The 55575-nt window shown below is 59.9% G+C and carries 57 protein-coding genes (2 of these 57 only partly in view); 18 read left to right on the top strand and 39 right to left on the bottom strand.

The window, feature by feature from the left end:
- The 11 genes from G5171_RS05050 to leuS form a co-directional block, all read right to left on the bottom strand.
- Window positions 1-88, bottom strand: partial view of a septal ring lytic transglycosylase RlpA family protein gene (locus G5171_RS05050; RefSeq protein ID WP_421259914.1) — the start only. 896 nt of this gene lie to the left of the window's left edge; 88 of the gene's 984 nt are visible here — the first part of the coding sequence; its start codon is at window positions 86-88; its stop codon lies beyond the left edge, outside the window.
- Window positions 30-1028, bottom strand: coding sequence for a lytic murein transglycosylase B (mltB, locus tag G5171_RS05045; protein ID WP_216978170.1), 999 nt, complete (start codon window positions 1026-1028; stop codon window positions 30-32). The genes G5171_RS05050 and mltB overlap by 59 nt, the downstream gene beginning before the upstream one ends.
- Window positions 1028-1165 (bottom strand): hypothetical protein, encoded by a 138-nt coding sequence (locus G5171_RS05040; protein ID WP_421259913.1) that lies wholly within the window; start codon window positions 1163-1165, stop codon window positions 1028-1030. The genes mltB and G5171_RS05040 overlap by 1 nt, the downstream gene beginning before the upstream one ends.
- Entirely contained in the window at window positions 1162-2265 is a 1104-nt protein-coding gene (gene rodA / locus G5171_RS05035) for a rod shape-determining protein RodA (RefSeq protein WP_005335170.1), read from the bottom strand. The genes G5171_RS05040 and rodA overlap by 4 nt, the downstream gene beginning before the upstream one ends.
- Window positions 2258-4180, bottom strand: coding sequence for a penicillin-binding protein 2 (gene mrdA / locus G5171_RS05030; RefSeq protein ID WP_421259912.1), 1923 nt, complete (start codon window positions 4178-4180; stop codon window positions 2258-2260). The genes rodA and mrdA overlap by 8 nt, the downstream gene beginning before the upstream one ends.
- Before the next feature lie 49 nt (window positions 4181-4229).
- Window positions 4230-4697 (bottom strand): 23S rRNA (pseudouridine(1915)-N(3))-methyltransferase RlmH, encoded by a 468-nt coding sequence (gene rlmH, locus G5171_RS05025; protein ID WP_421259911.1) that lies wholly within the window; start codon window positions 4695-4697, stop codon window positions 4230-4232.
- A 21-nt stretch (window positions 4698-4718) separates the two neighbouring features.
- The gene (rsfS, locus tag G5171_RS05020; RefSeq protein ID WP_005348085.1) at window positions 4719-5060 is read right to left on the bottom strand and encodes a ribosome silencing factor; all 342 of its coding nucleotides are present in this window, start codon (window positions 5058-5060) and stop codon (window positions 4719-4721) included.
- 97 nt (window positions 5061-5157) lie between these two features.
- On the bottom strand, window positions 5158-5829 hold the full coding sequence (nadD, locus tag G5171_RS05015; protein WP_216978174.1) for a nicotinate-nucleotide adenylyltransferase: 672 nt from the start codon (window positions 5827-5829) through the stop codon (window positions 5158-5160).
- Window positions 5823-6860 carry a DNA polymerase III subunit delta gene (gene holA / locus G5171_RS05010; RefSeq protein ID WP_216978175.1) on the bottom strand — a complete coding sequence of 346 codons (1038 nt, stop codon included), beginning with the start codon at window positions 6858-6860 and terminating at the stop codon, window positions 5823-5825. Before holA ends, nadD begins: the two co-directional genes overlap by 7 nt.
- A 13-nt stretch (window positions 6861-6873) precedes the next feature.
- Complete coding sequence (gene lptE / locus G5171_RS05005) at window positions 6874-7356, bottom strand: LPS assembly lipoprotein LptE (protein WP_005348079.1); 483 nt, start codon at window positions 7354-7356, stop codon at window positions 6874-6876.
- Window positions 7357-7454: 98 nt separating this feature from the next.
- The gene (gene leuS, locus G5171_RS05000) at window positions 7455-10031 is read right to left on the bottom strand and encodes a leucine--tRNA ligase (RefSeq protein ID WP_421259910.1); all 2577 of its coding nucleotides are present in this window, start codon (window positions 10029-10031) and stop codon (window positions 7455-7457) included.
- A gap of 145 nt (window positions 10032-10176) precedes the next feature.
- Between leuS and G5171_RS04995 the strand changes: the two genes are divergently transcribed.
- Entirely contained in the window at window positions 10177-10665 is a 489-nt protein-coding gene (locus G5171_RS04995; RefSeq protein ID WP_421250679.1) for a zinc ribbon-containing protein, read from the top strand.
- A 140-nt stretch (window positions 10666-10805) separates the two neighbouring features.
- Here the strand turns inward: G5171_RS04995 and G5171_RS04990 are convergent, their stop codons facing one another.
- From G5171_RS04990 to fldB, 3 genes are all read right to left on the bottom strand, one after another.
- Window positions 10806-12146 (bottom strand): TldD/PmbA family protein, encoded by a 1341-nt coding sequence (locus G5171_RS04990; protein WP_421250678.1) that lies wholly within the window; start codon window positions 12144-12146, stop codon window positions 10806-10808.
- Complete coding sequence (locus G5171_RS04985) at window positions 12146-13546, bottom strand: TldD/PmbA family protein (RefSeq protein WP_421250677.1); 1401 nt, start codon at window positions 13544-13546, stop codon at window positions 12146-12148. Before G5171_RS04985 ends, G5171_RS04990 begins: the two co-directional genes overlap by 1 nt.
- Window positions 13547-13748: 202 nt before the next feature.
- Complete coding sequence (gene fldB, locus G5171_RS04980) at window positions 13749-14267, bottom strand: flavodoxin FldB (RefSeq protein WP_139710032.1); 519 nt, start codon at window positions 14265-14267, stop codon at window positions 13749-13751.
- Between the two features lie 249 nt (window positions 14268-14516).
- On the opposite strand from fldB, the gene xerD reads away from it, so the two are divergent.
- Window positions 14517-15416 (top strand): site-specific tyrosine recombinase XerD, encoded by a 900-nt coding sequence (gene xerD / locus G5171_RS04975; RefSeq protein ID WP_421250676.1) that lies wholly within the window; start codon window positions 14517-14519, stop codon window positions 15414-15416.
- Window positions 15417-15487: 71 nt separating this feature from the next.
- Here the strand turns inward: xerD and mscL are convergent, their stop codons facing one another.
- Window positions 15488-15898 (bottom strand): large-conductance mechanosensitive channel protein MscL, encoded by a 411-nt coding sequence (mscL, locus tag G5171_RS04970; protein WP_005348065.1) that lies wholly within the window; start codon window positions 15896-15898, stop codon window positions 15488-15490.
- A 319-nt stretch (window positions 15899-16217) separates the two neighbouring features.
- Here mscL and G5171_RS04965 point away from each other — a divergent pair, with 319 nt between their 5' ends.
- From G5171_RS04965 to nqrE, 4 genes are all read left to right on the top strand, one after another.
- Window positions 16218-16865: a disulfide isomerase DsbC N-terminal domain-containing protein gene (locus G5171_RS04965; protein ID WP_421244189.1), complete on the top strand. Its 648-nt coding sequence runs from the start codon at window positions 16218-16220 to the stop codon at window positions 16863-16865.
- A complete protein-coding gene (gene recJ, locus G5171_RS04960) occupies window positions 16831-18561 on the top strand; it encodes a single-stranded-DNA-specific exonuclease RecJ (protein WP_421250675.1) in 1731 nt (576 codons plus the stop codon). The genes G5171_RS04965 and recJ overlap by 35 nt, the downstream gene beginning before the upstream one ends.
- Before the next feature lie 243 nt (window positions 18562-18804).
- Window positions 18805-19230: a hypothetical protein gene (locus tag G5171_RS04955; RefSeq protein ID WP_236348389.1), complete on the top strand. Its 426-nt coding sequence runs from the start codon at window positions 18805-18807 to the stop codon at window positions 19228-19230.
- A 198-nt stretch (window positions 19231-19428) separates the two neighbouring features.
- A complete protein-coding gene (gene nqrE, locus G5171_RS04950; RefSeq protein WP_421250716.1) occupies window positions 19429-20028 on the top strand; it encodes an NADH:ubiquinone reductase (Na(+)-transporting) subunit E in 600 nt (199 codons plus the stop codon).
- 65 nt (window positions 20029-20093) lie between these two features.
- Here the strand turns inward: nqrE and lnt are convergent, their stop codons facing one another.
- The 5 genes from lnt to miaB form a co-directional block, all read right to left on the bottom strand.
- Window positions 20094-21638, bottom strand: a complete 1545-nt coding sequence (gene lnt, locus G5171_RS04945; protein ID WP_421212317.1) for an apolipoprotein N-acyltransferase — start codon at window positions 21636-21638, stop codon at window positions 20094-20096.
- Between the two features lie 141 nt (window positions 21639-21779).
- Window positions 21780-22664, bottom strand: a complete 885-nt coding sequence (gene corC, locus G5171_RS04940) for a CNNM family magnesium/cobalt transport protein CorC (RefSeq protein WP_421212316.1) — start codon at window positions 22662-22664, stop codon at window positions 21780-21782.
- A 95-nt stretch (window positions 22665-22759) separates the two neighbouring features.
- Window positions 22760-23224 (bottom strand): rRNA maturation RNase YbeY, encoded by a 465-nt coding sequence (gene ybeY, locus G5171_RS04935; RefSeq protein WP_288729301.1) that lies wholly within the window; start codon window positions 23222-23224, stop codon window positions 22760-22762.
- Window positions 23221-24264: a PhoH family protein gene (locus tag G5171_RS04930; protein ID WP_158112964.1), complete on the bottom strand. Its 1044-nt coding sequence runs from the start codon at window positions 24262-24264 to the stop codon at window positions 23221-23223. Before G5171_RS04930 ends, ybeY begins: the two co-directional genes overlap by 4 nt.
- Window positions 24265-24318: 54 nt before the next feature.
- The gene (gene miaB / locus G5171_RS04925) at window positions 24319-25752 is read right to left on the bottom strand and encodes a tRNA (N6-isopentenyl adenosine(37)-C2)-methylthiotransferase MiaB (protein ID WP_421250674.1); all 1434 of its coding nucleotides are present in this window, start codon (window positions 25750-25752) and stop codon (window positions 24319-24321) included.
- A gap of 265 nt (window positions 25753-26017) precedes the next feature.
- Here miaB and G5171_RS04920 point away from each other — a divergent pair, with 265 nt between their 5' ends.
- The 4 genes from G5171_RS04920 to G5171_RS04905 all read left to right on the top strand — a co-directional run bounded on the left by G5171_RS04920 (window position 26018) and on the right by G5171_RS04905 (window position 29772).
- The gene (locus G5171_RS04920) at window positions 26018-27181 is read left to right on the top strand and encodes an FAD-dependent oxidoreductase (protein WP_421259909.1); all 1164 of its coding nucleotides are present in this window, start codon (window positions 26018-26020) and stop codon (window positions 27179-27181) included.
- Window positions 27182-27230: 49 nt separating this feature from the next.
- Window positions 27231-27797, top strand: a complete 567-nt coding sequence (locus G5171_RS04915; RefSeq protein WP_407956936.1) for a cysteine hydrolase family protein — start codon at window positions 27231-27233, stop codon at window positions 27795-27797.
- Between the two features lie 132 nt (window positions 27798-27929).
- Window positions 27930-28634, top strand: coding sequence for a cold shock domain-containing protein (locus G5171_RS04910; RefSeq protein ID WP_421250715.1), 705 nt, complete (start codon window positions 27930-27932; stop codon window positions 28632-28634).
- Between the two features lie 199 nt (window positions 28635-28833).
- Entirely contained in the window at window positions 28834-29772 is a 939-nt protein-coding gene (locus G5171_RS04905) for a diguanylate cyclase (RefSeq protein ID WP_421250672.1), read from the top strand.
- A gap of 21 nt (window positions 29773-29793) precedes the next feature.
- On the opposite strand, the gene G5171_RS04900 is transcribed toward G5171_RS04905, so the two are convergent.
- Window positions 29794-30741: a LysR substrate-binding domain-containing protein gene (locus G5171_RS04900; RefSeq protein WP_421259908.1), complete on the bottom strand. Its 948-nt coding sequence runs from the start codon at window positions 30739-30741 to the stop codon at window positions 29794-29796.
- A 115-nt stretch (window positions 30742-30856) separates the two neighbouring features.
- Here G5171_RS04900 and G5171_RS04895 point away from each other — a divergent pair, with 115 nt between their 5' ends.
- Window positions 30857-31102, top strand: coding sequence for a hypothetical protein (locus tag G5171_RS04895; protein WP_005362339.1), 246 nt, complete (start codon window positions 30857-30859; stop codon window positions 31100-31102).
- A complete protein-coding gene (locus G5171_RS04890) occupies window positions 31099-31788 on the top strand; it encodes an HAD-IA family hydrolase (RefSeq protein WP_421259907.1) in 690 nt (229 codons plus the stop codon). The genes G5171_RS04895 and G5171_RS04890 overlap by 4 nt, the downstream gene beginning before the upstream one ends.
- Before the next feature lie 112 nt (window positions 31789-31900).
- Here G5171_RS04890 and G5171_RS04885 read toward each other — a convergent pair whose 3' ends face one another.
- Window positions 31901-32503 (bottom strand): nitroreductase family protein, encoded by a 603-nt coding sequence (locus G5171_RS04885; protein WP_201911282.1) that lies wholly within the window; start codon window positions 32501-32503, stop codon window positions 31901-31903.
- 273 nt (window positions 32504-32776) lie between these two features.
- Between G5171_RS04885 and G5171_RS04880 the strand changes: the two genes are divergently transcribed.
- Complete coding sequence (locus G5171_RS04880) at window positions 32777-34312, top strand: sensor domain-containing diguanylate cyclase (RefSeq protein WP_216978190.1); 1536 nt, start codon at window positions 32777-32779, stop codon at window positions 34310-34312.
- Window positions 34313-34559: 247 nt separating this feature from the next.
- The gene (locus tag G5171_RS04875) at window positions 34560-35033 is read left to right on the top strand and encodes a YMGG-like glycine zipper-containing protein (RefSeq protein WP_421259906.1); all 474 of its coding nucleotides are present in this window, start codon (window positions 34560-34562) and stop codon (window positions 35031-35033) included.
- A 66-nt stretch (window positions 35034-35099) separates the two neighbouring features.
- Here the strand turns inward: G5171_RS04875 and G5171_RS04870 are convergent, their stop codons facing one another.
- The 5 genes from G5171_RS04870 to G5171_RS04850 all read right to left on the bottom strand — a co-directional run bounded on the left by G5171_RS04870 (window position 35100) and on the right by G5171_RS04850 (window position 40046).
- The gene (locus G5171_RS04870; protein WP_421212304.1) at window positions 35100-36056 is read right to left on the bottom strand and encodes a D-2-hydroxyacid dehydrogenase; all 957 of its coding nucleotides are present in this window, start codon (window positions 36054-36056) and stop codon (window positions 35100-35102) included.
- 144 nt (window positions 36057-36200) lie between these two features.
- Entirely contained in the window at window positions 36201-36965 is a 765-nt protein-coding gene (locus G5171_RS04865; protein ID WP_421259905.1) for a DUF3530 family protein, read from the bottom strand.
- A gap of 134 nt (window positions 36966-37099) precedes the next feature.
- Window positions 37100-37666, bottom strand: coding sequence for an elongation factor P (gene efp / locus G5171_RS04860; protein ID WP_005362323.1), 567 nt, complete (start codon window positions 37664-37666; stop codon window positions 37100-37102).
- Between the two features lie 45 nt (window positions 37667-37711).
- A complete protein-coding gene (earP, locus tag G5171_RS04855) occupies window positions 37712-38908 on the bottom strand; it encodes an elongation factor P maturation arginine rhamnosyltransferase EarP (protein WP_216961267.1) in 1197 nt (398 codons plus the stop codon).
- Window positions 38909-39002: 94 nt separating this feature from the next.
- Window positions 39003-40046, bottom strand: a complete 1044-nt coding sequence (locus G5171_RS04850) for a GMP reductase (protein WP_005348017.1) — start codon at window positions 40044-40046, stop codon at window positions 39003-39005.
- A 334-nt stretch (window positions 40047-40380) separates the two neighbouring features.
- On the opposite strand from G5171_RS04850, the gene G5171_RS04845 reads away from it, so the two are divergent.
- Window positions 40381-40875 (top strand): ATP-dependent zinc protease, encoded by a 495-nt coding sequence (locus tag G5171_RS04845; RefSeq protein ID WP_421212302.1) that lies wholly within the window; start codon window positions 40381-40383, stop codon window positions 40873-40875.
- A gap of 37 nt (window positions 40876-40912) precedes the next feature.
- Here G5171_RS04845 and G5171_RS04840 read toward each other — a convergent pair whose 3' ends face one another.
- The 7 genes from G5171_RS04840 to G5171_RS04810 form a co-directional block, all read right to left on the bottom strand.
- The gene (locus G5171_RS04840; protein WP_421212301.1) at window positions 40913-42349 is read right to left on the bottom strand and encodes an ATP-binding protein; all 1437 of its coding nucleotides are present in this window, start codon (window positions 42347-42349) and stop codon (window positions 40913-40915) included.
- Window positions 42346-43032, bottom strand: a complete 687-nt coding sequence (locus G5171_RS04835) for a response regulator (protein WP_005348007.1) — start codon at window positions 43030-43032, stop codon at window positions 42346-42348. Before G5171_RS04835 ends, G5171_RS04840 begins: the two co-directional genes overlap by 4 nt.
- A gap of 132 nt (window positions 43033-43164) precedes the next feature.
- On the bottom strand, window positions 43165-43797 hold the full coding sequence (locus tag G5171_RS04830; RefSeq protein ID WP_337072446.1) for a tetratricopeptide repeat protein: 633 nt from the start codon (window positions 43795-43797) through the stop codon (window positions 43165-43167).
- A 1-nt stretch (window position 43798) separates the two neighbouring features.
- Window positions 43799-44668 (bottom strand): SDR family oxidoreductase, encoded by an 870-nt coding sequence (locus tag G5171_RS04825; RefSeq protein ID WP_216978197.1) that lies wholly within the window; start codon window positions 44666-44668, stop codon window positions 43799-43801.
- A 34-nt stretch (window positions 44669-44702) separates the two neighbouring features.
- Window positions 44703-45356 (bottom strand): TenA family transcriptional regulator, encoded by a 654-nt coding sequence (locus G5171_RS04820; protein ID WP_202001792.1) that lies wholly within the window; start codon window positions 45354-45356, stop codon window positions 44703-44705.
- The gene (locus G5171_RS04815) at window positions 45353-46819 is read right to left on the bottom strand and encodes an AMP-dependent synthetase/ligase (protein ID WP_421212299.1); all 1467 of its coding nucleotides are present in this window, start codon (window positions 46817-46819) and stop codon (window positions 45353-45355) included. The genes G5171_RS04820 and G5171_RS04815 overlap by 4 nt, the downstream gene beginning before the upstream one ends.
- Complete coding sequence (locus G5171_RS04810) at window positions 46816-47490, bottom strand: thermostable hemolysin (protein WP_421212298.1); 675 nt, start codon at window positions 47488-47490, stop codon at window positions 46816-46818. The genes G5171_RS04815 and G5171_RS04810 overlap by 4 nt, the downstream gene beginning before the upstream one ends.
- A 144-nt stretch (window positions 47491-47634) precedes the next feature.
- On the opposite strand from G5171_RS04810, the gene G5171_RS04805 reads away from it, so the two are divergent.
- The 3 genes from G5171_RS04805 (at window position 47635) to G5171_RS04795 (ending at window position 50416) form a co-directional block, all read left to right on the top strand.
- A complete protein-coding gene (locus tag G5171_RS04805) occupies window positions 47635-48276 on the top strand; it encodes a class I SAM-dependent methyltransferase (RefSeq protein ID WP_201946281.1) in 642 nt (213 codons plus the stop codon).
- A gap of 72 nt (window positions 48277-48348) precedes the next feature.
- Window positions 48349-49575 (top strand): winged helix-turn-helix domain-containing protein, encoded by a 1227-nt coding sequence (locus G5171_RS04800; protein ID WP_421250665.1) that lies wholly within the window; start codon window positions 48349-48351, stop codon window positions 49573-49575.
- 55 nt (window positions 49576-49630) lie between these two features.
- Window positions 49631-50416, top strand: coding sequence for a substrate-binding periplasmic protein (locus G5171_RS04795; RefSeq protein WP_041234336.1), 786 nt, complete (start codon window positions 49631-49633; stop codon window positions 50414-50416).
- A 123-nt stretch (window positions 50417-50539) separates the two neighbouring features.
- On the opposite strand, the gene frdD is transcribed toward G5171_RS04795, so the two are convergent.
- From frdD to G5171_RS04770, 5 genes are all read right to left on the bottom strand, one after another.
- A complete protein-coding gene (frdD, locus tag G5171_RS04790) occupies window positions 50540-50896 on the bottom strand; it encodes a fumarate reductase subunit FrdD (RefSeq protein ID WP_005347976.1) in 357 nt (118 codons plus the stop codon).
- Window positions 50897-50906: 10 nt separating this feature from the next.
- Window positions 50907-51305 carry a fumarate reductase gene (locus tag G5171_RS04785; protein WP_033112664.1) on the bottom strand — a complete coding sequence of 133 codons (399 nt, stop codon included), beginning with the start codon at window positions 51303-51305 and terminating at the stop codon, window positions 50907-50909.
- Between the two features lie 16 nt (window positions 51306-51321).
- Window positions 51322-52056, bottom strand: a complete 735-nt coding sequence (locus G5171_RS04780) for a succinate dehydrogenase/fumarate reductase iron-sulfur subunit (protein ID WP_421259904.1) — start codon at window positions 52054-52056, stop codon at window positions 51322-51324.
- Window positions 52049-53833: a fumarate reductase (quinol) flavoprotein subunit gene (gene frdA / locus G5171_RS04775; protein WP_041210004.1), complete on the bottom strand. Its 1785-nt coding sequence runs from the start codon at window positions 53831-53833 to the stop codon at window positions 52049-52051. The genes G5171_RS04780 and frdA overlap by 8 nt, the downstream gene beginning before the upstream one ends.
- Before the next feature lie 510 nt (window positions 53834-54343).
- On the bottom strand, window positions 54344-55575 hold the 3' portion of the coding sequence (locus G5171_RS04770; protein WP_421259903.1) for a methyl-accepting chemotaxis protein. 646 nt of this gene lie beyond the right edge of the window; only the last 1232 of its 1878 coding nucleotides appear in the window; its start codon lies beyond the right edge, outside the window; it ends in the stop codon at window positions 54344-54346.

Below are 55575 nucleotides of genomic sequence, written 5' to 3'. Positions count from 1 at the left end.
CGACAGGGGCGCTCTGTTCCGGCTGGCTGCTACAGGCGGCCAGCAACAAGCTCAGACTGAGCGGGAGGAGTTTGTGACGAAGATGCATACGCTTCCTGAATGGCTTGGCTAAGTTGATACACCGCCATCGCGTAGAGTGGGCTGCGATTGTAGCGGGTGATCACGTAAAAGTTATGCCGTGCGACCCAGTATTCCGGTCCATCGGCTTGGGCAAGCGCCAGCAACTTGACCGGCGTCTGCGGGGCCAGCGGCGTGGCGAGCTCAATCCCTGCCGCCGCCAGTTCTGACCACTGTTGTGTGAGCTCGGGCTCAGATCTCAGCAAAGGTTCGACCGCCATCAGCCCGATCTGGGCAGGTTCCACCACGGATTCGCCCCAGCGCCACTGGTGGCTGGCTAAATAGTTGGCCACGCTGCCGATGGCATCGACCGGGTTGGCAAACAGATCCCGCTTGCCATCCCCGTCAAAATCGACGGCGTAGTGGCGGTAGCTGGAGGGCATGAACTGCCCCATCCCCATGGCGCCAGCATAGGAGCCCTTGAGGTGCTCCAGCGACCACCCCTCTTCCCTTGCCAGCAACACCAGCTGGGCAAACTCCTTGGCAAAGAAGTCGCTGCGCTCCGGGTAGTGGAACCCCAGGGTGTAGAGGCTATCGAGCACCGGATGACGGCCCATCTGGCGACCGTAGAAGGTCTCGATCCCTATGATGGCCACGATGAGCGAGGCCGGCACCCGATAGAGCTGTTCCGCGCGGGCCAGCGTCTCGGCATGTTGCTGCCAGAACTGCTGGCCGTCACGGATGCGATCCGGGGTAACAAACAGCGGCCGGTAGCGATGCCAGGGTTTGGCCTCCCACGGCTTGCTGATGGTGTCGAGCACCTCCTGCCGTAACTGAGCGCGGGCGACGGCAGCCTGCAGCTCCGCCAGCGGCACTTGCTGCTGTTCGGCGAGCAGGGCCAAGCGATCCGGCGCCACGGCAGCGGTTGCCATCGAGGCGGCGAGAGAGAGCAACAATCCAACCCGTTTCATCAGGCAAGCAGCTCTCTATGAGTCTGAATTGACATCAGGATACCGAATCCGGCCATCAAGGTCACCATGGAGGTGCAGCCATCGATCTTCAGCAGCAGGGGAACACCCACCGCCGGCAAATAGATCCATCTCATCATGCCAGCAGCCTTCTATGAGTCTGGATGGACATCAGTATGCCAAAGCCGGCCATCAGGGTCACCATGGAGGTGCCGCCATAGCTCACCAGCGGCAGGGGAACCCCCACCACCGGCAGGATGCCACTCACCATGCCCATGTTGACGAACACATAGACGAAGAAGGTGAGGGTGATGGCGCCGCCCAGCAGTCGCTCGAAGCTGTTCTGGGCCTGCATCGAGATAAACAGGCAGCGGCTGATGACGTAGAGGTAGAGCACCAGCAGCAGGGCAACCCCTACCAGACCGAACTCCTCGCTGAATACTGCGAAGATGAAGTCGGTATGGCGCTCGGGCAGGAACTCCAGCTGGGACTGGGTCCCTTGCAGCCACCCCTTGCCAAAGACGCCGCCGGAGCCGATAGCAATCTTGGACTGGATGATGTGGTAGCCTCGGCCGAGCGGGTCTTTCTCCGGGTCGAGCAGCATCAGCACCCGCTGGCGCTGGTAGTCGTGCATCAGGAAGAACCAGAGCACCGGCATAAAGGCCAGCATCAGCAGGACCGCCAAGCCGATCAGCCACCAGCTGAGCCCCGCCAGGAAGATGACGAAGAAGCCGGAGGCGGCCACCAGAATGGAGGTGCCAAGGTCAGGCTGGGCGGCGATCAGCAGGGTGGGCAGCAGCACCATGATGAGGGCGATCACCACATGGCTGAACTTGGGTGGCAGCGAGTGGCGACTGAGCCAAGCAGCCACCATGATCGGCATGGAGAGCTTCATCACCTCGGAGGGCTGGAACTTCATAAAGCCCAGATCGAGCCAGCGCTGGGCCCCCTTGCCGATGTGGCCGAACACGTCCACAGCAATCAGCATCAGCACCACCACGGCGAACAGCGGCACCGACCAGCGGGCGTAGAGGGAGGGGGGCAGCTGGGCCAGGCCGATCATCAGGGCAAAGGCGAGGCCGCCGCGCACCAGCTGGCGCACGATGGAGTCCATATCCTGACCGGAGGCGGAGTAGAGCACCACCATGGAGAGGGTCATCACGGCCAGCAGACCGAGCAGCAGGGGCAAGTCGATATGCAGCTTGTACCAGATGCTCTGCTGGCGGGCAGAATTACTCATGGGGGGCGACCTCACTCGGTTGGGACGGCTTTTCCGGTGCCGGTGGCAGTTGCGGATCAGGGGGCAGCAGATAGGCATCCAGCATCTGGCGTGCAATGGGCGATGCAGCCCGGCCACCGCCACCTCCGATGGAGTTTTCCAGTACCAGAGCTACCACCGCTTTGGGTGCCTCGAAGGGGGCATAAGCAACGAACAAAGCGTTATCGCGATGCTCCGCCTTGACAGTCTTGATGTTGTAAACCTGATTTTCCTTCAAACCGACTACCTGGGCTGTGCCCGATTTACCGCCTGAGGAGTAAGGCGCCTTGGCAAACGAGTGACGGCCACTGCCTTCACTGCCATGGTTGACTCGCCACATCCCATCCTGCGCCACTTTCCAGAAGCTGTCGTTCTTGAGCTTGAGGGCGATATTGGGGTTGATAGGGGCATCGACCACCCCCGCCTGGGAAGCGGTGCTCTTGAGCAGGTGCGGGGTGACGTCGTGGCCGTTTTGGGTCAGGATACTGATCGCCTTGGCCAGCTGGAGCGGTGTCGCGCTCCAGTAGCCCTGACCGATACCGACAGAGATGGTGTCACCCTGATACCAGGGCTGGCGCCAGCGGGCCATCTTCCAGTCACGGGACGGCATGACGCCCTTGGTCTCTTCATAGAGATCGACCCCGGTGTACTGACCGAAGCCAAACTTGGTCATGTAGCTGTGGATCTTGTCGATGCCGACCCGATAGGCGAGATCGTAGAAGTAGGTATCTGCCGAGACCTCGATGGCGCGATAGACATCGAGCCAGCCATGACCCCAGCGGCGCCAGTCGCGAAACTTCTTGGTGGTACCGGGAATGGAGAAGCTCGGGCCGCCGAAATAGCGGTAGCCCGGGGTGATGGCCCCCTCGTTGAGACCCATGATGGACATCATGGGTTTGACGGTGGAGGCGGGGGCATAGATCCCCTGAGTGGTACGGTTCACCAGCGGCCGTGCCGGATCGTTGAGCAGTGCCGAGTAGTTGGCGCTGGATATGCCTGTCACGAACAGGTTGGGGTCGTAGCTGGGGCTCGACTCCAGCGCCAGGATGGCGCCGGTTTTCGGGTCCATCATCACGATGGCACCGCGCTGGCCAGCCAGCAGTTGCTGGGCCTTGAGCTGCATCCGGACGTCGATATTGAGGTAGATATCCTTGCCCGGAACCGGAGGCTGGAACTTGAGGGTGCGGACAATCCGGCCGCGGTTGTTGACCTCGACCTCCTGATAACCCGCCACCCCGTGCAGCTCATCCTCGTAATACTTCTCCACCCCCTGCTTGCCGATATCCTTGGTGGCGGCATAGTTGGCGAGTTTGTCCTCTTTTTCGAGACGTTCCACGTCGCGGGTATTGATCTTGGCCACATAACCCAGCGCATGGGTCAGGGTGTCGCCAAACGGGTAGTAGCGCTTGAGGTAGGCCTCGATGCTGGCACCCGGATAGTTGTGCTGGTTGACCGAGAAGAGCGCCACCTGATATTCGGTCAGCTTTTCGTAGAGAGGGACCGGCTTGAAGCGACGCTGGCGTTTTACTTCGGTCAGAAACTTCTCTTTGGTGCCTTCCGGCAGCCCCAGCAGGGCGATCAGCTGGTCGGCAGTTTTTTCAAGATCCCTGGTCTCTTCCGGGACGATTTCCAGACTGTAGACAGGGCGGTTCTCCGCCAGCAGCACGCCGTTGGTGTCGTAGATGAGACCCCGGGGTGGCGCCACCGGCACTACCCGGATGCGGTTGGAGTTGGAACGCGTCTGGTAGGTGTCGTAGGACTCGACCTGCAGATAATAGAGATTGCCCAGCAGCACCAGCATCAGCACGACGATGCCGATGTAGGCTACCAGGGTGCGCCGGAAGAACAGATTGCCCTCGGCACTGTGATCGCGCATCTCGATGCGTTGTTTCAGCATGCCTTTACCTCGGGTTTGTGGGGGGCAATAACAGCAGGAGCGGCATGGTTCACTCTCTGTGATAAGGGTGATTGGTCGTTATGCTCCAGGCACGGTAGAGGCTCTCGGCCACCAGCACCCGCACCAGCGGATGGGGCAGGGTGAGCGGTGACAGTGACCAGCTCTGTTCGGCTGCAGCCTTGCACTCGGGGGACAAGCCTTCCGGCCCGCCTACCAGCAGCGCGACATCGCGGCCATCGAGTTTCCACGCCTCCAGCTGGGTAGCCAACTGCTCCGTGGTCCAGGGCTTGCCCGGAATATCGAGAGTGACGATGCGCGAGCGCCCCGCTGCCGTCAGCATGGCCTCCCCCTCTTTTTGCAGAATGCGGGGAATATCGGCATTTTTGCCCCGTTTGCCGGCGCCAATCTCCACCAGCTCGAACAGCATATCTTTTGGGAAGCGACGGCGATACTCTTCGAAGCCATGCTCCACCCAGGCGGGCATCTTGGTGCCCACCGCAATCAACTGAATCTTCATCTTGCTACGTTGCTGCTCTCGTTATTGCGTGTTCATCTGAGCGGCACCGCTCCACAGTTTTTCCAGTTGGTAGAAGTCACGATATTCATCCTGCATCACATGCACGATCACCGAGCCCATATCTACCAGCACCCACTCGCCGCCAGATTCACCTTCCACGCTCAGTAGATCAAGCCCGGCATGGCGGGCCTCACTGGCCAGATGGTTGGCGATGGCGCTGACGTGACGACTGGAGTTGCCGGAGCAGACGATCATGGTGTCAGTGATGCTGGATTTGCCGCGTACATCGAGGGTGATGATGTCGCGGCCTTTCATGTCATCGATCTTGTCGATGATAAAGGCGTGCAGTTCTTGGCCTTGCAATGAGTCTCTCCTGTATTCCGGCGCCTGACAGCGTGAGGGCGGCGGATTATATCATGGTCACTCCCGTTTCCTATCGGAACGGAGCCGCCGGGAAGTCTTACCGGCAAATGGCGCGGTAGAGCCCCTGTTGATCAATATAGTGCGCAACCGGCTCGGGCAAGAGGTAGCGGGGATCTTCTCCCGCCGCCAGCAGTTGGCGCAGCCAGGTGGCAGACAATTCAATGGGCTGGTTGCTGGCCAGCCAGATATAGCCAGCCCGTTGCCGACGCAGGGCTTCGACCTCTTTGACCTGATGACTGGCTAGCAGCTGCGCCAGTTCGGCCGGGTAATCGGGTTGCCAGCCGGGGCGGGTGCTCACCACCAGATGGGCATAGTCGAGCAGCTCCTGCCAGCGGTGCCAGCCTGGCAGGCTCAGCAGGGAATCCATCCCCATCAGAAAACATAGCGGCGTATCGGGCAGCTCCTGACGCAGCTCGATCAGGGTATCGATGGTGTAAGAGGGCTTGTCCCGTCGCAGCTCCCGCTCATCCACCACAAAGTGGTGGTTCTCCGCCGCCGCCAGTTTGACCATGGCGAGACGCTGCTCGCTCGAGCAGAACGGGTTGGCGCGGTGGGGCGGGATATGGTTCGGGATCAGCCGCACTTCGGCCAGACCAATGGCATCGCGCGCCTCGATGGCGGGGCGCAGATGGCCGATATGAACGGGGTCGAAGGTACCGCCAAGCAAGCCGACAGGTGCCTGCAGCGAGCTGCCAGAACGCTTCAGCATGGGCTGCTCTCCATGACCAGCGGCAGTGGGGTGCCATCACGAAAGCCAAGGGCGATGGTCTGCAGCATCAGCCAGGCTTGCTCGGTATCAAAGCGGCGCTGGGCGTCATCCAGCTGGGCCATCAGCAGCCACAGTTGCTGCAGCTTGGCGAAGGGGAGGCGAGTCAGCGCCTGTTGAATGAGTTGCTGGCGGCTTTGCCAGATGCGCAAGCGGCTGAAGTGCTCCCCCAGCGGCTGGCCGTTGCGCATCGCCAGCGACAGCTCTGTCAGCTGCTCCAGCTCGCGGCAGAGGGTCCATGCCAGCATCCCCGGCTCGGTGCCTTCTGCCCGCAGGGCGGCCAGGATCCGCTGGGCCCGGTTCACCTTCCCCTCCAGCAGGGTATCGACCAGCTGGAACGGGGTGAAGTGGGCGTGACGGATGATGGTTTCCTGCAGATAGGTAACGCTGATGGGCTGTGGCGGCGAGAGCAGAGTCAGCTTCTCGATCTCCTGGCTGGCGGCCAGCAGGTTGCCCTCGTAGGAGTGGCACATGAAGTTGATGGCATCCGGCAGCGCCTTGAGGCCAAAACGCGCAAAACGGGCGCTCATCCAGCGCGGGAAGAATTTGGGTTCCGGATGGTTGACCGGCACATAGGTGCCAATCTGGTAGAGCTTATCGAACCAGGCTGCCTTCATCTGGGTCTGGTTGAGGCGACCGCCGCTCAGCACCAGCAGCAGGTCTGGATGGAGCTGTTTGCCGATTTCGCTGATACGGGCGGCCAGATCCTTGTCGACCTTGGCGGGCAGCTCCAGCTCGATGATCTGGCGGGCTGAGAAGAGGCTCATGGCCTGACAGGCGTCATAGACCTGATTCCAGTCCAGACCGGCTTCGACCACAAAGGTGTGGCGCTCATCGAATCCCTGTTTGCGGGCGATCTGACGGATGGCGTCGATGGCTTCCAGCCGTAACAGAGGCTCGTCGCCAAAAACGAGATAGCAGGGCCGAAGCCCTGCTTTGAGGTGGTCACCAAATTGTTCCGGGTAGACTCTCATCAAAATACTCGCATCAGAAGCTGACCTGGCTCAACTGCCGGATCACCTGATTGGCCGCCTGCTCCTGCATCTCGCGATTGAGCTGCTCCTGTTCACGAGAGGAGGCGAGAGCTGCATCCGGCTTGTTGAGGAAGCTGCGGTTGAAGTTGATGGGGAAGACCTGGGTCGGCTTGCCCGGGGCCGAGATGGTGAACTGGGTCGTGAAGCCCAGCACATATTCGGTGTCCGTCCCCAGCGCGTTGACCGAGGCGACCTGGCTGGAGCTGCGAATGATGCCCAGAGTGAGCACGGGAATGCCCTCCTTGTCAGCCAGGGTTACGCCAGAGGCCTTCAGGCGGGTGGTCACCAGCCGGTAGAAGTCGCTCTTGTTGTCGCCCACGACCTTCATGGTCATCAGCTCGGCCGGGATGCCGGTGCCGCGCATGTGAAAGCCGCAGCCTTGCATCAGCAGACCCGCCAGCACGATGGCCATCCAGCGGGTGAAGATGGTGCCCATAGAAAATCCTCTTTGCATTAAGGGAAAGCGGCGGGCGCAGGGCCCGCCGTTATCATCCGTTTGCTGTCACAGATTGACAATGATCAGCTGGCAGCCAATTAGTTAGCGACAATGTTGAGCAGCTTGCCAGGTACATAGATCACCTTGCGCACGGTCAGCCCGTCGGTGAACTTCTGTACGGAGGCATCGGCCATTGCCAGCTTCTCGACGTCGGCCTGGCTGATCTCGGCCGGCACGGTCAGCTTGCCGCGCATCTTGCCGTTGATCTGTACCACCACCAGCTTCTCGGTCTCGACCATGGCCGCTTCATCGGCCACCGGCCAGGCTGCGTGATCGATGTCGTCGCCCTTGCCCAGCATCTTCCACAGCTCGAAGCCGATGTGCGGAGTGATGGGGTAGAGCATGACTACCACAGCTTCCAGCGCTTCCTGCATCAGGGCGCGGTCCTGCTCGTCGTTGCCCAGCTTGGAGAGATTGTTCATCAGCTCCATGATGGCGGCGATGGCGGTGTTGAAGGTCTGACGGCGACCCACGTCATCGCTCACCTTGGCGATGGTCTTGTGCAGTTCACGGCGTACCGCTTTCTGCTCGTTGGTGAGAGCAGCGACATCGAGTGCGGCAACGACACCACCGGAAACGTGTTCGAAGGTGACGCGCCACAGGCGACGCAGGAAGCGCTGGGCACCCTCTACGCCGGAGTCGGACCACTCCAGCGTCATTTCTGCCGGAGAGGCGAACATCATGAACAGACGGACGGTATCGGCGCCGTAACGCTCGACCATCAGCTGCGGGTCGATGCCGTTGTTCTTGGACTTGGACATCTTGGTCATGCCGGAGTGCATTACCTCACGGCCTTCGTTGTCGATGGCCTTGGTGATACGACCCTTCTCGTCACGCTCTACCTTGACGTCAGTCGGGCTGACCCAGACGTTGCCGCCCTTCTCGTCTTTGTAGTAGAAGGCGTCGGCCAGCACCATGCCCTGGCAGAGCAGGCGCTTGAACGGCTCGTCGCTGTTGACCAGACCCGCGTCACGCAGCAGCTTGTGGAAGAAGCGGGCATAGAGCAGGTGCATACAGGCGTGTTCGATACCGCCGATGTACTGATCCACCGGCAGCCAGTGGTTGGCAGCCGCCGGATCCAGCATGCCCTTGTCGTAGTCCGGGGAGCAGTAGCGCGCGTAGTACCAGGAGGACTCCATAAAGGTGTCGAAGGTATCGGTCTCGCGGAACGCTTCCTGACCGTTGTAGGTGGTCTTGGCCCACTCGGCATCAGCTTTGATCGGGCTCTGGATACCATCCATCACCACATCTTCCGGCAGCAGCACCGGCAGTTGGTCTTCCGGCGTCGGCACCACTGTGCCGTCAGCCAGGGTCAGCATCGGGATGGGGGCACCCCAGTAACGCTGACGGGAGACGCCCCAGTCACGCAAACGGTAGTTGACGGTGCGCTTGCCCTTGCCGAGCCCTTCCAGCTTGTTGGCGATGGCATCAAAGGCGCCCTGGAAGTCGAGACCGTCGAACTCGCCGGAGTTGAACAGCACGCCCTTCTCGGTGTAAGCCGCTTCGCTCACGTCGACGTCGCCATCAACCGGCTTGATCACCGCCTTGATGTCGAGGCCATATTTGGTGGCGAATTCGAAGTCACGCTGATCGTGGGCCGGAACCGCCATTACGGCGCCGGTGCCGTAGTTCATCAGCACGAAGTTGGCGACCCAGACCGGTACCTTGCGGCCATCCAACGGGTGAATGGCGTAGAGGCCGGTGGCCATGCCCTTCTTCTCCATGGTGGCCAGTTCTGCTTCGGCTACCTTGGTGTTCTTGCACTCTTCGATGAAGGCTGCCAGCTCCGGATTGTTCTGGGCTGCTTGCAGCGCCAGCGGGTGACCGGCGGCGATACCGACATAGGTGACGCCCATGAAGGTGTCCGGACGGGTGGTGTAGACCTCCAGCTGCTCAGCCTGACCCTCGATGGCAAAGCTGATGTTGACCCCTTCGGAACGGCCAATCCAGTTGCGCTGCATGGTCTTGACCATCTCTGGCCAGCCTTCCAGATTGTCGATGTCGTTGAGCAGCTCTTCGGCGTAGTCGGTGATCTTGATGAACCACTGGGGGATCTCTTTCTGCTCTACCGGGGTGTCACAGCGCCAGCAGCAGTTGTCGACTACCTGCTCGTTGGCCAGCACTGTCATGTCGTTCGGGCACCAGTTGACGGAGGAGGTCTTCTTGTAGACCAGACCCTTCTCGTAGAGCTTGGTGAAGAACCACTGCTCCCAGCGGTAGTAATCCGGTTTGCAGGTGGCGACTTCACGATCCCAGTCATAACCCAGACCCAGCATCTTCAGCTGGTTCTTCATGTATTCGATGTTTTCGTAGGTCCAGGGCGCCGGCGCGGTATTGTTTTTGATCGCGGCGTTCTCGGCCGGCAGACCGAATGCATCCCAACCTATGGGTTGCAGCACGTTCTTGCCATTGAGGCGTTGATAACGGGAGATCACATCACCTATGGTGTAGTTACGAACGTGCCCCATGTGTAGTCGACCAGACGGATAGGGGAACATGGAGAGGCAGTAGAACTTCTCCTTGTCTACCTTCTCCACGGCCTTGAAGGTTTTCTTGGCATCCCAGTGCTTTTGCACTGCTGGTTCGATTGATTGGGGAACGTATTGCTCTTGCATTGGTGACATCCGGATCTGTGAAATGAATAGATAAATCAGCTGGGAAATCGCAATAGAATACCCATATCCTGCGGCGGCAACAACCGCCAGCATCCGTCAAGCCTGAAGCCGGGCCAGAAAGGGATTTAGCAGAGGAGTAACAGCCATGGACAAACGTCAAAAAGGGTATGAAACCTTTATTGCCGAACTGCAAAAGCAGTGGCAAGAGACAGAGCAGTTCCAGGGGGAGCGCCTCAACCGGATGATTGCCAAGGTGCAGGCCTATCTGGAGGCGGCCAGTGACCTCACTCAGGACGAGCTGGCGCTGATCGCCGAGTATGTGAAGCGGGATCTGGGCAACTATGACGAGGGGCGCAAGGATGAGCAGGTGGAGGAGTCTGCCTTTATGCTGGCGCTCAAAGATACCGCCTGGTCCTGGCTGTCGGATGTGACTGACCGCGCCCAGGTGGAGTGGCGCGAGCTGGCCGACGAGCTGGAGCACAAGGGCGTCTATGAGGCGGGCGACTGGGTGGGGCTGGGGGTCATGGTGTGCGACCAGTGTGGTTGGCGCCATACCGTGCTCCATCCCGAGCAGCTCGATACCTGCCCCGAATGCGGCTGCGCCGAGTATCATCGCGAGCCGCTTTCGCCCTGAATCGACGTATTATCATTTTCATGTACCGACCTGTAGGGACGATTAGCGAAGCGTAATCGTCCATTTGGCCAGAGGTATTCATACCCAGCTTGCCAATAAGAGAGGCGCCCTCAGGCGCCTCTCTCTATTGATGGGCTTGATTACTTGCCCGCGACGGAGAGTCCACCAAAACGGATCAGCGGAGCGTAGAAGCCCTTGCCATCGTTGTGGTGCAAGATATCGCCGACCGCCTCCAGCTCACCCAGCAGGCGGTAGAAGTTGCCCGCCACCGTGATGCCGCGTACCGGCTGCAGGCGAACCCCGTCGCGGCAGAGAAATCCTGATGCGCCAAAGGAGAAGTCGCCGCTCACCGCATCGGCACCCGAATGCAGGCCATCCAGCTTGACCAGCTCCAGATAGTCGCCGCTCTGCACCTCCGCTTCGCTATGGGGGCCCGCGCCAAACACCAGATGGCGAGCGGTCACATCAAGGGCACTGCGTGCTCCACGAGCGGCCGAGCCGTTGCTGGCGACGCCAAAGTGGCGGGCGGTGGCGCTGTTGTGGAGCAGGGTTTTCAGCTCCCCTTCGCCAATCAGCAGCAGATCCGAAGTGGCCGCCCCCTCGCCATCAAACGCCTTGATGTTCATGCCGCCAGGCATATAGACCCGGCTTTCCAGAGTGAGCCAGCGTGACGCCACGCTCTGGCCGACCTTGCTGCGCCAGGGGTTGATCCCCTGCTGGGCCCACTTGCCCGACAGCACCCCCTGAAAGCAGCCAAACAGGCTGGCGAAGCAGTTGGTACTGAAGATGACGCTGTAGCGACCACTCGGCACCGCTTCACCGGGCAGCAGGCCATCGGCGATGGCGTAGATCTGCTCGATGAGCCGTTGGCTATCCAGCTCGTCGAAGCGACGGCCATACTGCCCCTGCGAGTGCATCGACTGGCGGCCATCCCGCTCCACCAGCGCCGAGGTGTAGCAGCCGACGCTGAACTCGCCGTGCTGGCAGAGAGTGCCCTGACTGTTGGCGAGCCAGAGCTGGCTCTCCCCTTCAAAGAAGCTGTTGTAGGGGGCGCCGCTCACATCGGGCATGGCCAGCATGTCAGATTCGAGGCGCAGGGCCAGAGCGATCTTCTCCTCAACCGGCGTGGTATCGGGCTGGTTGATCTCGGCGCAATCTGTGGTGATCCGGCTATTGGCCACCGAGATGCGCTGATCCGCATCCACCTTGGCAAAGCGACTGGCATCGAGGGCATCTTGCAGCATAGCATCCAGCGCCAGCTCATCGAGGGATTCCGAGTAGGCGATGCCGACCCGACCCTCTTTGATCAGGCGAATGCCGAGCTGCTGGCTGCTGGTGACCTTGTATTCACCCAGCTCGCCCTTGTCTGCCTTGAGGGAGAAGGCCTTCTCCTGATTGGCGATGATGTCTGCCTCGGCGTTGAGGGCGGCCACCTTGTCGAGCAGGCGGGTGAGCAGTTGGTTCATGTCGAGTTGGCTCATCAGGCGTTCCCTCCCACCAGGATATTGTCCACTTTCAGCGCCGGCTGGCCCACCGAGGTGGGCACCGAGCCCGAGACCGAGCCGCACATGCCGGCGGCCAGTGCCAGATTGCTGCCCACCATGGAGATCTCTTTCAGCACCTGCGGGCCGGTGCCGATAAGGGTGGCCGACTTGAGCGGCTTGGTGATTTTGCCGTGCTCGATGAGGTATGCCTCCTGCACATTGAAGTTGAACTCGCCGGTGCCGGGCTGTACCGAGCCGCCCCCCATCTTCTTGGCGTAGATGCCGTGTTCCACCGTGGCCAGCATATCGTCGAGGCTGTGGTTGCCCGGTTCGATATAGGTGTTGCGCATACGCGAGGTGGGGGCGTACTTGTACGATTCGCGCCGACCCGAGCCGGTGCGGGCGTAGCCCGTCTTGAGGGCGCCCATTCTGTCCACCAGAAAACCGGTCAGTACGCCGTCCTTGATGAGCTGGGTGTGCTGGGTCGCCATCCCCTCGTCATCGACGTTGATGGAGCCCCAGGCGTTGCTCTGCAAGCCTTCATCCACAGCGCTGACTGCCGGATTGGCGATGAGCTGGCCCATCTTGTCATGGAATACAGAGGCCTTCTTGGCTACCGAGGTGGTCTCCAGCAGGTGGCCGCACGCCTCGTGGAAGATGACGCCGCCAAAGCCGTTCTCCATGATGACCGGCAGGGTGCCGCTCGGGCAGGGAGCCGCGCCCAGTTTCACCAGTGCCTGACGGGTGGCGGTGAGGGCCAGCTCGCGCGGATCGATGCGATCGGCATGCTCCCAGCCCATCAGGGCGCCGGGGGCCTCGTAACCGACGCTCTGCTCGCTCCCTTCCATGGCGATGGTCTGGGCCATGATGCGGTTGTAGTGGCGGCGATCGGCCACTTGCACTCCTTCGCTGTTGAAGATCTCCACCTCCTGCTCCCAGCCCAGCACGTTGCCGGAGAACTGGCTCACCTTGCTGCTCTCGGCACGGACCACCGCATCCATGGCGTGCAGATAGGCGATCTTCTGCTCCAGCAGCTTGTCTGCCGACAGCGGCAGGGCCACCGGGTTGCGATCGCTCAGGCGGGTGAAATCGAAGGCGGTGGCGGTCACCACCGGGTCGCGGCGGTCTTTGGCCGCCAGCAGGGTGACGATGCGCAGCAGTTCGTCGCGGCTGGCCAGATTGGTGTAGCCGTAGAGCACCTTGTGGCCGTAACAGAGGCGCACGCCGATACCGAAATCGAGGCCGCCGCTGATGTTCTCTATCTGGCTGGAGAGCAGGCTGAGCTGGCTGCGGCGCTTTCGCTCGACAAACAGCTCGGCAAAATCGGCACCCAGCGCCAGCGCGTGATCGAGCACGTCACGGGCAATGGCGGGGGCCAACAGGGAGAATGGAGTCATAGAATATCCTTTTCTGGTCTGTCCGTTTGCTTCCGACATCCGGTTCTGATTGTTATGGGATGTCGAGTCCATTGTTGCAGACCAGCACAAAAAAGTCGCTATAGCGTCATGCGATGATACCGATTGAGAAAATCGGTGCGATAACTGCGCCCGGCGGCCAGGGCCAGGCGCTCAGGGTCGTTTTGCCAAAACGTAGGAAAGATCAGAGCAGGGCGTGGATTTCGCTCAGGATCTGTTCGACCCACTGCTCGATGCGCGGATCGGTCTGGTCATATTGGTTGGCATCATCGAGGGCCAGCCCGACGAAGTGACGACCATCGTCGATCAGCGCCTTGGAGGCATCGAATTCGTACCCTTCGTTGGGCCAGTAGCCCACCAGCTTGACCCCTTTTGGCACCAGCTGATCGTGCAGCATACCGAGGGCGTCCTGGAACCATTCGCCATAACCGAGCTGATCGCCGAGGCCAAACAGGGCAACGATGCGTCCCTCCAGGTGGAGATCGGAGATATCTTCCCAGCGGGACTCCCAGTCCTCCTGCAGTTCGCCAAAATCCCAAGTGGAGATGCCGAGGATCAGGATCTCGTAATCCTCCATCCGGCGCAGGGAGACATCCTTGATATTGTGAATATCCACCAGCTCGGGGCCGATGAGGGCGCGGATCTTCTCGGCAGCCATCTCGGTGTAGCAGGTGGTGGAACCGTAAAACAGACCAATCTTCATCGCTCTTCTCTCTGTTGGCGCTTTCTCGCTTGCTTTTGGCGCGTTCTCGCATGCTCGTGTGGGCTGCGCCATGTTGGCAACACGATGGGTAACGTAAGGGGAGGGCGCCAGTCTAGCAGATTGCCATTCGACCTTCACCGCCCGGCAAGGGCGTGGCAAACGAGCCTTATCTTTCCAATGAAAGTGCCTTGTCTTTCCAAGGAGTTGGCGCGTTACAATGGGCCATCGATCCCCTGATTGCAGCGCACCATGAGCAAACCCGACCCCCACCCCCTGATTGAACCCTTTCTGGACGCCCTCTGGCTGGAGCGGGGATTGTCTGACAACACGGTCAGCTCCTATCGCAGCGATCTGGAGAAGTTCTCCCTCTGGCTCGACGAGCAGGGGAGCTCGCTGCTGCTGGCGGGGATGGACGAGATCCAGCACTACCTCGCCTGGCGGGTTGATCACCAGTTTGCGGCCAGCAGCACCGCCCGCTTTCTGTCGGCCCTGCGTCGCTTTTATCAGTATCTCAACCGCGAGAAGCTGCGCAGCGATGATCCGACCGTGCTGCTGGAGGGGCCCAAGCTGCCGAAAAAACTCCCCTCCGATTTAAGCGAAACGGAGGTGGATGCGTTGCTGAGTGCGCCGCTGGTGGATGACCCGCTGGAGTTGCGGGACAAGGCGATGCTGGAGCTGCTCTACGCCACCGGGCTGCGGGTTTCCGAGCTGGTGGGGCTCACCGCCGAGCATGTCAGCCTGCGTCAGGGCTTGGTGCGGGTGGTGGGCAAGGGCAACAAGGAGCGGTTGGTGCCAATGGGCGAGGAGGCGATGCACTGGCTGGAGCGTTACTACCGCGAGGCCCGCATCCTGCTGCTGGGGGGCACCAGCTCGGACGTGGTCTTTCCCTCCAAGCAGGCGCGCATGATGACCCGCCAGACCTTCTGGCATCGCATCAAGCTCTATGCCCAGCGTGCCGGCATTCAGGGCGAGCTCTCCCCCCATACCTTGCGCCACGCTTTTGCCACCCATCTGCTCAACCACGGCGCCGATCTGCGGGTGGTGCAGATGCTGCTGGGCCACGCGGATCTCTCCACTACCCAGATCTACACCCATGTGGCCAACGAGCGGCTCAAGGCGCTGCACGGTGAGCACCACCCCAGAGCCTGAGTGCTGTCCTCCCAAAAACAAAAAACCGCCAGCAGGCGGTTTTTTTATCTCTACACGACAGGAGATGGCGCTTATTTCCCTTGCCGGGATTTCAGCAGATCACGGATCTCGGTCAGCAGCTCCTGATCCTTGGTCGGGCCTGCCGGGGCGGCGGCTTCCTCTTCTTGTTTCTTCTTGAGGGTGTTGATGGCCTTCAGTCCCATGAAGATGGCAAAAGAGATGATCAGAAAGTCGATGATGGTCTGGATGAACTTGCCATAGGCGATGACCACGGCGGGTGTTGTCCCTTCTGCGGCCTTCAGGGTGACCGCCAGGTCGCTGAAGTCCACGCCGCCCAGGATCAGGCCTATGGGCGGCATGATCACGTCACCGACGAAGGAGGAGACAATTTTGCCGAAGGCGGCACCGATGATGATACCGACGGCCATGTCGATGACGTTGCCGCGGGCGGCAAAGGCTTTGAACTCTTGAATCAGACTCATTATTTCCTCCGAAATTAAACAAGATAGCGCGTTGATAACCCTTGCCAAAGGGCGAACTCTTGTCAGGAAAAACAGAGGCTAAGCCGCGTTATTCCTGTCGTCCTGACTAGCTTGCTGGGGTTATGCCCCCTTGGCAATCGGGGGAGACATTTTTTCTCCTCCTCTTCACTGATATTGATTTTGTTGTAAATAGCGAGTTGAGTAATGAACTTGGCTGCTGTACCTTCTTGAATCCATTCATTCATGCCGCATGAGCAATAAAATGAAGTATTTACTACTGGTTGTGATGCTTGCATGCACATTTTCTGCCAGAGCAGGGATGGATCCCAAAGTCTTAAAACAGACCATTACCGCCCGTCTTGGGGTCTCTGTTTATCTGGTGGAACAGACCCCCATTCCCGGGCTCTATATGTTGGGCACTTCGCAAGGAGTGCTCTACAGCGATGCCAAGGGGAACTATGTTGTGCAGGGGGTCATGCTGGATATGACTCATAACATGAAGAACCTTACCGTCTCGGGTATGCGCGAGCAGCGTCGGTTGGGCTTGTCCCAGGTGACCCATCCACCTGTCGTGCTTAAGGCCAGGAATGAGCGCCATCGGGTTGCGCTCTTTTTCGGTGAACAGGATGCCGCTCGTCGTCAACTGTCTGGCACGTTGCAACATCTGCAAACATCCGGTGTGAGCGTCGAGCTCTACCCTGTGATTGAACATGCCGGACAGGCTTCCCACTGGTGCAAGGATCCCCTGCTGCAGAATGATCCCTTCAAAGCCTATTTGCCTCAAAAGGAATGTAGTGAGACCCTTATCGAGAATATTGGCCTGAGCCAGTGGTTGGGGGTCAAGGTACTGCCGGCCTGGGTCTCCTCCGACGGGGATCTGGTGCGTGGGTATCAGAGCCCCGAACAGCTGCTCAAGATACTGGATCATATTGATGTCCCTGCAAATCCGTCGTCGTCCGCGAGTTGATGATTCCCATCTGCCTGCCACTTTGCATCCCCTGCTTCGTCAAATCTTCGCCAGCCGTGGCGTAGAGGATCCCGCCCTGCTTGAGCGCAGCGCCAGCCAGCTGTTGCCGCCCCAGCGCCTCTATGGCATGGAGCAGGCGGTGCCGCTGCTGGCGGATGCCCTGACCGCCCAGAAACGGATTCTGATTGTCGGCGACTTCGACTGCGATGGTGCCACCAGTTCGGCGCTGTGTGTGCTGGCCCTGCGCGCCATGGGCGGTCGCCACATCGATTTTCTGGTGCCCAACCGCTTCGAGTTTGGCTACGGCCTTACCCCTGAAATTGTCGAGCTGGCGGTGGCCCGTGGCGCCGAGTTCCTCATCACGGTGGATAACGGCATCTCCAGCATCGCCGGGGTGGCGGCAGCCAAGGCGGCCGGCATGCAGGTACTGGTTACCGATCACCATTTACCGGGTCAGGAGCTGCCTGATGCCGATGCCATCGTCAACCCTAACCAGCGCGGTTGCGACTTCCCCTCCAAGTCCCTGGCCGGGGTGGGGGTAGCCTTCTACCTGATGGCGGCCCTCAACACCCATCTGCGCCAGCTCGGCTGGTTCGAACGGCAAGGGTTGCGAGCCCCCAATGTGGCGGATTACCTCGATCTGGTGGCCCTCGGCACGGTCGCCGATGTGGTGGCGCTCGATGGCAACAACCGCATTCTGGTCCATCAGGGGTTGCAGCGGATCCGGGCTGGCCGTTGTCGCCCCGGCATTCAGGCGCTGGTGGATGTGTCGGGCCGCGATGGTCGTCGCCTCACCGCCGCCGACCTCGGTTTTGCACTGGGGCCACGCCTCAATGCGGTAGGGCGCCTCGATGACATGTCCCTCGGGGTCGCCTGTCTGCTCTGCGATGATCTCAATCTGGCGCGCCAGCTTGCCTCCGAGATGGATAGCCTCAATCAGGAGCGCAAGGAGATCGAGCAGGGGATGCAGCAGGAAGCGCTTGCCACCCTGGAGCAGATCCGGTTTCGCGATGGCGAGGTGCCCTCTGGCATAGTGCTGCACCGGGACGAGTGGCATCAGGGGGTGGTGGGGCTGGTGGCCTCCAAGGTGAAGGAGAAGTACTACCGCCCGGTCATCGCCTTTGCCGAGAGCAGCGAGACCGAACTGAAGGGCTCCGGCCGCTCCATTCCCGGGGTGCACCTGCGCGATGCGCTGGAACTGCTCGATACCCGCCATCCGGGCCTGATGGGCAAGTTTGGCGGCCACGCCATGGCGGCGGGGCTGACCCTGCCCAAGGCCAATATCGAGGCTTTTAGCCGCGCCTTTGAGGCGGTCATCGGCGAGCTGGTTACCCCCGAGCTCTTGACCGGGGTGCTGCTCACCGACGGCGAGCTGCTGCCGGACGAGCTAAACCTCGAGCTGGCGGAGTTGATTCGTGCCTCCGGTCCCTGGGGGCAGGCCTTCCCCGAACCACTGTTTGACGGCGAATTCGTGCTGGTGCAGCAGCGGCTGGTGGGGGAGAAGCACCTCAAGATGATGCTGACTACCGATTCTGGCCATGCGGTGGATGCCATCGCCTTTGGCGTCGATCTCAAGCGCTGGCCCGATGCCTCGGTCAAGCGGGTGCGGCTGGTCTACCGGCTCGATGTCAACGAGTGGCGCGGCAACCGCAGCGTGCAGCTGCTGGTGGAGCATCTGGAGGCGGTCGGCCTCTGAGCCGGTAGCATCACTGCTTTATCACAGATAGCGCTGACAACGGCCACCCTCGGGTGGCCGTTTTACTGTGGGCCAGGGGGACTCTACCGCTTTGTTATGTTGGTATTTAATTGCTGGCTTTCTGAGTGAGATGATTTTTTGTATCGCTTTTACGTCATTCAATGCGGTTAAAAATTCAAGAAAAAGAGGTGTTGTGATACATTCATCCCTGCATCATTTTGTTGTTTGAACGGGACTGACTCTTTGCTGCCTTCTGGTCGACTGTCGACCTGGACGATTGCCCTCGCTATCGCCAGCCTGCTTTGGTTTGCCGCTTTCGCTGCGGTAGGGGTCACTGCAACACCTCATCAGGCGTCGGTCAGGCAGAAGGTCTCGATGCAGTTGCATGAGCAATCCGATCCGGGATTGGTCAACAGTGTCGGCCTCCCCCCAACCTCCCAATGGCGACTCGGCTTCGAGCTGGGGCGGCGGCTCGAAGGGGCCACTCATCCCGAGCGCTATCAGATGGTGCTGGCCTGGTTCCAGCACGATATCCTCGGCCTGCTCTGCGGTCTGCTACTGGTTCTCCCTCTTCTCTATGTCAGGCAGCTCCCCGGCTACTTCGGTTATCTGCACCGACGGCTGCTGCGCTGTCGCCACCTGCAATATCGTTTCTGTCACGGCGACTAGCTCACCCTGCTGGCGGGCGCCCATCCACCTTTTCACTCGGTTTGTAACGCTCCTGATTGACTGACGGGCAGGCTTGCACCTGTTGCCTGCGCTATATCGTACGGTGTTGCGTCCGCGCTTTCTGTTGTTTCGTCCATGCTGCTGGCCATCGGCCAGAGGCAGACTTTCTCTTTGCGCAAACACCTGGTGAGCACACCTATGGACTACTACTTCAACCTGTTTATTCACTCGATCTTTGTCGAGAACCTCGCCCTGGCCTTCTTTCTGGGGATGTGTACCTTTCTGGCCGTCTCGAAGAACATCAACACCGCTTTCGGCCTCGGCATGACGATCCTGGTGGTGATGGTGATCGCCATTCCTCTCAACAACCTGATCTACCGCCATATCTTGCGGGCAGGCAGTACCTTTTTCGGTGAATTCGATCTGGGCTTTCTCGATTACATCATTTACATCGGGGTGCTGGCGGCGCTGGTGCAGGTGATGGAAATGGTGCTCGACAAGTACGTTCCGGCGCTCTATCACGCTCTTGGCGTCTATCTGCCGCTGTTGACGGTGCACTGTGCCATCTTTGGAGGGGTGATGTTTATGGCGCAGCGGGATTATGATTTCATCGAGTCGCTAGTCTACAGCGCAGGCTCCGGACTTGGCTGGCTGCTGGCCATTGTCGCCATGGCCGGGCTGCGCCAGAAGCTGAAGTACGCCGATGTGCCCGAGGGGCTGCGGGGCATTGGTATCACTTTTATCGTGGCGGGGCTGATGTCCCTTGGCTTTATGTCCTTCTCCGGCATATCGATCTGATGAGGAGATGAAAAAACGAGGCGCCTGTGGGCGCCTCGCTGTTTATCGGAGATTGCGGGTGGTCGTTACAGCTCGCGGGCCCAGGGGTGTGCCTTGGGGCGCAGCGCCAGCGCCAGACCCAGCAGCAGCACGGTCAGGCCGTAGAGGGGCCAGGTGCCAAAGCGCATGTAGGGAGTCTCGCCGTGGGCGGGACGCACCTCGCTGCGCAGCACACCCGCTTCAAACTGCGGGATCTGGCCGATGATGCTGCCGTCAATCTCGGTAACAATAGTGATGCCGGTGTTGGTGTCGCGCAGCAGCGGACGAGCCAGCTCCAGCGCGCGCATCCGGGCGATCTCCATATGTTGCCAGGGGCCGATGCTGGTGCCGAACCAGGCATCGTTGGAGACGGTCAGCAGGAAGTCAGTATCGGCATTGACGTTGCGGCGCACCTCCTCCGGGAAGATGATCTCGTAGCAGATGGCGGCGGCGAACTTGAGCCCCTTGGCGATCAGATTTGGCTGCACTTCATCGCCCCGGCTGAAAGAGGACATCGGCAGATTGAAGAAGGGGGCGATGGGACGCAGCAGATCTTCAAATGGCACGAACTCGCCGATGGGCAGCAGGTGGTACTTGTTGTAACGGTTGGGGTGCCCGTAGAAGTAGGACTCCTTGCCATCCGCATCCTGTACCCCCATGCCGAGCACGGTATTGAAGAAGCGTCGTTGCTCGAAATCATAGTGAATGATCCCCGCCAGCAGACCGGTGTTGTTCACCTTCATCGCTTTGTCGAGGCTCTCCAGATAGGGGCCCATCTCCTTCTCGATGGCCGGGATGGCCGACTCCGGCCAGACGATGATATCGGCATCCTGATTCTCGCGGCTGAGATCCTGATATTTGCGCACCGTCGGCACCAGCGCCTCCGGATCCCACTTGAGGGACTGGGCGATATTGCCTTGCACCAGTGCTACCTTGACCGGCTCGCCACGGGTGACCCAACTGAGCTGCATCAGACCGTGGGCACCGGCTACCAGCAGAGCGGGCACTGCCAGCCAGAGCGGGGAGCGGGATTTCCACACCAGCCAGATGGCGGAGGCAGAGAGCAACAGGGCGAGGGTGATGCCCTGCACCCCGAAAATGGGAGCAAAGCCCCTGAGCGGGCCGTCGATCTGGCTGTAGCCAAACCAGAGCCAGGGGAAGCCTGTCATCACCCAGCCACGCAGCCAGTCCGCCAGCAGCCAGAGTGCCGGAAAGGCGAGCAGCCAGCGGCTCCAGTGACGGCTGCCAAAGAAGCGGGCGAAAACCCAGCAGGCGAGCGTCGGGTAGAGCGCCAGATAGGCGGATAGACCGGCCAGCAGTATAAAAGCGACCGGCAGCGGGATGCCGCCAAATTCGGTCATGCTGACGTGGATCCACCACAGGCCTGGTAAAAAGAGCCCCATGGCATAGCCAAAACCGCGCCAGGCGGCCTGCTTTGGCGTGGCTTTGTCCAGCAGGGCATAGAGGCCAAGCAGGGAGGGGAGCACCAGCGGCCAGTAGCCGAAGGGGGAGAAGGCCAGCACGGCGATGGCGCCAGAGGCCAATGCACTGAGGCTTAACAGAATTTTGGAAGTAACAGGGGATAATCTCACGGGCGATGGTGCTCGTCTTGGTGTGCAACTGGGGTCGAATGGCCGGTATCTTACCCCGTACGGCGGTTAACGGCGAGCCTCGCGCCATCCGGATAGCACAACGCCCCGCAGGCGGGGCGTTGTCAAAAGATCGCTGGCAGTTTACTGGGGTTCAGATTGTGCCACGACATGGTTCTCCGGGATCTTCACCTGCAACTGCTGCAGACGACGCCGGTCGGCATGCATCACCTTGAACAGGTAGCCATCCAGCTCAATCTCCTCGCCCTTTTTGGGCAGATGACTGAAGGCGTGCATCACCAGACCACCCACAGTATCCACCTCTTCATCGCTGAACTGGGTGCCGAAGAAGTCGTTGAAATCCTCGATCTCGGTAAGGGCACTGACCGAGAAGACCCGTTTGCTGATGCGGCGGATCTCGTCCGGCTCATCCTCGATGTCATCGAATTCGTCATCTATCTCGCCGACGATAAGCTCGAGAATGTCTTCAATGGTCACCAGACCGGAGACGCCACCAAATTCGTCGACCACGATGGCCATGTGGTAGCGCTCTTCACGGAACTCCTTGAGCAGACGGTCAACCCGTTTGCTCTCGGGCACGATCACCGTGGGGCGCAAGATTTTCTCGAGCTGCAGCGGCTCGCTGGCGTGATGGCCGCCAAACCCGAAGGGAAGCAGATCCTTGGCGAGCAGAATGCCCTCCACATGATCCTTGTCTTCGTTGATCACCGGGAAGCGGGAGTGACCGGACTCGATGATCACCGGCAGAATCGCATCCACCGGTTGGGACTTCTCGATGGTCACCATCTGGGAGCGGGGGATCATGATGTCTCGCACGCGAAGATCGGCGATCTCCAGCACCCCCTCGATCATGTCCTTGGTGTCCTGATCGATGAGGTCGCGCTCCTCGGCATCGGCTATCACGTCTACCAAATCGTTGCGGTCTTTTGGCTCGCCCTGGAAGAGTTGGCTGAGTTTGTCGAGCCAGGTTTTCTTCGGCGAGCCGGTACTAGGGTGATCGTCGGTCATTTTCTCTCTTGGTTACTCGCTTAAACACACTTGAAATTGTTCGGGTTATATAAGGATGGCCATCTGCTGTTTCAAGTCGATGACCATCCGGCGTTTTACTCTTCGTCGTTCAGATAGGGATCGGCAAAACCTAGCTCCTGCATGATGTCGCGCTCAAGCGCTTCCATCTCTTCGGCTTCCTCATCCTCGATATGGTCATAACCTAGCAGATGCAGACTGCCGTGCACAACCATGTGGGCCCAGTGGGCCATGACGGGCTTGCCCTGCTCTTGGGCCTCACGCTCCACCACCTGACGGCAGATCACCAGATCGCCCAGCAGCGGCAGCTCCAGACCGGGTGGCGCCTCGAACGGGAAGGAGAGCACGTTGGTGGGCTTGTCCTTGCCGCGATAGGTGAGATTGAGCTCGTTGCTCTCCGCCTCATCGACGATACGCACCGTCACTTCTGCCTCCTGCTGGAAGCCGAGAATGGTGCCGTCAAGCCAGCCTTGCAGCTGGGCTTCGGTGGGCAGGCCGTCAGTGCTGGCACTGGCCAGCTGCAGATCCAGGGTTACGCTCATTGCTCACTCTCTTTGCCGGAATAGGGTGCTGCTTTTTCGGCTGCCTGTTTGGCATCGAACGCCTCATAGGCCTGCACGATGCGGGCCACCACCGGGTGGCGAACCACGTCTTTGGACTCGAAGAAGTTGAACGACAGACCATCGACCCCTGGCAGCACTTCCAGCGCGTGGCGCAGGCCGGATTTGGCGTTGCGCGGCAGGTCTACCTGGGTGATGTCGCCGGTGACCACGGCCTTGGAGTTGAAGCCGATGCGGGTGAGGAACATCTTCATCTGCTCGGTGGTGGTGTTCTGGGCCTCATCGAGAATGATAAAGGCGTCATTGAGGGTTCTTCCGCGCATATAGGCAAGCGGCGCCACCTCGATGATGTTGCGCTCCATCAGCTTCTCCACCCGCTCAAAACCCAGCATCTCGAACAGGGCGTCGTAGAGCGGGCGCAGGTAAGGATCCACCTTCTGGGAGAGATCGCCGGGCAGGAAGCCGAGCTTCTCCCCCGCTTCCACCGCCGGACGGGTCAGCAAAATGCGGCGAATTTCCTGACGCTCCAGCGCATCCACCGCCGCTGCGACCGCCAGATAGGTCTTGCCGGTACCGGCCGGGCCTATGCCGAAGCAGATGTCGTGGCGCACGATATTGGCAATGTACTGGGCCTGATTTGGGCTGCGTGGTTTGATGAGACCGCGCTTGGTCTTGACCGTCACCTCCTTGCCATATGGGATGCTCGGCGCCGGTTCGTCATCCTGCTCCAGCACCCGCGACTCCTGAATGGCCAGATGGACCATGTCGGGGGTGATGTCGGTCACCTTGCCACCCTTGAGGGGCTGGGTTTCCACATAGAGGTGCTTGAGGATGACGGCGGCGGCATCCAGCTGGGCCGGTTTGCCCACCAGCTGGAAGTGGCTGTCACGGTAGCTGATCTCGACGCCGAGGCGGCGCTCCAGCTGCTTGATATTGTCATCGAAGGGGCCGCACAGGCTGGCAAGGCGCTGGTTGTCGGCGGGCTCCAGATGCAGATTCAGGGTCGAGATGTGTCGGCTCAAAATATCCTCGTCTCAAGGCGCTCCCCATCCGCTGGGCGAATGGGGAGGAGGGGATTAATGGGGAGTGAAGGCGGCAACGCCCAGCTCGTCCGGTACGTTATCCGGGCGACGGGCCAGGATTTCGCTCGGGGCGGTGGCGATCCGCAGGTTCATCTCGTTCTCGCCGCGGATGAACTTGCCGCGCAGGGAGTTGGGACGCACCTCGGTGATCTCCACGTCGGCAAAGCCGCCGATCAAGGTGTGCTGGCCTTCGAAGTTGACCACCCGGTTGTTCTCGGTGCGGCCACACAGCTGCATCGGGTCGAGCTTGGAGGGCCCTTCCACCAGGATGCGCTGGGTGGTGCCCAGCATGGCGCGGCCAATCTGCATCGCTTGGTTGTTGATGACGTGCTGCAGGCGGGCCAGACGGGCTTTCTTCACTTCCATGTCGACATCGTCGGGCATGTCGGCGGCCGGGGTGCCCGGGCGCGGGCTGAAGATGAAGCTGAAGCTCATGTCGAAACCCACATCCTCGATCAGCTTCATGGTCGCTTCAAAGTCTTCGTCCGTCTCGTTCGGGAAGCCAACGATGAAGTCGGAGCTGATGGTGATGTCGGGACGGGCGGCACGCAGGCGACGGATCTTGGATTTGTACTCCAGGATGGTGTGCGGGCGTTTCATCATGGTCAGAATACGGTCGGAGCCGCTCTGCACCGGTAGGTGCAGGAAGCTGACCACTTCCGGGGTGTCTTTGTAGACTTCGATGATGTCGTCGGTGAACTCGATCGGGTGGCTGGTGGTGTAGCGAATGCGATCGATACCGTCGATGGCGGCTACCAGACGCAGCAGCTCGGCGAAGGTGCAAATGCCGCCATCAAAGGTCGGACCGCGGTAGGCGTTGACGTTCTGGCCGAGCAGGTTCACTTCGCGCACGCCCTGCTGGGCGAGCTGGGCGATTTCGTAGAGCACGTCGTCCAGCGGACGGCTCACTTCTTCACCGCGGGTGTAGGGCACCACGCAGTAAGTACAGTATTTGGAGCAGCCTTCCATGATGGAGACGAACGCGGTGGCCCCTTCGGCGCGCGGTTCGGGCAGGCTGTCGAATTTTTCGATCTCGGGGAAGGCGATATCAACCTGGGCACCACGGCCCTCTTGCACTTCCTTGATCATGGCGGGCAGGCGATGCAGGGTCTGCGGGCCGAACACGATATCCACATAGGGAGCGCGTTGGCGAATCGCATCGCCCTCCTGAGAGGCAACGCAGCCACCCACGCCGATCACCAGACCGGGCTTGTTGGCCTTGAGCTTTTTCCAGCGTCCCAGCTGGTGGAACACCTTCTCCTGCGCTTTTTCGCGGATGGAGCAGGTATTGAGCAGCAAGACATCTGCCTCTTCGGGCTCTTCGGTAAGGGTGTAGCCATTGCTGGCATCCAACAGGTCGGCCATTTTGGACGAGTCATACTCGTTCATCTGGCAACCCCAGGTTTTAATGTGAAGTTTCTTGCTCATTGCTTCTCTTGACTTGTTTTGAAATCGGCATGGTCAAAGGACCGCGCATTTTACTCCGCAATCTGGATACTGCCTAGCTAATATCCAGCTGGCAATGGTGCTCACCCGATACCTGTTGCCAGTAAGCTCAATAAGCTTTCTCCTTGATTTGACGCAGCAATTCCCCGTTTGTCTCACTGTTTATCAGTCGCCCTTGCGCTATCATGCTGCCATCCGGTTCACGTCCGGGCGCTGTCGCCGGACGCACCCTTTCAGGAATAAATGTATGGAACAGTGTGATATCGCCATCGTCGGCGCCGGCATGGTGGGGGCGGCTACCGCCTGTCTGCTGGCGGCCCAGGGCCTCTCGGTGCGGGTCATCGAAACCCAGCTGCCGGAGCAATACGCGCCGGAGCAGCCGCTGGATCTGCGGGTCTCCGCCATCAGTCAGGCCTCGGTGGCGCTGCTGGAGCAGGCTGGCGCCTGGCACCATCTGCAGCAGATGCGGCTCTGCCCCTATCGCCGGCTGGAGACCTGGGAGCTGGATGGCTTTGCTACCCGCTTCAATGCCGCCGATCTCGGCCTGCCCCAGCTCGGTTACATCATCGAGAACCGGCTGGTGCAGCTCGCCCTGCTCAAGCGGATGGAGGATTTCCCCAACATCCAGACCCACACCCCTGCGGCGGTGACCAGCCTGCGCCAGAGTGCGGATGAAGCTGTGCTGACTCTGGATGACGGCACCGAGCTGGCCGCCCGCTGGGTGCTGGCCTGCGACGGTGCCGAATCCCACACCCGCAAGCTGGCTGGCATCGGGGTATCGCGCTTCGAGTACCGCCAGCACTGCATGCTGATCAATATCGACACCGACTTTGCGCAGGAAGATATCACCTGGCAGCAGTTCACCCCGAGCGGCCCGCGCGCCTTCCTGCCGCTACCCGGCCAGCACGGCTCCCTGGTGTGGTATGACAGTCCGGCCCGGATCCGGGCGCTGGCGGCCATGAGCAACGAGGCGCTCGCCGCCGAAGTGCGCCGCCACTTCCCAAGCCGGCTCGGCGGCTTCACCGTCACCGGCAAGGGGAGCTTCCCGCTGGTGCGTCGCCACGCCAACGACTACCACGCCGGTCGGGTGGTGCTGCTTGGCGATGCCGCCCACACCATCAACCCGCTGGCGGGGCAGGGGGTCAACCTCGGCTTCAAGGATGTGGCCTGCTGGGCTGATCTGCTGCAAGGAGCTGGCGCCGACTGGCATCAGCTGGCGTTGGCCGAGCGTTACGAGCGACGCCGTCGTCCCGACAACCTGCTGATGCAGTCGGGGATGGATCTCTTCTACGGGGTGTTCAGCAACGAGATTGGCCCGCTCAAGCTGGCCCGCAATCTTGCTCTCAATCTGGCGGATAAAGCTGGCCCGCTCAAGGAGATGGCGCTGCGCTATGCACTGGGGCTGGTTTGACAGGTAGAAACCAGATAGCACGGGCTGAATGCGCGAAGGAGCAAAGGTGATGAACAAGGCACTGCTGGTGATCGATTTTATCAACGATATTGCCCATCCCGACGGGCGCATCGCCGCCTCCGCAGCCCATGTGCTGGAGCAGGATGCCATCGCGCATGCCAATCAGGCGCTGGCCCATGCCCGCGCCCACGGCTGGCTGGTGGTGCTACTCAAGGTGGGCTTTGACGGCGGCTATCAGCTGCAACCCAAGGGGTCTCCCATGTTTGGTCGCGCTCACCAGTTGGGGGCGCTCTCTTTGGTTGACAGCGGCACCGACTTTCATCCTGATCTGGATGTGCAGCCCGGCGATCTGGTGCTGACCAAGCCCAGAGTGAGCCCCTTCTATGGCACGGCGCTGGAGCCTGCGCTGCGGGCCAACCACATCGACCACCTCTATCTGTGCGGGGTGAGCACCAGCTGGGCCATTCAGGCGGCAGCGCGGGATGGTCACGATCGCGACTACGCCATCACCATTCTGGAGGATGCCTGCGCCGCCGCAGATGCCACCGAGCATCACACCTCGCTGCGGATGCTGGGTCGCATCGCCGAGATCATCAAGGTGTCCCGGTTGGCTTGATCCTTAACGCAGGCTGCGCCCGAGCACCGTGTTGAGATTGACTCTGCGGCCCCCTGTCGGGCCGCAGCGCTTTTGGGCAACATGATTGTCTGGCAAGATAGTGCTCACATGGATAACAACAAGGATGGACAGATGCGTTATCAGGGACGGATCGCGAGCTGGAACGAGGCGCGCGGCTTTGGATTTATTACGCCGGAGCAAAATGGCGCCGAGCAGGCAATCAATGGAGCACGCAGTGCAGGGCTGTTTGTGCACGTTACGGCGCTGCAATCAGATGGCCGCGTGCCCGAGCCGGGGGAGCGTGTCACCTATCTGATCGGCAGTGGCCAGGATGGCAAACCAAGGGCGTTACAGGTCTTTTTCCCCGATCGTCCGCTCACGTTGGCGGATGCCGGGCCAGCAGCCGCGTCATTTTCTGCATCATCAGCAGCAAGGTCAGCAACACCATCGGCAACTCCATCATGGCGGGCGGCAAGTCAGCCGCCACGATCCACTGCGACCAGAGAGCGACGTAAGCCCTATCGGCGCAGCAAGAGCAGTTGGCGCGGCAAACTTATTCCCCTGCTGGTGCTCGCTGGCCTTTTTTCTATCTACTCACGCTTCTCGGCCGAGTCGATTGCGCCCTTGCCGGTCTCCTCTTTCAATCAGGAGGAGGTCAGCACCACGGTCAGCAGGCCACAGGCAACGACCTTTATTCGCCAGTGTGATGGTCGGCAGCATTGTTCCCAGATGACTTCCTGCGAGGAGGCAATCTGGTTTTTGCAACATTGCCCGAACACCAAAATGGACGGAGAGGGCGATGGCATCCCCTGCGAAAATCAGTGGTGTGGTCATTAAATGTGACTTATCAGATACATATGCTCATGATGTGCTCTTGTTATCCGGAACAGGGAAACTGGCCTGAAACCTTGCCGGATAGTGTTCGATGGTGAAATTTGGTCTCAGTTGGCCAAGTGGAAATTGGGTGCTTTACTCTATCTGCTGACTTAATAGTTAATAGATGGCGATACGCCACTTTTGCCACAGGATGGCCATCATGGTGGATGATATACAGAGGCCGCGAAGTCACTTCGCCGAGCGAGCTCATTATCTGGCTGCGCTGCTGGATTCGCTGGAAGACCAGATATCGGTGATAGACCGGGATGGCGTGATTCATTACACCAATCTCGCTTGGGATCTGTTTGCCGAGCAAAACGGCATGCCCCAAGGGTATGACTGGCTCGGGGTTAACTACATCGGGGTGTGTGACAGCTCTGACGAGCCGCTGGCGCGCAGCGCAGTGGAAGGGATCCGCCTGGTGCTGCGTCGTGTTCAGGAGAAGTTCTATCTGGAGTACCCTTGCCACAGCCCCGATACCCAGCGCTGGTTTATGATGAGGGTGGCGCCAGTGATCGGCGTCGATGACGAATTTTATGCCATTGCTCATATCAATATCACTGAGCGCAAACGGCTTGAACTGGAAGTCGCCAACCTCTCCCAGCATGATCCCCTGACCGGACTGGCCAACCGGCGGTTGTTCAACAGCTTCCTGCACAACGAGTGGCGCCGCAGCGTGCGCGAACATACCCCGCTCTCCCTCATCATGCTGGATCTGGATAACTTCAAGGCGTGCAATGACCATCTTGGTCATCAGATGGGGGATGGCTCCCTCCAGCTGGTGGGCCATCTTCTGCAATCCTTCTGCCAGCGCCCGGCGGATTTGCCCTGTCGCTTTGGCGGGGACGAGTTTGCCCTGATCCTCGGCAATACTGACAGGGAGGCTGCGCTGACACTGGGGGAGATGATCCGCGAGGCCATCAATGAGCTCGGCATAGTGGTGAAGGAGGAGATCCGCCTTAGCGCCAGCATTGGCATTGCCACACGCAACAGCGATCTGCCGCTCGCCAGTGAAGGGGATCTGCTGGCCGCTGCCGATGCCGCGCTCTATATCGCCAAGGGGGCGGGCAAAAACCGCAGCCATAGCGTCAGCTGCTAGCAATTCACCGGCATCATGTTGTCAGGCCCCCGTTGCGGGGGCTTTTGTTTTTACAGGGGTTAGCGTTCCGGGCGTGGCCGAGATAGGCGTGGGGTGAGTGGCGACCACCAGCTTGACGAAGTTGTCGCGAATGGGGTCGGCAAACAGGGGATTCCATACCAGGCTGACCTCCCACTCGGAATTGGGGCCAGAGAGAGGATAGAGGGTCACATCAGGGCCGGCGATAAAGCTGACGCTACGCGGCAGGATGGCGTTGCCGATCCCGGCGGCGACCAGTGCTACCAGCGTCTGGATATCTTCGGCCTCCTGGATCATCCCGGTCAGTCGGTTGGCGCCGAGAAAGCTGGCGATCTGCTGGCTGAGGCCGGGGCAGCGATGGCCCACCATCTGCAGCAGCGGCTGGCTGGTCAAAGCCTGCTGGAGATCAAACGCAGCCGGATCTGGCTGGGTCATCCGGGTTGGCACCGCCAGCACCAGCCGATCGATCAGCAACCTGTGTTCGCGCAACTGCGGCAGCTCGGGGCGGCGCATAAAGCCAAGCTGGAGTTGACCGGAGAGCAGCTGCTCCTGCTGGATGGCGGAGGGCATATCCTGCAGATGCACCATCACATCGGGCACCTGCTGCTTGAAGCGGGCGACCAGCGAGGGGGCCAGTGCAAAGCTCGATAGACCAAAGCCAATCTTGAGCCGACCGGCGACTCCGCTCGCCACCGCCAGCGCATGGCTCTCGAACTCCCGCCCGTGTTCGACCAGCGCACTCGCTTGGGTCAACAGCTGGGCGCCGACGGCGGTCAGTTCTGCGCCGTGGCGACCGCGATTGAATAGGGTGCTGCCGAGGGTCTGCTCCAATCCCTGGATCTGCTTGGTGAGGGCGGGCTGGGTAACAAAGAGGCGATTGGCCGCTTCCCGGTAGTTGGCGGTCTCGGCCAGCATCACGAACGCCTGCAGTTGTTTGAGGTCGAATTTCATTCCGTTTGATTATCGAAAGTGGCCATTTGCTCATTATAAATTATCTAAACGCCCTGTTCTAATGGCGCTGAAGGGGGAGCCGAGTCCCCTCCGACCTGGAACAAGGAGTCATATCATGTCTACCCAACGCTATCTCTTTTTGATCAAGGGCACCCTGGTGCTGGCCCAACCGCTGGCCGCGCCAGAAACGGGGGAGCTGCTCGCCAGCCTGCTGCAACAGGGGTTTGTGGTCGGCCCGCTGCAGGTGTGGGCTGGCAGCGCCGAACAGGCGCTCGCCTGTTATGAGCGTGCCGCCCAGCAGCAGGCTTTTGCCGATGCGCTGCAGGGGGCTGAGCCTGAGCTGGCGGGAGTATCGGCATGATTACCGGCATGAATCGTGAACCGGGCGTTTGTATAGGCGGCACAAAAACCGTGGAGGTCGCCGCCCTTCTGCTCGATATGGATGGCAGCCTGGTCTGCTCGGCCGACGATGTGGAGCAGGTATGGCGGATCTGGTGTCGTGAACATCAGCTCGATCCCGAGCCGGTGCTGGCGATGTGCCACGGCATGCGCTCGCGGGAGGTGATCCGGGCGCTGGCCCTGCAACTGGATGTGGAGCGGGAGGCGGCGCGGCTCGACGAGCTGGAGATGCTGCATACCGGGGGCGATGCCATCGCTGGGGCTGGTGAGTTGCTGCGCCTCTTGCCGCCAGAGCGCTGGGCCATCGTGACCTCCGCCAGTGAGCGGGTCGCCCGTCACCGGCTGCGTTGTGCCGCTTTGCCGCTGCCCAACCTGCTGGTGGGGGCCGAAGCTGTGGTCAATGGCAAACCCGATCCCGAGCCCTATCAGCTGGGGGCTGAACGACTTGGTGTCTCGCCCGCTCGTTGTCTGGTGTTCGAGGATGCCCCGGCCGGTATCGAAAGCGCCCTGAACGCAGGCTGCGCCGTGGTACAGGTGGGGGGCGATGCGCCGCTCAATCCGGCAGTGGTGGCGGTGATCCGCGACTGGCGCGAGGTGAAGGTGGAGTTGGGGGAAGACGACTCCCTGCTGGTGACACTGCCCGCCTGAGCGATGGAGATAAGGGGTTGTTGCCGCATATGCGGTATGAACCATCGCCATCCGCACTCTATGTCGCAATAAAAACGCCCCCGAGATGCGGGGGCGTTTTGCTATCTGACCGTTATTTGAAGACGCGGAAACGGGTGGCGTCGTCGATAAAGGTCTTCTCTCCGGCCGCTTGCTTGATGCTGCCAAAGGGCATCTGGGCGCGCAGCAGCCAGCTGGCGGGCAGGTTCCACTCCTTGCGTACCGCCTCGTCGATAAGCGGGTTGTAGTGCTGCAGGGAGGCGCCGACCTTCTCCTGCGCCAACGTCGTCCAGACCGCAAACTGGGCGATGCCGGTGGCATGTTCCGACCAGATGGGGAAGTTGTCGGCATAGAGGGCGAACTTTTGCTGCAGATCCTTGATGACGTCTGTGTCCTCAAAGAACAGCACGGTGCCAAAGCCTGCGCGGAAGCTGCCATCCACCTTGGCCTCACTCTGGGCGTAGGCTTCCGGCGGCACAATCTTTTTCAGCTCGGCTTTGACGATATCCCACAGCTTGTGGTGCTGGGCGCCAAACAGGATGACGGCGCGGGAGCTCTGGGAATTGAAGGAGGAGGGGCTGTGTCTGATGGCATCCTGGATCAGGGCCGTCAGCTGCTCCGGCGTGTGGGACACCTGGTCGCCCAGGGCATAGATGGTACGACGTGCTTTGATCTGTTCGATAAACGGACTGCTCATAACATCTCCTTGTTCTGCTTGGCGTTGCAGCCGGTGATGGACGGCGTGTCCAGCGCCGGCCGCGTCAGGTATAGACTATAACACCCGCAATGCAGAGCGGGGTTAACCCGGGGTAACTAGCGTTTTTCCTGTCAGTTGATATTCGTTTGCGAACCTTGATGTTTTGTTAGTATTGGAAATGTCATTAAAGGGGCGTTGAAGTGATATTAATCAATGATTCACTCTCCTTTCTCTCGCACAATCCCGCTATGTTTTCCCCTGTTCGGATGTCATGTGAGCCGCTCGTATCTCAACAAGCGTTACTATGTGCTGGCCCCCCTCTCCGCACTGCTTGGCTTGTTGATCCTGATCGTGACGATCATCATGGCCATTGCCAGCTATCTGCGGGATATCGACATGACGGTATCCGGCTTTGGTCACATGGCTTCCTCCGTTGAGGCGTCCTTGATCCACGAGATGGTGAAGGTTAATGAGCGGCAACTGGCAGTGCTGGAGGGCTCCCTCGACAAGGAGAAGATAGCCCGCGGCGAGCCGGCCGACTCCCCCATCTGGGCTATTGCCCATCAGATCAAGCCCGGCAACCACTACATTTACTTTTACAACCTGAAAGCGGATCGCATCGACAGTTACCCGGAGTGGCTCGCGCCCCCAGGTTATAAGGCAGCGCTGCGCCCCTGGTATCAGGTGACCGCCATGCCGGGCGACGAGCCCGTCTGGTTTGGCCCCTACCCTGAATACAATACTCAGGAGCTGATTCTCAGCCTGATCAAACGGGTGAGGGACGAGCAGGGGCAGTTGCTGGGTCTGCTGATGGTTGACATGTCATTCGACTCGCTGCAGCAGGCGCTGCAGCGCACGGTCGGTAGTAATCAGGCGGCACTCTATCTGACCTTGCGTGACACTGATCAGCTGGTAGTGGGCAGCAATATGGATCTGCTGGCGGCCAACACCATCAAGCAGCATCAGAATCAGCAGTGGCTCGGCCTGGATGTGCTGTGGCATGGGACTTATATCAAGCGCGAGCTGGCGGATATTGGTTGGGATCTCAACATCTATCTGCCGCCAGTACTGTTTCGTGACAGCCTCTACGATGCGTTGCAGATGGTGGTTTTTCCACTGCTCTCTCTGTTTGCCATCTGGTGTTGCAGCCTGAGTCTGCTGGTGCGGATCTTCCGCCAGGAGCAGGAGCTGGTGTCGGGCTCATTGACCGGCATCGTGCGCGATCTGGAGCGTTCAGCGCCTGTCAGTGAGCCCAAGACCTGGTTCGTGCGGCGTAGCCTGAACGAGATCGATCAGGTCAGGGCCAGTTTTCTCAAGGGGCAGGATGCGCTGTTGCGGGATCCCCTGACCGGTATCATGAACCGACGAGCCTTCGAGCAGCACAAGGCGGCACTGGAGCAGAGGGGGGCGTGCTTCTGGCTGCTGCTGTTTGATGTCGATCACTTCAAGGGGATCAACGACAGCCAGGGCCATGCCTTCGGCGATCAGGTGCTGTGTCGGGTGGCCAACTGTCTTGCTGATGTGCTGGGGGTGAGTACGGTTTACCGGATAGGCGGGGATGAATTTGCCGCTCTGCTGCAACAGCCACAGGATGAGTTGGCGGAGAAACTCGGTTGTCTGCTTGAACTGGTGCGTCAGCAACAGTGGCGTGAACACCATGGGCCGATCACCCTGAGTGCCGGCGGCGCCTGCCATTCTCCTGCCGCCGGCCCTATCTTCGAGCGGGCTGATGCTGCCCTCTACCGCAGCAAGGAGGCTGGCCGGAACTGCTGGCATCTGGCTGAAGGGGTGGCAGGGGCCCTTGACTGACAGCTTTTGTCCCAGCGCGCTGACTATTCGACAGGACGCGGCTGCCAGGTTATCGGTCACTTTGTCGTGACTGTCTGGTTCAATGTTAATTTTCACGTTTTAATTCAATAGGTTGATTCTACTCTTCCTGCGTTGGCTGTGACTGTACTGCCATTGACTGTCGCATCCCTGTTTTCTGCTGGCTGGCGAACCTGATAGCTCTTTGTATAGTGCTGCTGATTATTAATCAGGTTTGACAGGAGTACCCATGGAGATGAATTCGCGCGCGCTTCGCGCACTGGCCCTGTTGGGCGCCTTGCTCGCTGGCAGCACGGCCGTGCACGCCTCCGAGACCCTCAATACCATTCTCGGTGGCGGCGCAGGCGGGGTAGCGGGTACCATGATCGGCAAGGAGCTGGGGGGCGATACCGGTGCGCTGGTTGGTGCGGCCATTGGCGGCGCAGCTGGTGGTGCGGCGACGGCCAACAAGGGCAACAAGAATGAAGCTGCCCTTGGCGGCGCGGTGGGGGCGCTGGGTGGTGCCGCTATCGGCAAGAGTGTCGGTGGTGATACCGGCCAGCTGATCGGCGCCGGTGTTGGCGGGGCGAGCGGCTCGGCCATCGGTGCCAAGACCGGCGATGGCCACCAGAGTCAGGATCGCTATTACGATGATGACCACCATCACAAACACCACAAAAAGCACAAGAAGCATAAAAAGCACAGATGGCATGACGACGATTGATCGCCATCTGTCGTGAATGGTGGGAATGAAACAACGGGGCCAGTGGGCCCCGTTTTGCATGTTTGCTCAGACCAGCCGGTGCTGGCGGCGACCGGCGGCAAAGGCGTTGATGTTGTCGATCAGCTGGTCGGCCAGCCGCTGCATCGACTCCTCGCTGGCCCACGCCACATGTGGGGTGAGGATGAAGTGGGGGTATTGCAGCGCCTTCATCAGGGGATGGTCGGGGGGCGGCGGTTCGACGCTTGCCACATCGAAACCGGCACCGCCGAGGCGGCCGTTGGCCAGCGCCCGCAGCAGCGCCTCCTCATCCACCAGACCGCCACGGCCGACGTTGATCAGCAGGGCGCCCGGTTTCATCAAGCCCAGCTCCCGCTCGCCAATCAGGTTGCGGGTGTAAGGGGTGAGCGGGCAGTGCAGGCTGATCACATCCGAGCTTTGCAGCAGCTCGTCGAGCGGCAGGCGATCTTCGTCGTGGCTGCCACCGATCTGGCTCTGTGCATAACGCACCGTCATCCCCATTCCCTTGGCCCGCTCGCCGAGCGCCTGACCGAGGGTTCCCTTGCCGATGATGCCAAGCTGCTTGCCGTGCAGATCCATGATGTTGTGGTCGAAGAAGCAGAACTGACCGCTCTGTTGCCAGCGCCCCTCCAGCAACGACTGGCGCCAGCAGAAGAGGTTGCGCGACAGGGCCAGCATCAGCGCCATGGCGTGTTCCGGCACCGAGGGGCCCGAGTAGTTGCGGATATTGCACACCCCGACGTTGGCGGCGCGGCACGCCTCCAGATCCACGTTGTCGCTGCCGGTGGCGGCGAGCGCTATGAGTTTGAGCTCCGGTAGCTGGGCCAGCTCGGCGGCGCCGATCCGTACTTTGTTGATGATGGCAATACTGGCATCTTTCAGCCGCTCGACTACCTGTTCCGGGGCCGTGCTGGGATAACTCTGCCAGTGGTGGGGGAAGTCGGGATGACGCAGGGTGATGCCCGCATCCAGGGTATCGCTGTCGAGAAATACGATTTGCTGCATGGTCCTTCCTGCCATTTTTCCGGTGTCGAGGGATCATGATGCCAAACAGGATACAGTCATTGCCAGCTCGCCGCTGTGTCATGGCTGGGCTTTATCCGGCAGATGTGAGCTTGCGCGCTTTATTGCGCCACGCTAGCGGCCGGTTTAGAGCCAGCCCAGATGGTTGAGCCAGCCCTGAATGCGGGTGGGGGTCTCCTCCAGCTCCATCAGGGCGTAGGGGCGATAGTTGAGCTTGTTGCTGCGCCGGCTCTCGCTTTTGCGGGCCTCGGCGGCCAGCAGTGGCCAGCGGCCGCCATCCTCCTGATAGAGGTCCAGGGTGGGGATGGCCGCCTGAGCCACCTGTTTGGCCAGGGTCTGGTTGCTCTGCTGATTGGGGAAGAAGCCATCGAGCAGCACCAGCGCGTCGGGGGCGGGCAACTGTTCGCTGGCGATGAGGTTGGCAGTCCAGGCGGCGCCGGTACCTTGCGCCAGGATCAGCTTGAAGCCCCCCTCCTGCAGCTTGGCATCGGCCAGCTTGCTGATCCGCTCGGCAAACTGCTTGCGAAACTCATCGCTGTTTTTCGCTTTTTTCTCGGCGGCTGGGTCCAGTTCGGTCTGCTGGGGGGAGGGCAGCAGCAGCAGGGTATCAAAGCCCAGTCGGCTGAGGGCGCGAGTCAGTTGCCAGAGTTGGCCGCTGCGCTGCCAGTCGGGCAGTAAAATGGCGAGCCCCAGATAGTTTTCACTGTCGTGTTTGGCGAACAGCACCGTCTGCTTGTCGATCTGGGTAGCATCGGGCAACCCTTTCCAGTCGCTGGCTTGCCAGTGGTCGAGGGGCATAGGTTTGGCAACGGGGGGGGCGACCTCGCTCGCCTCTGCCCCATGGCCAGCCAGCAAGGTCAATAACAGCAGTGATAAGGATAATCTGGCCATAGTGTGCTCCCCCGGTTATCTGGGTTAGCGGCGGCGGCGGGATTTTCTGAAGGCGGGCGGTGTGATGGCAACTCGGAGGCAATAAAAAAGCGAGCCGGTGGCTCGCTTTTTTGTAATCAATTCAAAGCGGTCAATTAGTTGACGCGACGCTTGAATTCGCCGGTGCGGGTATCGATTTCGATCTTGTCACCGATCTCTACGAAAGCGGCAACAGCCAGCTCGTAGGTAGTGCCTTTCAGACGGGCAGGCTTGGTCACTTTACCGGAGGTGTCGCCACGGGCAGCCGGCTCGGTGTACTCAACTTCACGCACGATGGTGGTCGGCAGTTCTACGGAGATGGCTTTCTCGTTGTAGAAAGTCACTTCGCAGATGTCTTCCATGCCGTCTACCAGGTAGTTCAGCACGTCACCCAGGTTGTCTTTCTCTACGTCGTACTGGTTGTACTCGGTGTCCATAAAGACATACAGGGGGTCGGAGAAGTAGGAGTAGGTGCACTCTTTACGTTCCAGCTGAACAACGTCCAGCTTGTCGTCGGCCTTGAAGACGGTCTCGGTAGCGCTGCCGTTCAGCAGGCCCTTCAGCTTCATTTTGACCACGGCGGAGTTACGGCCGGATTTGTTGAATTCAGCCTTTTGAACCACCATCGGCTCGGTGCCGATCATGACTACGTTACCAGCGCGGATTTCCTGTGCGGTTTTCATGTAAAAAATTCCTGTTCGTGAAACGGACGGATAAAAACTGCCAGATTATATACGGCTTTCTAAAAATTTCACCAACCGTGTGACGAGATCCCCATCCCGGAGCAACTTCTGTGACCAGCTTCGCCCATGTTGCTGCCAAATGGCGCTATATCGTGGCCATTGGGTCCAAAGTTCGCGGCAATCTTCACCACGGTTGAGAGCCAGATTAAAGCGGCGCAGCCATTGGCCGCACTCGGCGGGTAGATCGGATAAGTAGTGGTCAAGGAACTGCTCCAGCTTGACCAGATGGGCCTCCTCCTCCTGTTGGTAGATGTGCCAGAGGAAAGGACGTGCTGCCCACTGGGCCCGCACGAAGGAGTCCTCCCCGCGCACCAGATTGAGATCGCAGCTCCACAGCAGTCGATCGTAACCGGCCTGATCGGTCATCGGCAGCAGCTTGATGGTGAGGTTGCCCGAGTGGAGCAGATCCCCCGCCCTGGCGGTGGTGATGGTATCTTCAAGGCTCGCGCCGCGCAGCACATCTTGCAGCGAGCGCCCCAGCGGCAGCAGCAGGGTGACGGGCGTGGTGCTCTGGCACCAGCTCTCGACCAGGCTTTGCAGTGCATCGCTCTCGTAGGTAAAGAGGCTGACCCGCAGCTCGTTCTCTTGTCTGGGCGGCAAACCGAGGCTGGCCCAGTAGGCGGTAAGTCCCGCATCATCTTGCTGCCACCGCTCCTGTTCGGCGATGAGGTCGTGCTCGCACAAAAGGCCGCCGGTTTTAGCGGTAAAGCCTGGGAAGAAGAAGTATTTGTTGAGGCTTTTATTGCCAACCCGCTGGGGCGAGGCGAGGCCGTGGCAATCCTCTACCCAGCTCTCCGCCGAGAGGTACTCCAGATTGATCCAGCATGGGGGGCTGGGTTGGCTCGCCATCAGCTCTATGAAGAGGTTGGGCAGCTCGCAGGCAAAAGCCTCGATCACCACTCTGGCCGGGGTCATGTCGGTCGGCAGGGTCTCATGCCAGTGCTGGATATAGATGCCATCGACCCACTGGCCATCCTGCGCTGGGTCGAGCTTGGGGCAGATGCGGGCGAAACTTTCCAGATCGTCCACCCAAAGCCGCACCTGAACCTCATTGCCATGTGCCGCAATATTCCCCTCCCGCTTTAACTGGCGGGCAAGTCGCCAGGTGACGCCGATGTCACCGAAGTTGTCGACGACGCAACAGAAGATATCCCAGTCAAACGGGGGCAGGGGAGTGGTCATGGCTCGGGGTTCCAAATGCAAAAAACCGGTGCGCAGGGTAGCACACCGGTTGACTGGCTTCTAACCGTCAGCGCGTGACGGTCGCTGCGGCAGGTTACTCCTTGCCGTAGACGTTGTTCTCTTGCTCACGTACCCGGATAAAGGTGGTGCGTTTGGTGAGCTCTTTCAGCTGGCTGGCGCCCACGTAGGTACAGGTGGAGCGCACGCCGCCCAGAATGTCGCGCACGGCGTTCTCGACCGGGCCGCGGTAGGGCAGCAGCACGGTTTTACCCTCGGAGGCGCGGTATTCGGCGACACCACCGGCGTGCTTGTCCATGGCGCTGGAGGAGCTCATGCCGTAGAACTTCATGAAAGGCTCACCGTCTACATCGACGATCTCGCCACCGCACTCCTCGTGGGCTGCCAGCATGCCGCCCAGCATCACGAAGTCGGCGCCGCCGCCGAAGGCTTTGGCGACGTCGCCCGGGCAGGTGCAGCCGCCGTCACCGACGATCTGGCCGCCGAGGCCGTGGGCCGCATCGGCACACTCGATGATGGCAGAGAGCTGCGGGTAGCCGACGCCGGTCTTGACGCGAGTGGTACAGACTGAGCCCGGGCCAATACCGACCTTGACTATGTCGGCGCCGGAGAGGATCAGCTCTTCGACCATCTCGCCGGTCACCACGTTGCCCGCCAGAATGACGTGGTTGGGGCAGGCTTCACGAATTTTGCGCACGAACTCGACGAAGTGTTCGGAGTAGCCGTTGGCCACATCGACACAGATGAAGCGCAGCGCTTCGGACATGGCGAGGATTTGGCGGGTCTTGGCGAAATCTTCAGCCGAGGTGCCGGTGGAGACCATCACATGGCCCAGCAGCGCCGGGTCGGTCTCGTTGACGAAAGCTTGCCACTGCTCAAGGCTGTAGTGCTTGTGTACCGCGGTCATCATCTCGAAACCGGCCAGCGTGCGCGCCATGGCGAAGCTGCCGACGGTATCCATGTTGGCGGCGATAACGGGTACGCCTTGCCATTGGGTCTGAGTGTGTTTGAAGGTGAACTGACGGGTCAGGCTTACTTGGGAACGGCTCTTGAGAGTAGAGCGCTTGGGGCGGAACAGGACATCCTTGAAACCGAGCTTCAAGTCTTCTTCGATACGCATTACAAATTCCTTATTGAGCCTTGTTGAAAGTCACTTTTGCAGTGGCAAATTTTCGGCAGGCGCAAAAAAACCGGTGGTTTTCAGGCCCTCCGGTTTACAACAGTGTAGGCAAAAATCCCTTCAGAACAAGACTGATAATTTGTAAATCCTTGTGGTAGCCTTTGGCGTCACAACCTGAGGTTAACCACCAGTTTCATCCAGCACCGTTCGGCCACTCTTTGTCGTCTCTCTCCTGACCCGCCAGATATTATCCAACTAACTGAAATAAATCGGATTGACCCACAATGGGACTGTGGTAGATCTGGGCGCAGGATTGACAAGGCAGGGCAGTAAAATGGGCAAGATGATGGTGGGGATCACCCTGATGCTGGCACTGTGTGGCAGTGCGCTGGCTGAGACCCCGACCACCTATGGCTGGATCGAGAAGGGGCTTATTTTGCCTACCGGCGTGGCGGTAAAGATGAAGCTCGACACCGGGGCGCTCACCTCTTCCCTCGATGCACGCTCCATCACCAGATTCAAACGGGATGGCAAGCCCTGGGTGCGCTTCATGCTGGTGGTGACCGATGCCGACAGCGGCAAACTGGTCAAGCAGCAGTTCGAGAGGCGGGTCGAGCGCAGCGTGACGGTACGTGGGGCGGGCGGCATGGAGCAGCGGCCAACGGTGACCATGTCCATCTGTCTGGGGGACAAGGTGTATGAGGAGTGGTTTACCCTGCGGGATCGCAGCAAGATGATCTATCCGGTGCTGCTGGGCCGCCGCTTGCTGGCGGAGCTGGGCCCGGTGGATGCCAGTCGAACCTTTACCGTGCAGCCAGATTGTCATTGAAAAAAACAGCCCGCATCGCGGGCTGTTTGCTTATCGCTTATCTTGCCGGAGGTTGCGGGAGCAGCACACTCACCTCCAGTCCTCCTTCCGGTCGGTTGTGGACATCGAGGTCGGCGCCGTGCAACTGGGCGATACGTGAAACGATGGCCATGCCGAGACCCACGCCATCCCCCTGCTGGGGATTGACTCGAAAGAAGCGTTCACACAGCCGGCTCAAGGCGTTGGTGGGGATGCCGGGGCCGTTGTCACTCACATCCACCCTCACCCGGTTACCCTCTCGCTGAACTCGCACCCTGATCTCGCCCTCCGGCTGGGTATAGCGCAGCGCATTGTCGATCAGGTTGCTGAACAGCAGCTCGAGCAGGGTGGCCTGCCCCATCACCAGCTGCGGCACTTCACACTCCAGCGACAGCTGCTGATCCTTCTTGAGAGCGATGGGTGCCAGGGTCGCGAGGGTGCCTTGCAGCAGGTGTCCCACCTCCAGTTCGGTCAGTACCAGTCCCTGCTGGTTGTCGATACGGGCCTGGGTCAGCAGTTGGCGGATCAGCCGATCGCTGCGGTCGAGTGCCTGCAGCATTTTGTGCAAGGATTGCTGGCGGCTCTCTTCATCTTCGGCAGCCAGGGCATTTTCACTGTGGATCCGCAGCACCGCCAGCGGGGTGCGTAGCTCGTGTGCCGCCTCGTTGGTGAACTGCTTCTCCCGCTCTATGGTCTCTGCCAGCGCCTGCATCAGGCGGTTGATCTCGTTGGTGAGGGGGGTCAACTCCTGAGCGCTTATCTTGAGGCTGAGTGGGCTCAGGTTGGCGGGGTGGCGTTCGCTAATGGCCTGTGCCAGTTGGCGCAGTGGTGCCAGCCCGCGGGTGATGAGCCACCAGAGCAGGGCCAGCAGGAACGGCAGGGTGATCAGCAGCGGCAGCATGGTAAGGGTGGCCATCTTGCTGGCCAGTTCGCTGCGCTCGTCGTCCCGCTCGGCCACCACCAGCCAGGTCTGCTTCTGCTCGTTGTAGAGGGTGAAGGTGCGCCACTGATGTCCATCCTTCTCTACCGTGTTGAACCCGAGAGCCAGCTCAACCAGTGGCTGGGCCGGAGCGCTGGGGGCACGCAGCAGCAGGCCGCCCTTTCCATCGAGGAGCTGGAAGTAGAGGTTACGTTCGAACTCGTGGCCGTAGGGAGTGAGTTCCCGATCTTCGCCGGTCAGGTTGAGGCCGGGATCTTTTTGCCACTCGTCGGGATTTTGCGCCTCCCACTCCTGATAGACGGTGCCGTTGGCGGGCAGTTGCCCCTGCTGTGCCAGGTAGCGGACCAGCAGCTGGTTGGTGATACGGGCTGACTGGGCGAGGCGGGCATCAAACAGCTCCTCCATCTCGTGGCTCGCCTCCATGTAGCCGATAAAGGCACTGATGGTGAGACTCAGGCTCACCAGCGTCAGGATGCCGGTGAGCAGAAAGCGGCGAATGGAGCGGGGACGTTTCATCGTGCTGATGTCCGGCTTGGTTGTTCGAGCTGGGGAATGATGTAGCCGACTCCACGAATATTGCGGATGAGGTCGCTGTAGAACTTCTTGCGCAGATGGTGGATATGCACCTCCACCGCGTTGCTCTCGGCACCTTCATCCCAGCCATAGAGGCTCTGTTGCAGCTGATCTCGACTAAGTACCCGGCCGCTCTGGCTGATCAGCTCCTGCAGCAGCTTGTATTCGTGGGGGGTGAGTTTGACCGCCTCCCCCTGATAGGTGACCTGCTGGGATTCGGGATAGATGAGAATATCGCCATACTCCAGTACTGCCTGGGCCTGCCCCTTGCTTCGGCGTACCAGGGCGCGCAGACGGGCGTTGAGTTCCTGCAGGGCGAAGGGTTTGACCATGTAGTCGTCGGAGCCGGCATCAAGGCCGATCACCCTATCATCCAGCGCATCGCGGGCGGTGAGGATCAGCACCGGCAGCTGGTGGCCTTCCCGGCGCAGTTTGCGCAGCAGGCTGAGGCCGTCGATGTCGGGCAGGTTGAGATCGAGGATCAGGGCGGCGAACTCGTCACTTTTGAGGGCAGCCAGAGCGGGCAAGCCCTGTTGCAGCCAATCCACCGTGTAGCCGCTATGGCGCAGGGCATCCTGCATACCGTCACCCAGCATCACATCATCTTCTACCAGCAGGATCCGCATTCTTTTCTCCCTTTTTTGTCGGCTGTGGCGATGTGGTTCAGTCGCCAAGGTTGACCGTGGCATAAAGAACGCTGCCCACCAGTATGCAAGCTGGTGGGCAGAGTTTAAATAGATCTTTGATCCATCAGGGGTTTATAGCTTTGCCAGCCGTTCGCGGATCTCCATTCTGCGCCCTTCGTCGGCCACTTCCCGGCCCGGGCGGGCCGGGGCGGCCAGCGCCTTGTCGAGGTAGGTTTTGGCCTCGGCCTTGCGCCCCTGATCCAGCAGGAAGTCGCCATAGAAGAAGTTGGGGTCGATGCCATCCGGATTGATGGCCAGCGCCTGCTTGAGCAGTTGCTCCGCCTTCTCGTCATCACCGAAGCCGACCGGCCAGCCGGGTACCTGATAGTAGAGAGAGCCCAGACTGGTGTAGGCAGAGCCGTCCAGCGCCTTGGGGTCTTGCTTGAGCGCCAGCTCCAGCTTGGCTTTGGCCTCTTTCACCAGTCCCAGTGCCCCCAGCCCCCCTTTGGCCCCCGCCCAGGTGCTCTTGACGATGGCAGACCAGATCAGCAGATCGGCGCGAAAAGGCTCCTTGGCGCTGGCCGTTTCGGCCCGGGTGCTCAGGGTCTCGAGGCAACTCTCTTTCGCTTTGCCGGTCTGTTGATACTGGCAAACTGCCCACTGCTGCTGGATGGGCGCGAGAGCATCATCCGCGGCCATGACCGAGGTGGAGCCCAGCAGGATGGCGATGGCACAAGCGGTCACTGATTGACGGACAAAGTTCATATTAATGCTCCTTCTTGGTCGGGATCGGGCGAGAAAAGTCTGGTTGCGGCGCACTGTTGGCGCATACATCAGTCGTCCCTGGCTGAAGATGTCGGGCATAACGCTTGATGATCGGCAGCTGTCTGGCCAACGCCTTGTCGACGATGCCGGGCAGCAGGGCATTGAGTCGTACGAACAGTTTTTCCGGCCAGCCGAGCCAGCTGCGGCGGGTCTCGTTGCACAGGGCGATGATGGCCTCTTCGGCTACCTCTTGCGGGCTGTCAGTCTGGGTGCCGAGCGCTGCATTCATCTCGTAGGCGGCCTCGGAATTGAGCTTGGTGCGGGTGGCGCGCGGAGCAAAGTGCAGCACCTTGACGCCGCTCCCCTCCAGCTCCCGTCCCAGCGCCTCGCTAAAGCCGCGCAGGGCAAATTTGCTGGCGCAGTAGACGCTGTAACCGGGGTAGCCAATGCTGCCCAGGCTCGACCCCATGTTCATGATGATCCCCGGCTTGCGCAATCTGGGCAGCAGGGCGCGGGTGAGCTGGATTGGCGCCTCGATATTGAGCAGCAGCTGGCGCTCCACCTGCTCAAAGCTCTGATCTTCCAGCCAGGCAAACTGGTTGCAGCCAGCGTTGTTGATCAGGATGTCGAGTCCATTCTCCAGCGCCGGGTGTTGCAGCAGCTTGGCTCGCTCCTGTGCAGAGCCGAGGTCGGCGAGCACCACCTGATGGCGCTCGGGATGCGGCAGTGACTTGCACAGCCGTTCCAGCACAGGAGCACGGCGACCATGCAGCAGCAGGTGGGCCCCCTGGGCCGCCAACTCCTGCGCGAGCTCTTCACCTATGCCACCGCTGGCGCCGGTGAGCAGCACGAGTTTCCCTTCAAGGTTCATGGTGTGGGTTCCCTTTTTGCTGTCTGCTGCCAACTTATACAGTGGCGGTGAGGTTGTAGAGCATCTCGCCATAGAGACGATAAACCACCTTGGCCCCGTGAATGATGGCTGCTTGATCCGCCGGGCTCTCGACCCGATCCATCAGGGATTCAAAGAACTTGAGGTGCTCCTGATCCAGGGCGCCGTGGGAGCTCAGGTAGCTCATCGCCTGGGGTGGCAGGCCGAGGCCCTTTTTCAGCTGGTCGGCGACGGTGAGGGCGATGGCCACGCTGGTGCCTTCCAGCACCTGTACCATGCCGAAGAAACCCATGGGGTTGCCGCGCTGGATCTGGTCGTAGAGAAAGGCCACCATCAGCTCGATGGGCAGCCCCGGTTGGCCGTGGCGCACTGCCTCGGCATCACCGCCACAGGCGCGGATGTCATTGAGGATCCACTCCTGATGGCCATACTCCTCGTCGATGTATTCGGCAATGGCGCCGCGCACCCACTCGTACTCCTGACCCAGCTTGCCGCCGGTTGCCATCAGCAGCGGGACCGTGTGGCGCACGTGGTAGTAGGCCTGCGCCAGAAAGGCGAGATAGGTGTCACGGCTGATGTCGCCACGGCGGCAGGCTTCGATAATGGGGGCGTTGAACAGATGCTCACGCTCACTTGCAGTTGCTTGTTGCAGAGTCTGATAGAAGCTCATGACGATTCTCCTGTAAGGCATTGGCTGATTTGCCGGGAAAAGTGTTGGTAAATCTCGTTGCGACGTGGGCGCCCGTTGGCGGTCAGCAGGCCGGGATGCTGGTCGAGTGCCACCGGCAACCAGTGGTGCAGCCGGGCATAATCGGGCAGCCGCTGGTTCAGACCTGCGATCTGGCGTGGCAGATCCGCCTCTTTGCCCGGCAGGGGTTGGATCAGCGCCACGTTGGCGGGTTGACCATCGCCAAACACCACGATGCGGGCGATGGCGGGGCAAAGCTGTGCTTCGGCCTCCACCCACTCGGGTGAGAAGTTGCGGCCAAAGGCGGTGATCTGGACATTCTTCTTGCGCCCGGTGATATGGAGGTAGCCCTCATCGTCCAGATGACCCAGATCGCCAGTGGCAATCTGTTCGGGAGTCAGTTCGTTGCTGCCGAGATAGCCCAGCATGGCGCTGCCGCTCACCATAATTTCGCCATCGGTGGCAATGGAGACCTGACAGTGGGGCAGTGGACGCCCCACGCTGCCGGGCTTGTCAGCATCCGGACTGTTGAGTGCCACCACGGAGCCGCACTCCGAGAGGCCATATCCCTCATACACCGGCAGGCCGAGCTGGCGGGCGTGTTTGATCTGGTCGGGAGCCACCTTGCCGCCACCGACGGCAATAAAGCGCAGACTCTTGAGCTGCTGGGCCAGCACTGGGGTGCTGGTGCAGAGCGCCAGCAGCAAGCGCAGCAGTTCGGGCACCAGCACCAGACTGTGGGTCGGCCAGCGCAGCAGGGCCTCCCCCAGCATGGCTGGATTGAGCGAGCTGGAGCCGGTGAAGCCGAGTTCGCCGAGGGACGGAATGCGACTGCAAGCGCCGGTCAGCAGCGGCACATAGAGGCCGGTGATGTTCTCAAGCAGGGTCGCCAGCGGCAGCAGGGTCAGGTGTTTTTCCACCTTGGCTAGCGCGACCCGCTCAGCCAGCGCATGGCTCACCGCCATCATCTGGCTCAGTGACAGGCAGACGCCCTTGGGCTGGCCCGTAGTGCCGGAGGTGTAGGTGATCTTGGCGGTGCCTTTGGGCAGCGCCGGTCGATTGGCTGGTGTGTGGCGCCAGAGCGGCAGCTCTCCGGTGATCAGCGAGAGCGGCTCGGCGGCATGCCACCCCTGATGATGTGGGCCCACCAGCGCATCGGCGCCGCTGCTCTCCAGCAACCAGGCCTGCTGGGCCTGACTGAAGAAGTGGGGCACCGGGATGACCACGATACCGGCACGGGTGCAGGCGAGATCCAGCAGCGCCCAGGGCAGGCCGTTGTCCAGCTGCAGAGCCAGACGATTGATGTCGAGCTGTTGCAGTTGGCTGGCCAGACGCTGGATCTGTTGCCACAGGGTCTGATAATCGAGACGCTGCTGGCTGCTCACTAGTGCAGGCGACTGAGGATCCTCGTGGGCATGTTTGGCGATGGCGTCGAACAGGCTCATTGGGCGCACCTTTTTTGATTGGTCAGGTTGTCATTACTCTTGCTGGTATCGTCAAACAGGGTCGGCATGGGGGCCAGCAGATTGAGCAGCAGGCTGCTCTGGGCCAGCACCTCGCGCCCCTGATTGATGTCGCCCACCATCACCTTGGGTTGGCAACGGTAGTACTCACCCCAGGCATCGGCGTCGGCCCCCACCTGATGGGCCTGGGCGGGGGCCAGCTCCACCGGGTTGAGTTGCAGGCGGGCAAAGCTGTTGCGCAGCTTGGCGGTGCCGGTAAAGACCACGTAGTCGAGGGCGTTTTCACACAGCAGACGACACAGGGCCGCAAACATCAGGCGGGCATTGCCCGGTTCGCTGCAGGCCAGATTGCCCACTTCGATAATGCGGTGGCGTGCCGGATAGACCCCGAGGCGGGTGTTGATGGCCGCCTCGATGGGTTGCTCCAGATACTGTTCCAGATAGAGAGTCCCCTCACTGGCATGATTGAGACCACAGGCACCGACCAGCGTCCCGTCTGCCCGATAGAGACCCAGCAGGCAGGGGAGAAAATGGGGAATACGGGCATTGAACTCACGGGTGTAGGCGGCCTGGATATAGGTTTGCAGCGCCATGACCTGCTGCGGGGACTCGGCCAGGATCAACCGGTAGGGTGCTTGGATCTCAATGGTCATGGGTGACTCCTTCTCTTGCGATGGTTTGAGAGTAAAAGGGCAAACTTAAGAAACCCTTAAGGAGCAAAAAAAGTTGTCAGCGAGGCAGCGGGCAGGCAATCTGCGCCGCTGTTATCCAACAGGAAGCACCCAAGAGGAACCGTCATGTCATCCAACGTCTGCTGCCCCCTGTGTGCCAGTCATCGCAGTTATCCCCTGCCGGTGGCAGGCAAGCGCTATCATCGCTGCCTCGCGTGCGAGCTGGTCTGGCTGGATGAGGCGGATCATCTGGATGAGACTGCCGAGAAGGCGGTTTATGACAGTCACGACAACCGGGTGGATGATCCCCGTTATCGCACCTTTCTGATGCGGGCATTTGGCGAGGTGTTGAGCCGGGTGCCGACTCCTGCCTGCGGCCTCGATTTTGGCTGTGGCCCAGGCCCAGCGCTGGTGGCGATGGGGCGCGAGGCGGGTTACCAGATGGCGGGGTATGACAAGTTCTACGCCGATTTTCCCGAGTTGCTGACGCGCCAGTACGACTTCATCACCAGTACCGAGGTGATCGAGCATATCGCCGAGCCGCGTGCCGTGCTGAACAAACTGTGGGATTGCCTCAAGCCGGGCGGTGTGCTGGTGCTGCAGACCCAGCGGGTACTCGGTGACGAGCGGTTTAAAAACTGGCGCTATCGCCACGACCCGACCCACATCGTCTTCTTTTCCGAGGCATCATTTCAGGTGCAGGCCGCCAGCTGGCAGGCCGAGCTCAGCTTCCCCCACACCGATGTGGCGGTTATCACCAAACCTTGAACTGGGTGTATTCATTTGATCATGGATTGGGCATGCTGATCGCCTGACTTCTGGAACGGATGCCCTGTTTTCATGTCCATACCCCACATCTCACTGCAAGATGCCCGTCATCTGCAGCTGGCGGCGCAGGGGCTGCTCGTCCCCCGTCGCAGCAAGGCGACCCCGGCCAATCTGCTGGCCACCATTCGCCGAATGGCGTTGCTGCAGATTGATACCATCTCGGTGGTTGCCCGCAGCCCCTATCTGGTGCTCTTTAGCCGGCTTGGCCAGTACGAACCGAACTGGCTGGAGCAGTTGCTGGCCGACGGCGAGATCTTCGAATATTGGGCTCACGAGGCCTGTTTTGTACCCCGCGAGGATTACCGGCTGTTGCGCCACCGGATGCTCGACCCCGCGGCCATGGGCTGGAAGTTTTCGGCCAACTGGCTTGCAACCCATCAGCAGGAGATTGACCAGCTTATCGAGCGCATTCGTGACCATGGTCCGGTGCGGGCGATCGACTTTGAGCGCACAACAGGCAAGGGGAGCGGCTGGTGGGACTGGAAGCCGGAGAAACGCCATCTGGAGGTGTTGTTTACCACCGGTCAGTTGATGGTGCGGGAGCGGCGCAATTTTCAGCGGGTCTATGACTTGGCCGAGCGGGTCATTCCCGAATGGAGCGACCAGCTGCATCTGCCGAGTGTTGCAGAGGCGCAGCGGGATATGGTACGTGCCAGTTGCCGTGCGCTGGGGCTGGTCAAAACCGGCTGGGTTGCGGACTACTATCGGCTGCGGCGCGGCAAATATGATGTCCTGCTCCATCTGCTGGCGGACGAAGGTGAGCTGCTGCCGGTTCGGGTGGAGGGGTGGCAGCACGATGCCTTTGTGCACGTATCTCTGGCCGATGAGCTGATGCAGGTCAAGGAGGGCCGTCTCAAGGCAACCCATACCACGGCCTTGTCGCCGTTCGACCCGCTGGTGTGGGATCGCAAACGGGCCAGTGAACTGTTCAACTTCGACTATCGCATCGAGTGCTATACCCCGGCCACCAAGCGCCAGTATGGCTACTTTGTGTTGCCCTTGCTCCATCGCGGCAAGCTGGTGGGCAGAATGGATGCCAAGGCCCATCGCCAGCAGGGGATCTTCGAGATCAAGAGTCTCTATCTGGAAGTCGGGGTGAGAGTGACTCGCACGCTTGCACAGGATCTGGTGAAAGCCCTGCACAAGCTGGCTGATTGGCACCAGACCCCGCAGCTTCGTTATGGTGCCATTCCGGCCAATTTGCTGGCGTTATGGCATGAAAGTGTTATTGACGAATGAGCGCTATCCCTTCTGGACTAAGCTGCAAGAGGAGAAAACAGTTCGGGAGCGGGAGATGAAACGAGCGGTGACATGGTTGACTGGGCTTGTGCTGGCTAGCCTCTCACCCGTGCTATGGGCACAAGGACCTGTGGTACGGATCTGTTTGGGGGAGGGCAACGAGTGGGCTCCCTTTACCTACTGGGAGCGCAAGGACGGGGTGCCCGATACCAGCCGTCTGACCGGTTCGGCGACCACACTCGTGCTCGATGCATTGGAAAAGAGCGGATTGTCATATCAGATCCGCTATCTTCCCTGGGCGCGGGTCCAGCAGGAGCTGGCAGACTATCGCCAGAATGGTCTGTGCGAGTTGACCTGGGATGCCAGTTACAAACCGGAGCGGGCCGAGTTTGCTTTCTACAGCGTTCCTCTCTATTACACCCGCCTCGGCTTTTTCTATCTCAAGCGTCGCTTCCCCGACGCACCAGATTTACAGATGGTCAATCGCTCACGTGTGTGCGGGGTGATTGGCTATAACTACACCCCCTACGGTTTGGCACAGGAGCCACGCAGGGTGAGGCAGTTACAGCAGGCGCTCGATATGCTGGAGCGGGATCGCTGCGATTTTCTGCCAAGCGAAATTGAACCACTGGTGAGTGGCATCAGTCTCGGGATTTACCAGAGCGAGAGTGGATTGCTCAACCTCGTCTTGCCCAGCCGAAAGCAGTTTTACCTGCTGGTCAGCAAGGGCTCCCCCCGCGCTCACGAGCTGGTGAACAACCTCAATCAGGCTCTGGTGGCGTTTCAGGAAGGAGGGCATGCCGACGAGGTGATGCGCCGTTTCTTGCCGCCGATGGAGTAGGTGCTCATCAGGAAATGCAGCTGAAAAGGGCCAGCCTGAGCAATCTTGCTGGCCCTTTTCAGCTGTTCAGGAGGATAAAAAAACCGGGCAGAGTGCCCGGTTTGGTCTATCAGTCAGATGTGATTACTGGAGTACCAGTACCATCAGCAGGCCGACGGTAATGGCAGATACCAGGAAGGCAAAGCCATAGAACACATAGTGGTGCAGCTTGGTGGTGTGGATCCCGAGATCATGCAAACCGTGGTAGATACGGTGCATGCCGTGCCAGATCGGCAGAGCGATGATCACCAGCAGGATGCAGGCACCCCACCAGGAGCTGGCGAATTCGAGCACGCGCTCGTAGCTCATGGTCTCTACGTCCATGATACCCATGGGTACCAGCAGACCGGTGATGAGGACAATGACCGGCAGCAGCATGGCAACGACCATGCCACCCGCACCAAACAGACCCCAGTAAATTGGCTCGTCAGAACGTCTCATTGTTTTCTCCTCAGGCCACGATGATCAGGACAAGCAGGGATACCACAGCCAGCGCCACATACTGGGCGATGACGATCGGTTTCTCCGGCACCAGGTCTTCACCACGGAAGATACGCATGGCTTTCGGCGCCAGTGCGAACCAGGTCTTGGCGTGGAACAGGCAGGCTGCCAGCGCAATCACATGGAACAGGATGGCGATCGGGCTTTGCAGGGATTCCAGCCAGCCGTTGAACGCTTCCTGACCCTGTACCAGACGCATCAGACCCCACATCAGCACAACAGCGTAGATGGAGACGAAGATACTGGTGCCTTCGCGGATCATGTAACCGGTGTAGAAGGCGTTCTTTAGCCACCAGTCTTTCTTCATTTCGCGGACGTAAGGTTTACGTTTGCTTTCAGTGTTGTTCATGGTCTCAATCCTGCTCTCAATCTGGCTTGAACATGGCGATCATGTAGTCCTTGGCACTCTCTACCTTGCCAAGCTGGATGGCCGCTGCCGGATCGACGCCCTTCGGGCACACTTCGGAGCAGTAGCCCACGAAGGTACAGCCCCAGACGCCTTCGTCCTGGCTGATGATGCGCATACGCTCTTTGGCGCCGGCATCACGGTTGTCGACGTTGTAGCGATAGGCCAGAGCCAGTGCCGCCGGACCGGTGAACTTCTTGTTGATGCCGTACTGCGGGCAGGCCGCGTAGCAGAGACCACAGTTGATGCACTGGGAGAACTGCTTGTACTTCGCCATCTCCGCCGGAGTCTGGATGTACTCGCCATCGCACAGGTTGCGCGGCTCGCTCGGGATGATGTACGGCTTGATGCTCTCCAGCTTCTCGATGAAATCGGACATGTCGACCACCAAGTCGCGCTCGATCGGGAAGTTGTTGAGCGGCTCGATGGTCATCTTGCCCGGCAGATAGTCGCGCAGGAACGCTTTGCAACCCAGCTTGGGAACACCGTTGACCATCATGCCGCAGGAGCCGCAGATCGCCATCCGGCAGGACCAGCGGAAGCTCAGGGTAGAGTCCAGGTGATCCTTGATGTACTGCAGCGCATCCAGCAGAGACATCTCTCTCTGGTAGGGCACCTGGAAGGCCTGCATCCAGGGCTCGTTATCCTGCTCCGGACGATAGCGCAGGATTTCAATTTCAATCATCTCAGCCATTCTTCTTAGCCTCGTCTTGTTTCTCACCCTCGGAGCCGTACACGCGTTTTGCCGGCTGGGACTTAGTGATCTTCACATCGGAGTAATCGATGGAGGGCGTTTCGCCATTGTTGTAGAACGAGAGCGTGTGCTTGAGGAAGTTCACGTCATCACGCTCTTCGTAACCATCCAGACGCTGGTGGGAACCGCGGGACTCTTTACGATTGATAGCGGAGTGAGCCATGGCTTCTGCCACGTCCAGCATGTAGCCCAGTTCGATGGCGTACAGCAGGTCGGTGTTGAAGACAGAGGACTTGTCGTTGATCTTGACCTTCTTGTAACGGGCTTTCAGCTCGTTGATCTTGTCGATGGTGCCCTGCATCAGCTCTTCGGTACGGTAGATACCGACACCGGCCTCCATGGAGGTGCCCAGTTCGTTGCGAATATCGGCCGGGTTCTCGGTGCCATCGATGTCGAGCAGGGAGAGGTGCTGCTTGACCAGAGCCTCGGCCTTGGCGACCAGCGCTTCGGTATTGCCATGCTTCTGGGTCTTGGCGAATTCACCGGCCTGTTCACCAGCCAGCTTGCCGAATACCACGATCTCGGACAGGGAGTTGGAACCCAGACGGTTGGCGCCGTGCAGACCAACAGAGGCACATTCGCCAGCGGCGTAGAGGCCGGCCAGACGGGTGGCACACTTGTTGTCGGTCTCGATACCACCCATGGTGTAGTGGGCAGTCGGACGTACCGGGATGGGCTCTTTGGCCGGATCCACGTTGACGTAGGCTTTGGCCAGTTCGCAGATGAACGGCAGACGCTCTTTCAGGTACTTCTCGCCGAGGTGACGCAGGTCGAGGTGAACTACATCGCCCATCGGGCCCTGGATCACGCGGCCTTTCTGCTGCTCTTGCCAGAATGCCTGGGAAACGCGGTCGCGCGGACCCAGTTCCATGTATTTGCTCTTCGGCTGGCCGATCGGAGTTTCCGGGCCCAAGCCGTAGTCTTGCAGGTAGCGGTAGCCATCCTTGTTGAGCAGGACGCCACCTTCACCACGACAACCTTCGGTCATCAGGATGCCGGTACCCGGCAGACCGGTCGGGTGATACTGAACGAATTCCATGTCACGCAGCGGTACGCCGTGACGATAGGCCAGCGCCATGCCGTCACCGGTCACGATGCCGCCGTTGGTGTTGTAACGGTAAACACGACCAGCGCCACCAGTTGCCAGAATCACGGATTTGGCCTGGATGAAGCGGGTGATGCCGTTCTGGATGTCAAAGGTCAGAACGCCCTGAACGCGACCATCTTCCACGATCAGGTCGAGGCAGAAGTGCTCGTCGAAGCGCTTGATGCTCGGGTATTTGACGGAGGTCTGGAACAGGGTGTGCAGAATGTGGAAACCGGATTTGTCAGCGGCGAACCAGGTACGGGGAACCTTCATACCACCAAACGGACGCACGTTGGCTTTGCCATCCGGCTTGCGGCTCCAGGGGCAACCCCAGTGCTCCAGCTGGATCATCTCTTTGGTCGCATTGTTGACGAAGTAATCGACAACGTCCTGCTCACACAGCCAGTCACCACCGGAGACGGTGTCGTTGAAGTGGTTTTCGAGGGAGTCGTCATCACGAACGACACCGGCGGCACCACCTTCGGCTGCCACGGTATGGCTACGCATCGGATAGACTTTGGAAATCAGGGCGATATCCAGGTCTGGCTGTGATTCGGCTATAGCGATAGCGGCGCGCAGGCCGGTACCGCCGGCACCGATGATGGCTACATCGGTCTTGATAATATCCACATCTGCCTCCTTAGGGATAGATTTGCTGGGCACGATTTTGCTCTATGAAAAAAATTCAGGCTTGATGCAAGTCAAACAGCTTGGTTTTATTCCATTTTTCGTAGTTATTTTTTTCTAAAACACCCTGATCCCTGGATGAAAATGTCGTAATTTTCGTCATTTTTTGGTGTTATTGAGCAGTAAAACACCTTGCTACGAAGACTTTAACTTCCGGATTATACGTAGTTTTCTTTCAATAAAATGCGAATCACCTCTCTTTTTAGGTACTCACAAAAAAAATTTTAAGTTTTTTATTAAAACTTTTTAATGATAATTATTGGCATTTAAATATATGCATAAAAATTACTAATCCTTTCCTCGGCTGAAAAAGTGGAATATATCCAATGGGGGCTACTGCATGGCGGGGGTGACAGGAAGGTGAGGAGGCGACGGTAGTGTTAGATTACTCACTGATAATTAAGCGATATTTAAAAAAGTAAAGGGGCCTGTACGGCCCCTTTTTTATCATCGTCAGATCCGGAACATACCGACCTGATTACTCAATTCACCCGAAATATTTTTAAGTTGTTCAGAGAGATGGCGTGAGCTGTCGGCATCTACGGCCAGCTCGTCCGAGACATCTTTCACCGCCTGAATGTTGCGGCTGACCTCGTCAGTAACGGCTCGTTGCTCCTCGGCGGCGCTGGAGATCTGGGTCGCCATGTCGGAGATCTGATTGATGGAGGAGGTGATCTGTTCCAGCGCCTGGGTGGCGTTGTTGGCGTCATCCACGCTGTTCTGGGCCAGCAGCTGTCCTTCATGCATGGTGCTGACTGCCCCCTGTGTATTGCGCTGCAGGGTCTCGATCATGCTGCGGATCTCGACGGTGGAGCTATGGGTGCGCTGTGACAGCACCCGCACTTCGTCTGCCACCACAGCGAAACCCCGGCCCTGTTCGCCTGCACGGGCTGCTTCGATAGCTGCGTTGAGCGCCAGCAGGTTGGTCTGTTCGGCGATGCCCTGAATGGTGGAGAGGATGGTGTTGATCTCCTGAGCGTTCTTCTCAAGCTCCTGAATAATGTCCGACGCCTGGGCAACCTGGGTGGCCAGATCGGTAATGGAACGCTGGTTGCGGGCAATAACCTGTTTGCCATGTTCACAACTGCTGCTAGAGGAGCGGGCTGCTTCGGCGGTCTGTTCGGCGTTGCTTGCCACTTCAACTGCAGTGGCCGACATCTCGTGTACTGCAGTAGCGATCTGGGAGATTTCGTTTTGCTGACGTGCCAGCCCCTGATTCGCCTTCTCCGCCATGCTGTGGGAGGATTTGGCCTGCTGATTAAGCTGGGTCGAGGAGTTGGAGATATCCTGCACCATCACATGGATCCGGTCGATGAAGGTGTTGACGTGCTTGGCAACTGCGCCCACCTCGTCTTCCCGCTCTATCTTGATCCGGCGGGTCAGATCGCCATTGCCGCGTGAGAGATCGGCAATCGCTTCGCCCAGGGTTTTCAGGGGGGCCAGCGAACCATTGATGGCGACATAGGAGAAGCCAGCCACGATCAGTATGGTGATAAGCCCCTGAATGAGGGAAGAGGTGACCATGCTGCGCACCGACTGATAGGCGGTCTCCTCATCCACCATCATGCCGTAATACCAGTTGGTATTGGGGATGGCGTTAAAGTCAAAGACCTCTTTCTTGCCGCTGATCACCAGTTCGTTGATCGTACCGTCATGAGCTATCTGGTTGATGTAAGATGCGGTCA

Origin of the sequence: Aeromonas sp. 600774 (genome assembly GCF_049175075.1) — a bacterium.
In the GTDB taxonomy this organism is placed as follows: Bacteria; Pseudomonadota; Gammaproteobacteria; order Enterobacterales; family Aeromonadaceae; genus Aeromonas; species Aeromonas veronii_A.
The sequence above is the reverse complement of the archived record's forward strand: the minus strand, read 5'-3'. Positions and strand labels throughout refer to the sequence as shown.

Excerpts from the sequence above, each read along its gene's own strand:
- nadD (WP_216978174.1), bottom strand. The coding sequence starts at position 5,829 with ATGCTGAAGCGTTCTGGCAGCTCGCTGCAGGCACCTGTCGGCTTGCTT.
- G5171_RS04875 (WP_421259906.1), top strand. The coding sequence starts at position 34,560 with ATGGAGATGAATTCGCGCGCGCTTCGCGCACTGGCCCTGTTGGGCGCC.
- G5171_RS04905 (WP_421250672.1), top strand. The coding sequence starts at position 28,834 with ATGGTGGATGATATACAGAGGCCGCGAAGTCACTTCGCCGAGCGAGCT.
- leuS (WP_421259910.1), bottom strand. The coding sequence starts at position 10,031 with ATGCAAGAGCAATACGTTCCCCAATCAATCGAACCAGCAGTGCAAAAG.
- G5171_RS04910 (WP_421250715.1), top strand. The coding sequence starts at position 27,930 with ATGCGTTATCAGGGACGGATCGCGAGCTGGAACGAGGCGCGCGGCTTT.
- G5171_RS04815 (WP_421212299.1), bottom strand. The coding sequence starts at position 46,819 with ATGAGCCTGTTCGACGCCATCGCCAAACATGCCCACGAGGATCCTCAG.
- recJ (WP_421250675.1), top strand. The coding sequence starts at position 16,831 with ATGTCCCTGCAAATCCGTCGTCGTCCGCGAGTTGATGATTCCCATCTG.
- efp (WP_005362323.1), bottom strand. The coding sequence starts at position 37,666 with ATGAAAACCGCACAGGAAATCCGCGCTGGTAACGTAGTCATGATCGGC.
- G5171_RS04795 (WP_041234336.1), top strand. The coding sequence starts at position 49,631 with ATGAAACGAGCGGTGACATGGTTGACTGGGCTTGTGCTGGCTAGCCTC.
- rodA (WP_005335170.1), bottom strand. The coding sequence starts at position 2,265 with ATGAGTAATTCTGCCCGCCAGCAGAGCATCTGGTACAAGCTGCATATC.
- G5171_RS04820 (WP_202001792.1), bottom strand. The coding sequence starts at position 45,356 with ATGAGCTTCTATCAGACTCTGCAACAAGCAACTGCAAGTGAGCGTGAG.
- G5171_RS04845 (WP_421212302.1), top strand. The coding sequence starts at position 40,381 with ATGGGCAAGATGATGGTGGGGATCACCCTGATGCTGGCACTGTGTGGC.
- G5171_RS05040 (WP_421259913.1), bottom strand. The coding sequence starts at position 1,165 with ATGATGAGATGGATCTATTTGCCGGCGGTGGGTGTTCCCCTGCTGCTG.
- G5171_RS04915 (WP_407956936.1), top strand. The coding sequence starts at position 27,231 with ATGAACAAGGCACTGCTGGTGATCGATTTTATCAACGATATTGCCCAT.
- corC (WP_421212316.1), bottom strand. The coding sequence starts at position 22,664 with ATGACCGACGATCACCCTAGTACCGGCTCGCCGAAGAAAACCTGGCTC.
- G5171_RS04965 (WP_421244189.1), top strand. The coding sequence starts at position 16,218 with ATGGATCCCAAAGTCTTAAAACAGACCATTACCGCCCGTCTTGGGGTC.
- G5171_RS04785 (WP_033112664.1), bottom strand. The coding sequence starts at position 51,305 with ATGAACAACACTGAAAGCAAACGTAAACCTTACGTCCGCGAAATGAAG.
- earP (WP_216961267.1), bottom strand. The coding sequence starts at position 38,908 with ATGACCACTCCCCTGCCCCCGTTTGACTGGGATATCTTCTGTTGCGTC.
- G5171_RS04810 (WP_421212298.1), bottom strand. The coding sequence starts at position 47,490 with ATGACCATTGAGATCCAAGCACCCTACCGGTTGATCCTGGCCGAGTCC.
- nqrE (WP_421250716.1), top strand. The coding sequence starts at position 19,429 with ATGGACTACTACTTCAACCTGTTTATTCACTCGATCTTTGTCGAGAAC.
- holA (WP_216978175.1), bottom strand. The coding sequence starts at position 6,860 with ATGAGAGTCTACCCGGAACAATTTGGTGACCACCTCAAAGCAGGGCTT.
- G5171_RS04840 (WP_421212301.1), bottom strand. The coding sequence starts at position 42,349 with ATGAAACGTCCCCGCTCCATTCGCCGCTTTCTGCTCACCGGCATCCTG.
- G5171_RS04865 (WP_421259905.1), bottom strand. The coding sequence starts at position 36,965 with ATGGCCAGATTATCCTTATCACTGCTGTTATTGACCTTGCTGGCTGGC.
- G5171_RS04990 (WP_421250678.1), bottom strand. The coding sequence starts at position 12,146 with ATGAGCCAACTCGACATGAACCAACTGCTCACCCGCCTGCTCGACAAG.
- G5171_RS04995 (WP_421250679.1), top strand. The coding sequence starts at position 10,177 with ATGGACAAACGTCAAAAAGGGTATGAAACCTTTATTGCCGAACTGCAA.
- rlmH (WP_421259911.1), bottom strand. The coding sequence starts at position 4,697 with ATGAAGATTCAGTTGATTGCGGTGGGCACCAAGATGCCCGCCTGGGTG.
- G5171_RS04830 (WP_337072446.1), bottom strand. The coding sequence starts at position 43,797 with ATGAACTTTGTCCGTCAATCAGTGACCGCTTGTGCCATCGCCATCCTG.
- G5171_RS04885 (WP_201911282.1), bottom strand. The coding sequence starts at position 32,503 with ATGAGCAGTCCGTTTATCGAACAGATCAAAGCACGTCGTACCATCTAT.
- mrdA (WP_421259912.1), bottom strand. The coding sequence starts at position 4,180 with ATGCTGAAACAACGCATCGAGATGCGCGATCACAGTGCCGAGGGCAAT.
- G5171_RS04920 (WP_421259909.1), top strand. The coding sequence starts at position 26,018 with ATGGAACAGTGTGATATCGCCATCGTCGGCGCCGGCATGGTGGGGGCG.
- G5171_RS04895 (WP_005362339.1), top strand. The coding sequence starts at position 30,857 with ATGTCTACCCAACGCTATCTCTTTTTGATCAAGGGCACCCTGGTGCTG.
- G5171_RS04985 (WP_421250677.1), bottom strand. The coding sequence starts at position 13,546 with ATGACTCCATTCTCCCTGTTGGCCCCCGCCATTGCCCGTGACGTGCTC.
- G5171_RS04900 (WP_421259908.1), bottom strand. The coding sequence starts at position 30,741 with ATGAAATTCGACCTCAAACAACTGCAGGCGTTCGTGATGCTGGCCGAG.
- G5171_RS04825 (WP_216978197.1), bottom strand. The coding sequence starts at position 44,668 with ATGAACCTTGAAGGGAAACTCGTGCTGCTCACCGGCGCCAGCGGTGGC.
- miaB (WP_421250674.1), bottom strand. The coding sequence starts at position 25,752 with ATGAGCAAGAAACTTCACATTAAAACCTGGGGTTGCCAGATGAACGAG.
- G5171_RS04850 (WP_005348017.1), bottom strand. The coding sequence starts at position 40,046 with ATGCGTATCGAAGAAGACTTGAAGCTCGGTTTCAAGGATGTCCTGTTC.
- G5171_RS04780 (WP_421259904.1), bottom strand. The coding sequence starts at position 52,056 with ATGGCTGAGATGATTGAAATTGAAATCCTGCGCTATCGTCCGGAGCAG.
- mscL (WP_005348065.1), bottom strand. The coding sequence starts at position 15,898 with ATGAGTCTGATTCAAGAGTTCAAAGCCTTTGCCGCCCGCGGCAACGTC.
- ybeY (WP_288729301.1), bottom strand. The coding sequence starts at position 23,224 with ATGAGCGTAACCCTGGATCTGCAGCTGGCCAGTGCCAGCACTGACGGC.
- G5171_RS04800 (WP_421250665.1), top strand. The coding sequence starts at position 48,349 with ATGTCCATACCCCACATCTCACTGCAAGATGCCCGTCATCTGCAGCTG.
- G5171_RS04805 (WP_201946281.1), top strand. The coding sequence starts at position 47,635 with ATGTCATCCAACGTCTGCTGCCCCCTGTGTGCCAGTCATCGCAGTTAT.
- G5171_RS04890 (WP_421259907.1), top strand. The coding sequence starts at position 31,099 with ATGATTACCGGCATGAATCGTGAACCGGGCGTTTGTATAGGCGGCACA.
- xerD (WP_421250676.1), top strand. The coding sequence starts at position 14,517 with ATGAGCAAACCCGACCCCCACCCCCTGATTGAACCCTTTCTGGACGCC.
- G5171_RS04835 (WP_005348007.1), bottom strand. The coding sequence starts at position 43,032 with ATGCGGATCCTGCTGGTAGAAGATGATGTGATGCTGGGTGACGGTATG.
- frdD (WP_005347976.1), bottom strand. The coding sequence starts at position 50,896 with ATGAGACGTTCTGACGAGCCAATTTACTGGGGTCTGTTTGGTGCGGGT.
- G5171_RS04870 (WP_421212304.1), bottom strand. The coding sequence starts at position 36,056 with ATGCAGCAAATCGTATTTCTCGACAGCGATACCCTGGATGCGGGCATC.
- lptE (WP_005348079.1), bottom strand. The coding sequence starts at position 7,356 with ATGGGCACCATCTTCACCCGCTGGATGGCCATCGTGCTGGCGGGTCTG.
- mltB (WP_216978170.1), bottom strand. The coding sequence starts at position 1,028 with ATGAAACGGGTTGGATTGTTGCTCTCTCTCGCCGCCTCGATGGCAACC.
- fldB (WP_139710032.1), bottom strand. The coding sequence starts at position 14,267 with ATGAAGATTGGTCTGTTTTACGGTTCCACCACCTGCTACACCGAGATG.